Below are 54251 nucleotides of genomic sequence, written 5' to 3'. Positions count from 1 at the left end.
GCCTTCGGGAGGTAACCCGGGCGACTTGAATGAGTCATTCAGGGCGTCCGACGAGGTGAATGAGTCATTCACGGCACCACAGCGGCGCCACGACCCGACCCCCGGCCGGTCGCTGCCGGGGCCGGACTTGCGCAGCGACACCGCGGCCCCCGCCCTTCCCTTGGCAGGGTTCCGGCAAAGTCGCTGTGCCGTGGGGTGACCGGACGTCATGAACGAGTCGTTCATGACGTCTGACGACAGGAAAGAGTCGTTCATGTCATGGAGCCGCAGGCTTGCCGGGTCCGGCGTCCGGGCCTGCTGGCTCACGCTGCGCTGAGCCGAGGGGGCAGCAGGCCCCGAAGCGGCCCCCGCCCTTCCCTTGGGGGGCGTGCCCAGCTCCAGCCTACCGCCACCCCAGGACAAAACCGGCCGAAAGCGAGTTGTCCACAAGGGTTGTCCACAATCCCCATGGTCTGTGGACAACCCCGTGGCCGCCGTCAGAGGTACTGGCCCGTCCCCGAAATCCCCGGCCCGTGGTCCGGCCCGTGACCGTGCCCGCCGGCCCCCGATGGGCCCGCCGGCAATCCGCGCCTCATCTGCTCCAGCTGGACGCGGGCCGCCATCTGCTGGGCGAACAGGGCCGTCTGGATTCCGCTGAACAGGCCCTCGAGCCAGCCCACCAGCTGGGCCTGGGCGATTCGCAGCTCCGCGTCCGACGGGGTCGAGTCGTCGGTGAACGGGCGGACCAGGCGCTCCAGCTCGTCCTGCAGCTCCGGGGCCAGCGCCTTCTCCAGCTCGCGGATCGACGTCTGGTGGATCTCGCGGACCCGCGTGCGGGACGCGTCGTCCAGCGGGGCCGCGCGGACCTCCTCCAGGAGCTGCTTGATCATCGTGCCGATCCGCATCACCTTCGCCGGCTCTTCGACGAGGTCGCCCACCGACTCCGGGTGGTCGTCGCCGTCGGGGGGAGGCAGCTTGGCCGTGCCCACCGGTGTGCCGTCCGGTCCGACGACCACCACGTGGGGTGAAGATTCCTGGCCCGGGTCACCCGCTGTGAAGTTCGGCTCGGTCATGTGCTCCATCCTGGCTTGCGTTTCGCCACGCTCCGCGACACCCACGGGGTGTCCGTCTCCGAGCGTAGCGGCTTCCGGGGTTCCCGGTGGCTCTCCACCCAACCCCGGACGCGCGGCGAAACCGCACGTCCGTACGGTGTCCCCATGGCGTTCGACGTCGCTCGTATCCGTGGGCTCTTTCCCGCGCTGGGTGACGGCTGGATTCACTTCGACGGCGCCGCCGGAATGCTGGTCCCGGAACAGGTCGCTTCGGCCGTTTCCACGGCGATGCGCGCCCCGGTGTCCGGGCCGGGCGGAGCGTTTCCGGCCTCCCAGCGCGCGGAAAGCATCGTGACCGCGGCCCGCCGGGCCGTGGCCGACCTGGTCGGGGCCGACCCGGCCGCCGTCGTGCTCGGGCCGAGCGCGCCGGTCATGCTGCGCCGGCTCGTCGACGCGCTCGCCGAACGCTGGACGATCGGCGACGAAGTCGTCGTGTCGCGGCTCGACGAGCAGGCCAACCTCGCGCCGTGGCAGCGTGCCGCGAAGCGGGTCGGCGCCGTCGTGCGCTGGGGCGAGATCGACATCGAGACGTGCGAGCTGCCCGCGTGGCAGTACGAGCAGCTCGTGACGGCGCGCACGAAGGCCGTCGCGGTCACGCTCGCGTCCGGTTCGGTCGGCACCCGGCCGGACGTGCCGACGATCATCGAGTTCGCCAAGCGGGTCGGCGCGCTCGTCGTCGTCGACGCCACCTACGCCGCGCCCTTCCTGCCGCTGGACATCAACGCACTCGGCGCCGACGTCATGGTCGTGTCGGCACAGGCGTGGGGCGGCCCGTCGGTGGGCGCGCTGGTGTTCCGCGACCCCGAGCTGATCGAGCGGATCCCGTCCACGTCGCTCGACCCGATGGCCCGCGGCGCCGCGCGCCTGGAACTCGGCCCGCACGCCTACCCGCTGCTGGCCGGGCTGATCGCGTCGATCGACTACCTCGCCGGTCTCGACGACGCCGCCACCGGATCCCGCCGCGAGCGCCTGGTCACCTCGCTCGGGTCGGCGAAGTCCTACCACGCCGGGCTGCTGGCCCAGCTGTCCACGGAACTGCTGTCGCTGCGGCACATCATGGTCATCGGCAACGCCATGCGCCGGATTCCCGCGCTCGCCTTCGCCGTCGCCGGCAAGAAGGCGCCCGAGGTCGCCGAATACCTGGCAACTCAGGGGTTGTGCGCCTTCGCCGACGACGGCACGAGCGGCGTCTTCGCGTCACTGGGTGTCGGAGAAGTGGGCGGCGCCGTGCGGATCGGGCTCGCCCACTACTCCAACGTCTTCGAAATCAACCAGCTCGTGCGAGTCCTCGAAGAACTCCGTTAGCTCCGCCTTCCTCCCCGCCGCCACCCTCAACGGAGGCGCTTCGCGCCGCTGTTATGACTTCGCGGCCAGCAGCACCTTGCCGAACACGCTGCCCTCCTCCAGGGCCCGGTGCGCGGCCGCGGCTTCGGCCATCGGCACGACCTGGCCGACGATCGGCTTGACCGAACCCTGCTCGACCAGCGGCCACAGCCGCTCGCGGACGTCGGCGACGATCGCCGCCTTCTGCTCCGGCGGGCGGAAGCGCAGGCCCGCCGCGAACACGCTCGCCCGTTTGCCGAGCAATGCCCCGACGTTCAGCTCGCCCTTGACCCCGCCCTGCATGCCGACGATGACCAGCCTGCCGTCCTGCCGCAGCGCGTCCAGGTTGCGGCCCAGGTAGGACGCGCCCATGTTGTCGAGGATGACGTCGGCGCCGCCGGTCTCCTGGCGGAGCACCTCGACGAAGTCCTGGTCCTTGTAGTTGATCGTGAGGTCGGCGCCGAGCTGGCGGCAGCTTTCGAGCCGGTCCGCCGAGCCCGCGGTGACGGCGACCGTCGCGCCGAGCGCCTTGCCGACCTGGATGGCGTGCGTGCCGACCCCGCCCGCACCGCCGTGGACCAGCAGGACCTCGCCCTCGGCGAGCTTCGCGTGCATCACGACGTTGGACCAGACCGTGCAGGCCACCTCGGGCAGCCCGGCCGCCGCGAGCAGGTCCACCTCGCCCGGCACCGGCAGCAGCTGCCCGGCCGGGACGACGACCTTCTCCGCGTAGCCGCCGCCGGAAAGCAGCGCGCACACCTCGTCGCCGACGTTCCAGCCTTCGACGCCTTCGCCGAGTTCGGCGATCGTGCCGGAACATTCGAGACCGAGGATTTCGCTGGCGCCGGGCGGCGGCGGGTAGTGGCCCTGGCGCTGCAGCAGATCCGCGCGATTCACCGCGCTCGCCGCGACTTCCAGCAGCACTTCGCCGGGGCCGGGACGCGGATCCGCGACCTCCGCCCACTCGAGAACGTCCGGGTCACCTGGTTCACGGATGGTGATCGCGTACATGTGTCGACTGTATACCGCCGGGTGAAGGTCCCGCCGAATGACGCATTGACGTCCTTCGCAAAGCGAACAAAGGTGAGCAACCATGTCACTCTTCCGAACCAGGTTCCTCCCGCCGGCGGCCTTGGCCGCCTGCGCGACGCTGACACTCGGCCTCACCCCGGCCGCGGCAGCGGACACCCTCCCGGACGGCCCCGCACTGGCGAAGCAGCTCGTCAAGAAGGTCGACGTCAACGGCGTCAACCGGCACCTCGTCGCCCTGCAGCGGATCGCCGACACCCAAGGCGGCACCCGGGCGGCGAGCACCGAAGGGCACAAGCGGTCCGCCGAGTACATCGCGACCAAGCTCGAAGCGGCCGGGTTCCAGGTGACCCGGCAGGAGTTCCCGTTCACCTACTCCGAGACCCTCGCGCAGAAGCTGACCGCGGGCGGGGCGAACGTCCCGATCATCGCCATGGAGTACACCGTCTCGACGCCGGTCGGCGGCATCACCGCGCCGCTCGCCGTGGTCGCGGTCGACGCCACCAGCGGCTGCGAGGCCACCGACTACACCGCCGACGTCGCGGGCAAGATCGCGCTGATCAAGCGCGGCGGCTGCTCGTTCGCGCAGAAGCAGCAGACCGCCGCGGCCGCGGGCGCGGTCGGCGCGATCGTCTACAACAACACCGACGGCGATCTGAACGGGACACTGGGGGACCCGGCGAACGCGAAGATCCCGACCGGCGGCGTGACGGCGGCCGCGGGGGCGCAGCTGGCCACGCTCGGCGGGCAGAACGTCACCCTGGAGCTGCGTGCCTTCCAGGAGGCGCGGACCAGCTACAACGTCATCGCCGAGACCAAGACCGGGCGCAAGGACAACGTGGTGATGCTGGGGGCGCACCTCGACAGCGTCCCGGCCGGGCCCGGCATCAACGACAACGGCACCGGCTCCGCCGCGCTGCTGGAGACGGCGCTGCAGCTGGGGAGCAGCCCGAAGGCCAACAACGCCGTCCGCTTCGGCTTCTGGAGCGCGGAGGAGTTCGGCCTGATCGGCTCCACCTACTACGTCGACCAGCTCAGCTTCGAGCAGCAGCTGGACATCGCGCTGTACCTGAACTTCGACATGATCGGCTCGCCGAACGCCGGCTACTTCGCCTACGACGGCGACAACTCCGACGGCGTCGGCGCGGGCGCCGGCCCGTACGGCTCGGCGCAGATCGAGAAGACCTTCGTCGACTTCATGCAGGCCGCGAAGGGCGTTTCGGTGGAGGGCACCGACTTCACCGGCCGTTCGGACTACGGCGAGTTCATCGCCGTCGGCATCCCGGCAGGCGGGCTCGACACCGGCGCCGAGGTGCTGAAGACCGCGGCGCAGGCGGCGAAGTGGGGCGGCACGGCGGGCGTCGCGTTCGACCCGTGCTACCACCAGGCCTGCGACAACCTCGGCAACATCGACCGGGTCGCGCTGGAGCGCAACTCCGACGGCGTCGCCTGGGCACTCGGCGTCTACGCGACGAGCACCGAGAGCATCAACGGCGTCAAGCCCGGCCAGGCCGCGGCGAAGTCGCTGACCGCGCAGAAGCGTTCGGCCCAGCGGTCCCTCACGGCGCACGCCGTGTCCGGTGACCCGCACGCGTTGACCGCCTGATGACACGAGAGGGGGCCGTCCCAGCCGGGACGGCCCCCTCTCCGTGTCTCAGCCCAGGTTGTTGGTGCCGAACGTGTCGCAGCGGGCGGGCTCGCCGGTCTGGAACCCGGTGGTGAACCACTTCTTGCGCTGCGCGGACGTGCCGTGCGTGAACTTCGACCGGTCGACCTGGCCGCCGCCGAGCTTCTCCTGGATGTAGTCGTCGCCGATGCGGGACGCGGTGTCCAGCGCCGAGGCGACGTCGTCCTGGGTGACGTCGGTGATCAGCGGCTTGCCGGACTCGGTCGGCGTCGTCGAGGCGTGGTTGGCCCAGACACCGGCGTAGCAGTCGGCCTGCAGTTCCAGGCGCACCGAGCCGGACGTCGGGCCGGTGCCGGTGCCCTTGCGGGACGTGCCGAGCAGGTTCTGCACGTGGTGGCCGTACTCGTGGGCGAGCACGTAGGCCTCGGTGAAGAGGCCGCCCTGCGCGCCGAAGCGGGTCTTCAGCTCGTCGAAGAAGGAAAGGTCGATGTAGACGTCGGAGTCGGCAGGGCAGTAGAACGGGCCGGTGTCGGAGGTGGCGCTGCCGCAGCCGGTGCGCACGCCGCCGTTGAAGAACTTCGTCGGCGCGGGCCGGTAGGTCGAGCCGGAGCGCGCGAACTGCTGCTTCCAGTAGTCCTGCACGGAGTTGACGATCGCGACGATGGCGCAGTCGTGGTTCTTGTTGGCGTCCGCGCCGGTCTTGCACTCGCTTTCGAGCCGGGAGTTGTCGATCTGCTGGCCGGAGCCGACGCTGCCGAGCCCGCCGCCCAGTGCGCTGCCGCTGCCGCCGCCGATGCTGACCCCGCCGAGCTGGGACAGCACGAAGTAGATGATCAGGCCGACGACGCCGAGCCCACCGCCGCCGAGCGCCACGCGGCCGCCGATCCCGCCGCCGCCTCCACCGCTTCCGCGCAGGTCCTGGACTTCGGAGGTGTCCAGTCCGGCGTCGTCGTCGAATCTCACCCGCCAAATAGTAGTGAGCCTGGGCACGGTCGTCGCGCTGACGCCGTACCCAGGCTTGTACCGAGGTTATGTCTTTCGTCGAGCGGCTGGCCGCGTCCGGGCCGGCGTTCAGGCGCTGTCGTCACGGCTTCCGAGGCCGCGACCGGAGCCAGGCCCGATCGACGCCGAATGCGTGAACGCACCATAGAAGCCCGCTCGTCGCTGTTCACAATCGCGGCCGACCCGGTCGTTGTCCGTTCCGGTCGCGGGGACGCAGCTGGCGGTCAACCGCATGAACCACCCGTCACGCAACCACCTGACCTCTCCTGGCGGAGTGCCGGGCCGGCTCGTCACCGGCGTCGAGCCCGTTTACCCTGGCCAACCGTCCGCCGACAAGCAGAATGCGCCTTTTCCGGCCGAGTCTCAACCTTTTCGTAACCCCACCTTCGGGCGATGTTGCGACGGGGTTTTCACCGGCAGGCGGAACGGACTCGGACCGCGCGGTCCGTTGATCACCGTTCTAGGCTGTCTTATGACCGAGGTGCGGCCTGTGCGGTGGTTGAACGATGCCGAGATGGCGGCGTGGCGCTCCTACGTCGTCGCGACGCTGCGGTTGCGACAGCGCCTGCACCGCGACCTGACCGAACGCCACGACGTGTCGCTCACCGACTACGAGGTGCTCGTCTGCCTCGAAACCCAGCCCGGCCACCGGATCCGGATGTCGGAGCTGGCCGAGTGGATGGGCTCGACCAAGAGCAAGCTCTCGCACCAGGTCGGCCGCCTGGAGGACGCGGGCCTGGTCCGCCGCGTGCGCGACCCGGAGGACAAGCGCGGCGTGCTCACGGAGCTGACCGACGAGGGCATGGCCGTGCTGGAAACGGCGGCCCCGACGCACGTGGAGGGCGTCCGCGAGCACCTGATCGACCTGCTGAGCCCGGCGGAGCAGGCCACGATCGCCACGGCGTTCGAGCGCGTGCTGGAGCACCTTTCGGCACCGGAGAGCTGAGCCCGGGCGCGGCCGCGCCCGGGCACTCAGTGCGGTAGCGGTGGGATTCGAACCCACGGAGAGGTTGCCCCCTCGCATGTTTTCAAGACATGTTCCTTCGGCCGCTCGGACACGCTACCCCTGCCCACGAGGGTAGCCGACGCCCTCGCGGGCACCCGGCCCCTAGTCCCAGCTCAGTGTCGCGCCGCGCCCTGTGCCCGCCCGGCTTCGGCGGCCGGGGTGCGCGTCGACGGGTCCAGCGGTTCGGCCCGATCGCCGCCAGTGCCTGCTCGTCCGGGGTGACCAGTGCGATCTCCGCACCCCCGCGCCCAGCCCGGCGAGACCGCGCGGCGGTCGGCTTCGGGCACCGTGTCCGCGGCCGGCGCCGGCCTGCCGACCGCCTGCCGCACCTCGGCGGGCGTCGTGGCGCCGGTGACCGCGCCGCCGAACTTCGCGGCGAACTCTTCGAGGTCGACGTCGGCCGGGATTTCCGGGGCCTGCCGGGCCGGGTCGGCCTGGCGGGCGAACAGCTCCGCCAGCGACAGGCCGCTGGTCACCTGGGCCGCGACCGCGGCACCCGCGGACGTCCCGACGATCAGGTCCGCGCCGGTGAGGTCCTGGCCGTGCTCGGCGACCCCGCCGCCGCCGAGCACCAAAGCCTGTCCGCCCATCCGGGCACCCTATCGGGCTGGGAAAACGCCCGTCGCGGTCTTACCCTCCAGGTCGGCGAAAGGAGCGGGGATGACCGCGAAGATCGAGGGTTTCCACCACGTCAAGTTCCCGGTGCGCGACCTGACGCGCAGCCGCGAGTGGTACGAGCGCGTGCTCGGTCTGCACGTCACCCACGAGTTCCCGGACGACGACGGTGTCGTGCGCGGTGTCGGAGGGACCGTCGACGGCGTGCCGGTGGCGTTGCGCGTGCAGGAGCGGGCCGCCGAAGGACTCGCCGGGTTCGACCCGGTGTGCTTCTCGATCGCCGACCGCGCGGCCGCCGAAGCCTGGATCGCGCGGCTGGACGAACTCGGCGTCGAGCACCAGCCGCTGTTCGAGGCCACGACCGGGTGGATGGTGCGCTTCAACGACCCCGACGGCACCGAGATCCGGCTCTACAGCCTCACCAAGGACGGCGGCGCCGACCGCACCGGCGAGCCCGGCTACGCGCAGCGCGTGGGCTGAATCAGGGCTGCCGCAAGGCTTTCGCGGCGATCCGGGCCTGCACTTCCGGGCGGCGCAGCGGCGGCACGGTCGCCGGTGGCTGGCGGCGGGCGGGCAGCTGTTCCAGCAGCCGCGCGGTGATTTCCGCGATCTCGGCGACCGCGGCCTCGAACGGCTCGCGCGTGGCGTCCGAAAGCGACTGCACGCCGGTGACCTTGCGGACGTACTGGCGGGCCGCGGCCTCGATCTCCTCGCCCGTCGCGGCCGGCTGGAGCCCCCGGAGGGTGGTGATGTTTCGGCACATGCCGCCCAGGGTACGTCTCTCCGGACCCGTCGATCACACGGTCGGGTAGGCCCGGCCCGGGCGCGTTGACGCCCGAACCCCAGCTTGGGCAATGTCGGGGAAGTGCCCCTCAGACCGCGATCGTTCCGTTCCGCCCGCCCCGAACCCGGCACTCTCGAAGAAGAACCGCCGGAAACCCCGATCCCGGAACAGGCCTGGCCCCGCGTACGGGCCGACGAGCTGGTCACCCTCGTGGCGCACGTCTTCGCCGCGCACGGGCTCCCCGAAGTGCGGGCCCGGATGGCCGCCGAAGCGCTGTGCCACGGCGATCTCACCGGGTCGCCGGAGACCGGGGTCGCCGAGCTGACCCGTGTCCACCTGCCGCTGCTGAAGAACGGGCTCGTCGTCCCGCACGCGGAGCCGCTGATGATCGCCGACCGCGGCGCCGCCGCGCTGATCGACTACCGCCGCGGGCCGGGACTGTGGGCGGTCGGCGACGCGATGGACCGCGCGGTGGCCCGCGCCGGCCGCTTCGGCGTCGGGCTCGTCTCGATGCGCGGTGTCGGCCCGTTCGGCCGGGCAGGTCACCACGCGGCGCGCGCCCTGCCGCACGCGATGATCGGGCTGGTGCTCGCCGCGGGCGGCGAACCCGGCCAGCCGATGAACCCCCTGGGCATGGCGGCTCCGGGCGGCGCGTACCCGGAGTTCGTCTTCGACATGGACCGGCCCGGCTCGGAAGCCGCCGGGCTGACGCTGCTGGTCGAGGTGCTCGCCGGGGTGCTGTCCGGGGTGGCCGACCACGAGCACGACACGGGCCTGCTGGTCCTGGCGATCGCGCCGACGACGCTGCGCAGCCCGGACGGGTTCTACCGCGCGGCGAGCGCGCTGTTCGGCAGCATGCTGGGCTGGGAGGACGGCACGCCGATCCGCTACCCCGGCTGGCGCGAGGCCCAGCACCTGGAGCAGTGCCGCGCCCTCGGCGTGCCCCTGGCCGGGCCGGTACGCCGCGAGCTGGACGCCCTGGCGGCCTCCCTCGGCCTCCCACCGCTGACAAGCGTCGGCTGACGCCGGCCCCAAGCGCCCCAAGGCGGCCTTGGGTGCGTTGGGTGCACCGAAGGCCACCTTGGGTGCGTTGGGTGCACCGAAGGCCACCTTCGTTGCATTGAGCGCACCGAAGGCCACCTTGGGGCGCTCGGGACCCGGCTCAGCGGACCAGGACGACCCGCCCGCGGTCCTCGCCGACCGCCACGATGTCGCCGTCGGTCAGCTGGCGGCCGCGGCGGGTCTCGACCTCGCCGTTGACCCTGACCTCTTCCGCGTCGATCAGGTCCTTGGCGTGGGAGCCGTCCTCGGCGAGGCCGGCCAGCTTGAGGAACTGGCCGAGGCGGATCGGCTCTCCGGTGATCGGTACGTCGACGGGGTCGCTCATGCCCGCATCATGCCGCGTCACAGGCGGGCGGTCGTCTGGCGGTACAGCGCCTGGACGTCCGTGTCGAAATAACTCGAGTACGACGTGTCGGGGTCGTCGCCGCCGGACTCGAAGCCGCCGATCACGCCGATCACCGTGCCGAGGCGGGTTTTCGGGTCCTGGCCGGTGACCCACGGGCCGCCGCTGGTGCCCGTCGGGAAGCCCGCGCAGTCGACCTTCAGCTGGTAGGTGTCCTGCTTGCTCGTCGTGTTCCGGCAGACCGCGGGCACCTCGGAGTCGTCCGGGTAGCCGGTGAGCGTGATGGCCTGCTCGTACGGCGTGCCGGTGGCCAGCAGGTTCGCGCCGACCAGGCTCTCCAGCGTCCGCGTGGTGCCCGCCTGGTGCGCGGTCGCGAAGCCGACGTCGAGGTCCGGGTCCGACGACGCGATCCAGCCCGGCGCGACGAGCTCGTCCGACACCGTCCAGTACCCGAACGGCGCAACGCCGTCGTGGTAGCCCGGCGCGAACGTGATGCCGGGGATGTAGTCGCCGCCCTCGCCCTCGTGGATGCAGTGCGCCGCGGTCAGCAGCACGTCGCCGCGCTCGCTGTGCACGACGCTGGCCGTGCAGTAGTGCGTTCCCTCGACGAACAGCGCGCCGACCGCGGGACTCGACACCGCAGGCAGGTCGGGGGTCGACACCGGGGCCGCCTCGACCGTGCCCGCGTCCGGTGCCGCCGCGTCCGCGGACCGCGGCTGCCGGTCGACGAACACGACGAAGGCCGCGCCGACGAGCAGGATCGCGGCGATGCTGAGCAGGACGGCAGGCCGCCGCACGGAACATCGCCTCCCGGGTCTCGTGACTTTCCGACGAGATCAACCATAGGACGAGGGACCGACACATTCAGCACACCCACAGCAAGCTCACAGCCGCTAGTATCCGTAACTCACGAGTAACAGCCAGGGAGGGCCGATGAAGCAGTTCGCGGGCAAGGTCGTCGTGATCACCGGGGCGGGGTCGGGGATCGGCCGGGCGCTGTCGCTCGAATTCGCCCGCCGCGGCGCCCGCGTGGCCCTCTCCGACGTCGACTCCGCCAACGCGGAGGAGACGGCGAAGCTGGCCGGCGACAACGCCCGCGCGTACACCCTCGACGTCGCCGACCGCGCCGCCGTCCTCGCGCACGCCGAGGAGGTCGCCGCCGGCTTCGGGCGCGTCAACGTCGTCGTCAACAACGCGGGCGTGGCGCTCGGCGCGACCGTCGAGGAAATGAAGTTCGAGGACTTCGACTGGCTGATGGGCATCAACCTCGGCGGCGTCGTGAACGGCACGAAAGCGTTCCTGCCGCACCTCATCGCCTCCGGCGAGGGACACGTCGTCAACATTTCCAGCGTCTTCGGCTTCGTCGGCGTGCCGACGCAGAGCGCGTACAACGCGGCGAAGTTCGCGGTCCGCGGATTCACCGAGGCACTGCGCGAAGAAATGCTCATCGCGCGTCATCCGGTCGCGGTCAGCTGCGTGCACCCCGGCGGGATCAAGACCAACATCGTGCGCAACGCGCGCAGCATCGCCGACGACCAGGAGCAGGCCGCGCAGGGCTTCGAGCGGATCGCCCACACGACACCGGAGAAGGCGGCGCAGACGATCCTGCGCGGCATCGAGCGGAAGTCGGCGCGGATCCTCATCGGCCCGGACGCCTACGTCATCGACGCCATTCCGCGGGTGCTCGGCTCGGCGTACCAGCGGCCGCTGGCGATGCTCGCCCGGCTGGGCCTGAAGCAGATGGGCAGCTGACCTTCACTCAATGGAGTTGCGTTTCGGACAGGCCCGTCCGAAATGGTCCAGAATGCGTGTGGTCCGCGAGCGCCCGTACCGGAGGTCCCCGATGCTTCGCACCGCACAGCGCAGTGCGACCCGTTCGTCCAGCGACCGCACCGCGGTGGAGCTGCTGGACCGCACCGGCATCGTCGCGGCGAGCCTGCCCCGGCGCCGCCGCACCGACGACACCGCCCCGCCCGCCGAGCCGATCTACACCCGGCCGCCGGTGTGCGACCAGGACCTCCGCCCGAAGTCGGTGGTGATCCGGCGGCGGGCCCGCACGTGGCTCGGCGGCGGCGCCGCGGTGCTGCTCGTCGCCGCGGGCTGGCTGGGTGGCGGGCTCTTCACCGGCGGCCTGTCCGCGCCGTCGCCCGCCGCCGACGTGGCCCAGCCGGACCCGCGCCCGGCCGTCGCCGCGGCTCCCGCGCCGGAACCGGACGCCCCGCAGGCGCCGGTCGTCGTCACCCCGCCGCCGAAGACGGTGTACGTGCCGGTGCCCGCGAAGCCGGTGCCGAAACAGGTGCAGGCGCAGGCGAAACCGCAGCCGAAGAAGCCGCCGGTGCCCGAGGACGAGGCCCGCGTCGACCTGCCGCCGTCGTCGTCGCCGACCACGACGAATCCCGTCCAGGTGTGGTTCAACGTCGCCGAGGGCTATCTGCAGCGCTACTACTCCGGCGGCCCGGCGACCGGCCGCTGAGTCAGGCGCCGGTCCAGCGGTACTCGTGCTCGGGGCGCCCGGTGGCGCCGTAGCGCAGCCGCATCTGGACGGTCCCGGACTCCGCGAGCGCGGTGAGGTACCGCTGCGCCGTCGCCCGCGCCATGCCCAGCTCGCCGGCGACCTCCGCGGCCGACAGCGGACGGCCGGCCTTGCGCAGCTGCTCCGACACCAGCCGCGACGTCGCCGTCGACTGGCCCTTCGGCGCGGACGTGCGGTCCTGGTCGTGCAGCACCCGGTACGCGCGGTCGACGTCGTCCTGTGCCAGTGCCCGGTCTCCGGCGAGCAGCCCGCGGAAGCGTGCGTACGACGTCAGCCGTTCCGCGAGCTGGCGGGTGGTGAACGGCTTGATGAGGTAGTTCAGCGCGCCGGCCCGGATCGCCGCCGCCACCGACGCGCTGTCGGTCGCCGCGGACAGCACGATCGTGTCGGTCTGCAGCTCGGGCAGCACGACCAGGCCGGACTCGTCGGGCAGGTAGACGTCGAGCAGGACCAGGTCCGGTGCCAGCTCGCGGACGCGGGCGCGGGCCTCGGCGGCGGTGTGCGCGGTGCCGACCACCGCGAAGCCCTCGACCTCCTCGACGAACCCGGCGTGCACCCCGGCGACCCGGAAGTCGTCGTCGACGATCAGCGTGCGGATCATCCGTCCTCCGTCAGCATTCCGGGCAGTTTGGCGACGAACAGGGCACCCGTCTCGCCGGTGCCGGGGTCGGCCAGCCAGACGTCGCCGCCGCGGGCGCGGGCGGCCTGCCGGGCGAGCGCGAGGCCGAGGCCGTGCCCGGGCGCGATCTTCGTCGAGACGCCTTCGTCGAACAACGTCCGCCGCAGCTCGGCGGGGACGCCAGGGCCACTGTCCACAACGGACACGTGCAGGGTGCCGCCCTCGGCGAGCAGGCCGACCTCGACGGTCGCCGGCCGCCGCGGGCCCATCCGGGCGGCGTGCAGGGCGTTGTCGACGAGGTTGCCGATGACGGTGTTCGCGGCGATCGGGTCGGTCACCGTCGACGGCACCCAGGTGTCCTCGGCGAGCTTGAGCGTGAGGCCTTTTTCCTGCGCCTGCTCGGTTTTCGCGACGAGCAGCGCCTGCAGGTACGGGTCGGCGACCGCGTCGCCCAGCTCGCTCGGCCGCGCCGACGACGAGTCCGTCAGCGTCTGCAGGTACTCGACGGCCTCGGCGTGATGGCCGAGCTGGAGCAGCCCGTAGAGGGTGTGCAGCCGGTTGGCGAACTCGTGCCGCTGCGCCCGCAGGCCGTCGGACAGCGCGCGGATGCCGTCCAGCTCGCGGGTGAGCGTGTCGAGGTCGGTGCGGTCGCGGAAGGTCAGGACCGTCCCGATCGGCCGGTCGTCCAGTCGCACGGCCCGTGAGTTGATCACCAGCACGCGGTTCCCGGCGACGGCCAGCAGGTTGTCGACCGGACGTCCTTCTGCGACGGCCTTGTGCAGGCGCGGCGACAGCTCCAGTTCGGACAGTGCCGCGCCGATCGGGAGTTCGGTGCCGAGCAGGCGTTCGGCTTCGTCGTTGCGCACCGACACGCGGTTGGCCTCGTCGACGGCCAGCACGCCTTCGCCGATGCCGTGCAGCACGGCTTCGCGTTCGTAGAGCAGCTCGGTGAGTTCGTGCGGTTCGAGGCCGTGGGTGACGCGCCGCAGCCGCCGGTTCAGCAGCGCCGACGCCCCCGCGCCGAGCAGCAGCGCGCCACCCGCGAACAGCAGCGTGATCACGAGCTTCCGGTTGAACGCGCTGATCGGCTGGGCCACCTCGAAGCCGACACTCACCTCGCCGACCACCCGGCGGTGATCGGGCGTCCAGATCGGCGTCTTGCTGCGGACCGAGAGGCCGAGGGTGCCGCTGGCCACGGTGTTCACGTCGTCGAACCCGGCAAGCGCCCGGTCCGGCGAGGTGGTCACCCGCTTGCCGATCTCGGACAGCGTCGGGTGGGCGAGCCGGATGCCCCGGTCGTCGGTGATCACGACGAACAGCGCGTCGTTCGCGGCCGTGACGGCGAGGACGCGGTCCTCCAGCGCCCCGCCGGGGATCTTCGCGGCCGCGTTCGCCACGACGACCGGGTCCGCGGCGACGGACTTCGCGATGGCCAGCGCACGCTGGCTGAACTGCTCGGTGAGCGTGTCCCGCAGGAGCACGCTGACCAGGGCGACCCCGAGTCCCACGACCAGGGCGACCACGCCGATCTGCAGCAGCAGCACCTGCCTGCTGAACCGCATCCGCGGGAAGAGCGCCCACTTTGGCATGGCCGGGACCATACCCCCAGGTCACGGCGGTGCGCTAAATGAGCAAAACATTCAGAACGTGCAGCTGCGACGCAGAACGTCGACAAGCTTCACCTCGGCGCCACACGTCCTTAACGTCCTTCCCCAACGTGAGCCCCACCACGTGACGAAGGAGTCACCTCCCCATGGTTCCCCCACTGATCGAACTCATCGGAGCCACCAAGCGGTTCCCGAGCGGGTCCGGTTCCGTGCACACGGCCGTCCGCGATCTGACCATGTCCGTCCAGCCTGGCGAGTTCGTCGCCGTCGTCGGCCCCACCGGCTGCGGCAAGTCGACGACGCTTTCGCTGGTCTCCGGGCTGCAGCCGCCGTCCGCCGGCCGGGTGCGGGTGAACGGCCATGACGTGAAGTCCATTCCGGACGGCGTCGGCTACATGTTCCAGACCGACGCCGTGATGCCGTGGCGCTCGGTGCTGGACAACGTCGCCTCGGGCCCGCGCTTCCGCGGGGTTTCCAAGGCGGAGGCCCGCGAGCAGGCCGTCGACTGGATCGCCCGCGTGGGGCTCGCCGGGTTCGAGAAGTACTACCCGCACCAGCTCTCCGGCGGCATGCGCAAGCGGGTCGCGCTGGCCCAGACGCTGGTCACGAAGCCGAAGATCCTGCTGATGGACGAGCCGTTCTCGGCACTCGACGTCCAGACGCGGGCGCTGATGCAGGACGAGCTGCTGCGGCTGTGGTCCGGCTCCGGCGCGGCGGTGATCTTCGTGACCCACGACCTCGACGAGGCGATCGCGCTGGCGGACAAGGTCGTCGTGCTGACGACCGGCCCGGCCACCGTGAAGGACGTCTTCGAGATTCCCCTGGAGCGGCCGCGGAAGGTGGAGGAGCTGCGGCTCACCGAGGACTTCCGCAAGCTCTACGCCGACATCTGGGAATCGCTGCGCAGCGAGGTCGACAAGGCCCGCGAGAAGGGAGCGACCAGTGTCGCTTGAGACCCCCGCGGCCCCGGCCGCGCCCCTCCCCGTCCTGGAGACCGAGCAGGACATCCTGGCCCGCGCGAAGCAGGCGGCCACCCGCCGCAAGCGCAACATCTGGCTGCTGCGCCTGGCGATCGTCGTCGTGTGGCTGGGCAGCTGGGAGCTGACCGCGACGTACTGGATCGACCCGTTCTTCTACTCGAAGCCGTCGAAGATCTGGCAGCGGCTGGTCGAGTGGTTCACCACCGGCACCGACTTCGGCTCGATCTGGTACCAGATCCTGGTGACCGTCGAGGAGGCCGCGCTGGGCTTCGTCATCGGCGCCTTCTTCGGTGTCGTGTTCGGCGTGATCCTCGGCCGCAGCGCCTACCTCGCGCAGGTGCTGGCGCCGTTCATCAAGGCCGCCAACGCGTTGCCGCGCATCGTGCTCGCGGCGCTGTTCGTGATCTGGTTCGGGCTCGGCCTGTCGTCGAAGGTCGCGACGGTCGTCGTCCTGGTGTTCTTCGCGGTGTTCTTCAACGCCTTCACCGGCGCCCGCGAGGTCGACCGCAACCTGATCGACAACGCCCGCATCCTCGGCGCGACCCGCGGCCAGGTGCTCAAGTCGATCGTGCTGCCCAGCGCGACGTCGTGGATCCTGTCGTCGCTGCACGTGGCGTTCGGCTTCGCGCTGATCGGCGCGGTCGTCGGCGAGTACACCGGTGCCAAGGCGGGCATGGGCTTCCTGATCGCCAACGCCCAGGGCACGTTCGACACGGCCGGGGTGTACGCCGGGATGCTGATCATCACGGTGGTCGCGCTGCTGGCCGAGTGGGGCATCAGCACGCTGGAAGGCAGGCTGCTGCGCTGGCGCCCGGGTGTCGCTTCCGACGACGGACGGCGTGATATCTGATGCGTCTCAAAAGGACAGTCGGCGTGGTGGCCGCGCTCGCGGTCACCCTTGCCGGGGTCACCGCCTGCCGCGACTCGCGGGAGATCGCGCTCGGCACCACCGGCAAGCCGCACATCAAGATCATGGTCGGCGGCCTGTCGAAGGTCATCTACCTGCCCGGCCAGCTGGCCCAGCAGATCGGCGCCTACCAGCGGCAGGGCCTCGACGTGGAGCTGTTCGACCAGCCGTCCGGCGCGAACGCCGAGACGTCGCTGCTGGCCGGTGAGGTGCAGGGCGTCATCGGGTTCTACGACCACACGATCGACCTGCAGGCCAAGGAACAGTGCATCGAAAGCGTGGTGCAGTTCGCGAACGTGCCGGGCGAGGCCGAGATGGTCGCCACCGCCAAGGCCGGGCAGATCAGGTCCGGCGCGGACTTCAAGGGCCGCAACCTCGGTGTCACGTCGCTGGGCTCGTCGACGGACTTCCTGACCAAGGCGCTGGCCCTGCGCGGTGGCGTCACGTCGAAGGAGTACACGCCGGTGAAGGTCGGCGCCGGCCAGACGTTCATCTCGGCGATGAACCAGGGTTCGATCGACGCGGGCATGACGACCGACCCGACGATTGCGCAGCTGACCAACACCGGGCAGGCGAAGGTGCTCTACGACATGCGCACGGTCGAAGGCACGAAAGCCGCGCTGGGTGGGTTGTACCCGGCGAGTTCGCTGTACATGGGCTGCGAAATCGTGAAACGCTATCCGGACATCGTGCAGAAACTGGCCAATGCGTATGTCGAGACCCTGAAGTGGATTTCGACGCATTCGCCGGAACAGGTCGCCGCGATGATGCCGCCGTCGTTCGCGGGCGGGGACAAGGCGCTGTACGTCAAGTCGCTGCGGGACAGCCTGCCGATGTTCACCAAGGACGGGCGGATGGACCCGGCGGGCGCCCAGAACGTGCTGAAGGTGCTCGGGGAGTCGTCGAGCAACGTCAAGCCCAAGAAGGACAAAATCGACCTGTCGCAGACGTACACGACGAAGTTCGTGGACGCCGCGCACGCGCAGGCCGCGCAGTGACCCCGCTCACCTGACCGGGCGGTAGGTGAGTGTCATGACCCGTGAAGGCCTCTTATCCCCCGCGGAGGCCTTCACGGGTCTTTTCCGGCCAAAACCGGCAAATTGGTGACTCTTTCCCGGAATGTGAAGACCCTTCGAAAGTAGCTACCTTCACGTCGGCGCGGTTCCGACACTGGGCGCACGGGTTTTCCCGGGTCCCCACGGTGAACGGAGTCTCCGCATGTCCGGATTCGTTTCTTCGCGCCCTGTCCGCGTTCTCACGGTCGCCGCCGCCGCGGCGGCTTCGCTGGCCTTCTCGGGTACTGCCCACGCCGCCGTGTTCGGCGCGCACTTCCACGGACACCAGTTCTCCGGCGGCAACTGGGGTGGTTACGTGAGCTTCGGCAGCTTCACCACGGCCACCGCGAGCTGGACCGAACCGTCGGTGTCCTGCACCTCCACCGACGACCTGTTCGCGCCGTGGGTCGGCATCGACGGCGACGGATCGTCCACTGTGGAACAGACCGGCGTCGCCACGGACTGCTCCAGCGGCCGCCCGGTGTACCAGGCGTGGTACGAGATGTACCCGGCCGCGCCGGTGTACTACTCCTCGCCGGTCAGCGCGGGCGACCACATCACCGCGACGGTGACGCGCACGGCCACGAACACCTACCGGCTGGACATCAGCGACACGACCAAGGGCTGGTCGAAGAGCGTCACGAAGTCGCTGACCTCGCAGCACGCGTCGGCGGAGGCGATCATCGAGTCGCCGACCGACTCCTACCCGTCGATCTCCGGCGGCATCAAGTTCACCGGCGTCAAGTTCAACGGGACGAACCTCGCCTCGACGAACCCGTCCGGCCTCGACGCCGACGACCAGGGCACCTACACGTGGAGCCCGAGCGCCATCGGCTCCGACGGCCAGAGCTTCACGATGACGCGTCACTGAGTCATTTCAGGCCGCCGACCGCCCAGGCGACCACCATCAGGGCGAGCACCAGCGAGATGGCCGCCTGCAGCATCATCGTCATCTTGGCCCAGATCCGCAGGGGCATGACGTCGGTGGGGCTGAAGGCGGCCGCGTTGGTGAACGAGAAGTACAGATAGTCCAGATAGGACGGTTCCCAGTCGCGGTGCGCGAGGTCCGGGTCGGCCATCTGCGGGAACTGCAGGTCGGGGAACTCGGCCCGGCCCGCCGCCCGCCTGCCCGGACCACCGCGGTCGAACTCCCAGTACCAGAGGGAGAAGACGACGACGTTGGTCCAGTAGACGACACCCCCGGTGACGAGCACGGCGCCGGCCCGGTCCCCGATCGTGCCGGTCCCGATGCCGTAGCCGAGGCTCGCGGCCGACCAGGCGTTGACCACGGTGACGAGCCCGACGATGAGCAGCGAGATGGTCCGCTCGACGGCACTGAACTGCGTCATCCGGCCGGGATTGACCAGCAGCAGGGCCACGACGAGCAGCACGGAGACACCGGGCAGCAGCCACCACGGCCGCAGCGCCATGTCGGCGGGCAGGGCAACCTGCAGGACGAGCGTCACGACGACGACGCCCATCGCGGGCCACCGGGTCTCCCCGGAAGTCCGCCGCCGCCAGGCGGGAAGTGCTTCTTCTGTCACCGGCCCACGTTAGGTCCGCCCCGCCCCGCCCGCCAGCGCGCCCCCACGTCTTGAATGAGTCATTCAGGACCTCCGAAGACCTGAATGACTCATTCAAGACCTTTGCGGCGGGCCGGGCTCAGCCGGCGGGGGCCGTGGTGACCGTCCCGGGAAGCTTGCGGGCCACGTCCGTCCGCGACCGCGCCCCCAGTTTCCGCAACACCTTCGCCACGTGCTGCTCCACCGTCCGCGGCGAAAGAAACAGCCCGTCCGCGATCTCCCGGTTCGTCCGGCCCTCCGCCAGCATCCGCGCCACTTCGCGTTCCCGTGGCGACAACTCGCTGCCGTAACCTCGCCGCCCGCGTTGGGATGGTGCCCAGGCGCCGTGCTCCCGCAGCTGGTGACGGCAACGTCCCGCATCCCGCGTTGCCCCCAGCTGCTCGTACGACTCCGCCGCCGCCGTCAGCTCGCCCACCGCCGAGCGGTTGCCCGCGGCGAGGCGGCACATTGCCGCGCGCTCCCGCATTGCCGTTGCCGGGTACGGCATCGGGAGTGCCGCATACCCCGTCGCGGCTTCGTCGAACAGGGCCGCCGCGGCCAGGTGCTTTCCGCGGGCCTCCAGCAGCACCGCGCGTCCGGCCACCAGTGCGGCCGCCGCCACCGGGGCGTCGCGGCCCTCGATTCCGCGGGCGAACGCCTCCACCACGTTGTCCGCCTCCGGCCAGCGGCCTGCCCGCGCGTACGCCTGTGCCGCTTGCGGAACCAGCGCCGCCGCCCAGATCCAGACGCCCTTGCGGCCGGCCGCCGCCACCGCCGTGTCGGCTGCCGCGCACGCGCCGTCGACGTCGTCGGTGGCCAGCAGGACCGAGATCAGCACCCCGGCCGCCGACAGCACCACCGGGATCGGCCCGCGGTCCGGGGCGTGCACGCTCGCCGCGGCCAGGTGCCGCCGGGCCGCGGCGAACTCGCCGCGCACGGCCGCGAGCCCGCCGAGGACCAGCGACGACTCCATCACGATCGGGCCCAGCTCCGGATAGCTGTCCCGCAGCTGCTCGGCCGCTTCGGCCAGGCCGGTCCAGCGGCCGCGGACCCAGTCCAGCCGGACGCGCGTGCCCTGGATCAGGCCGATCGCGTACAACGCGCCCGCGTCGGTCGCGCGCCGGACGCCCTCGGTCACCAGCCGCTCGGCGCGGTCGAGGTGCCCGGCCCACGACTGGCCGTCGGCCAGGTTGCACCACAGCCGGGCCAGCTGGACGCGCTCGGCGACCGTGCCGACCGTGTCCGACATGGCCTCGAACTCCGTCCACGCCGAGCCGTCGCCGACGTGCGACGCGGCCGCGATGCGGTCCACGGTCAGCGCCAGCCGCAGTTCCGGGTCGTCGAGCTGCTCGTACACCTCGCCCGCGCGGGCCCGCCAGGTTTCGTGCCACGACAACGGCGTCAGCCCGTCGATCGGCTGGGCCAGCAGCGTGATCCCGCGAGCGGCGAGGTCCGGCCGGTCGGTCAGCTCGCCGATCGCCCGCTCGACCTCCAGCCGTCCGCGGCCGAGGCCGCCGATGGTCCGGACCAGCAGCATGCCGAGGCTCAGCCGGATCGAGCCGCGCACCGACGGCGGCAGCGCCACCTCTTCCAGGACGCGTTCCAGCGTGCCGATGACGTCGGGGCGGAACCCGCGCAGCGCCACCTGGCTCAGCTTGCCCGCGACGCGCCCGATGTCCGCCTGCCCTGGCCCTGGCTCGGCGAGCACCGACTGCAGGAGGTCGATCGCGCGGGACGTCTCGCCGCGGGTGATCGCCTCGTCGGCGGCCGCCTCCGCGTAGTGCCGCCACTGGTCGACGCGGCCAGCCGCGCGGGAGTGCCGGGCCAGCAGCGTGAGCGGCGGTGACGGCTGCGCGGCCAGCACGCGGATCGCCTGCGCGTGCAGCAACGCGCGTTCGGGCCCGCTCACCGTGTCGTAGACCGCCTTGCGGGCCAGCGGATGGCGGAAGCCGTACTTGCCGTCGCCGGCTTCGCCGAGTATCCCGCCGGACAACGCGGCGAGCAGCGCGCTGCGGAGGATGTCGTCGGGCAGCCCCGCCAGCTCGCCCAGCACGGCGGCTTCGGCGCCGACGCCGAGAACCGCGGCCGCGCCGGCGAGGCGGACCGCGTGCTCGGGCAGCGTGGCCAGCCGTTCGGTGACGGCTTCCCGCAGCAGGACCGGGACTTCGAGGTTCTCCAGCAGCCGGTCGGAGAGCACTTCGCCGACCGGCAGCCGCTCGGCGGCCTCCTTCAGCGCGCGCAGTGTTTCCTCGACCACGAACGGGATTCCGGCGGTGCACTCGTGCAGCTTGGCCGCGAACTCGCCGGTGACGCGGGGCAGATCGAGGATTTCGACGGCGAGCCGGCGCACGGCGGCGACGTCGAGGGCGCCCAGCGCGACGCGGGCGGAGTGCACGGCCGGGTCGGTCCGGAACGGCGCGCCGAGCGGCCCGCGCCGCACGTCGGTGCCCGACCGGCAGGTGGCGACCACCGCCAGCTGCGGCGGCATGGCCGCGGCGAGGAACCGCATGAGGTCGCGGGTGTCCTCGTCGGCCCACTGGAGGTCGTCGATCAGCACGAGGGCAGGCCCGCACGCGTGCAGGAGCTCCCGGACCGCGCGGAACACGCGATGCCGCTCGGCCACGGGGTCGGCGAGCGGTTCCGGACGAGGGGGAAGCGCTTCCTCCAGTTCGGGCAGCAGCGGGCGCAGCACGCCGGCGACCGGGCTGAGCGGGCCGAGCGGTGCGTCGCCTGCCGAGCGGAGCGCCTCCAGGACCGGGCCGTAGGGAAAGGGCTGCCGCAGGGGCTGGCAGGCGCCGGTGAGCACGCGGCCGCCCGCGAACTCCTTGCGCCGCGCGATCTCGGCGAGCAGCCGGGTGCGGCCCATGCCGGGTTCGCCTTCGATCAGCACCGCGGCGGGGCGGTGCCGGAGCACGTCGACGATCGCGTCGAGCTCGGCGTCGCGGCCGGTGAGGCGGGCGGGTGCCGAGCGGATGGAGACCGTTGTGGAGCGGGGGGCGGTCAGCCACATATGACCTCCTCAGCGCACCGGGGACACTCCGCCGGAGCCTAAGCAGCGCCGATGGCGTCCGTAAACCTTTCACCGAATACGCTGCCGCTGCTTGACTCCCGCGTCCGCCTACCCCCTGTCACCGGTTTGCTGCGGGAAACGGCCCGCCGGGGTCACTGCGCGTGGGAAACGTCGGCGAATCCCTCATTCGAACGTTGGTTAACGCCTTCGTGTACTAACCGTGACTACTGAAAGTAATTCACGAAAACCCTACTTCCGGACCTGTCCGACCGGGTGACGGCAGGGCGTGACGCCGGCTGGAGCAGGGGATTCGTCCGCAGGGAATGCGTATACCCAATCGCCGGCCGCCCGGATTGCACCGTAATGCCCACGCCGGGGACGCTCACCTGTGGGAGTACCACTGCGTGGCCAGTGCGGAGCCGCGCGTAACCACCTAGGGAGAAGCATGAAGATCGCGAGACTTCTCGGTGCCGCTGCCACCGCGGTGATGACGACCGGCGCGCTCGCCGCCGTCGCCGTCCCCGCGTCGGGCCAGGACCTGCTGAACCCCGACATGGTGCCCGCGCTGCAGCGGGACCTGGGCCTGACCCACGACCAGGCGGTCGCGCGGCTCAAGAGCGAGGACGCCGCGAACAAGATCACCGAAGCGGTCAGCGCCGCGCTCGGCGACGCCTTCGGCGGCGCGAGCTACGACGCCGCCACGGGCAAGGCGCGCATCGCCACGACGAACCCCGCGCTGACGGCGAAGATCCGCGAAGCCGGTGCCGAAGCGGCGGTCGTGAAGTTCAGCGCCCGCCAGCTCGACTCCACTGTGGACAAACTGAACGCCGGCGAGAAGGCGGCACCCGCGGCGATCACCGGCTGGGGCGTGGACTCCGCGGCCAACCGCGTCACCGTTTCGGTGCTGCAGGGCCAGCGTGGCACGGCGGACGCCTTCCTCGCCAAGTCCGGTGTGGACAAATCAGCGGTGACGGTCGTCGAGACGGCCGCGCAGCCTTCGCTGTACTACAACATCCGCGGCGGCGACGCCTACTACATCGGCGGCTCGGCCCGCTGCTCGGTCGGGTTCTCCACGACCACCGGCTTCCTGACCGCGGGCCACTGCGCGGCGCTCACCGGGGCCGGCGCGCTGACCGGGTCCAACGGCGTCTCGCTCGGCTCGTGGGGCCGCTACAGCTTCCCGACCAACGACTACGCGGCGGTCCGGACCAACAGCAGCTGGACCCCGCTGGCGCAGATGAACAACGGCACGGCGGTGCGTGGCTCGTCCAACGCGGCGACCGGCACGTCGGTCTGCAAGGCCGGCTCGACCACCGGCTGGACCTGCGGCACCATCGGCGCCAAGAACCAGACGGTCCGCTACTCCGAGGGCACGGTCTACGGCATGACCGCGACCAACGTCCGCTCGGCGGCCGGTGACTCGGGCGGCGGCTTCATCGCCGGCAACTACGCGCAGGGCATCCTGTCCGGCGGCAACACGTCCGTGACGTACTTCTTCCCGATCGGTGCCGCGCTCTCGGGCACCGGGACCACGCTGAAGACCAGCTGACCCCTGACAAGGCGGAAGGGGGGGGTTTGGGGGCGCCCCCCGCGCCCCCGAAACCCGCCCTTCGTTCCTCGCCGCGGGAATGGGAGGTCTGCGGGTCAGACGTTGCTGATCTCCTCGATCAGCCCGTCGACGTCGAAGTGCGCGCTCTCTTCGCCGAGCGGCACCAGCTCGTAGGACGCCTCGAGGAACGTCCGGATGTCTTCGATCTCCAGCTCGAACGACGCGTAGCCGTCCGGTGACTCGATTTCCAGGGTCAGGAAGTCCTCGTCCTCGGACAGGTCCGGGCGGATCCGGACGTCGCCCAGGCCGGCAGGCTCGTCGAGACCGGCCACGAGCAGGTCGCGGGCGAAGGTCCATTCGATCCACCGGCCGCGCTCGGTCCGGAAGGCCACGGTCACCGCGAACGGTTCGTGGGCGTGGTAGGACAGGCGCGACAGGACGGGCGTGGTGCTCTCGTTCAGCAGCACGAACTGGCTCTGGTGTACGGCGTCGGTGTGCACGGCCCCTCCTGGAGTCTCGCTGGCGGTTCGCGCGGCGCGAACTCTTCGGCAAGGAGATGACCGGGGCCTGCGCCCATGACGGAGAAATTCTCACGTTCACTTGATCGGTTGCATCCGTCCATTGTGGTGTAACGCCGGGCACATACCCCTTGCGCTCACGCGGGCACAGGTGGTGACGGCTCGCGCAGTGCGTCCGGCAGCTTCTTCCGCAGCACGAGCAGCGCGGGAACGGCGGACGCGCAGGTCAGCGCCAGGATCGACCAGGTCAGCGCGTTGCTCATGCTGAGCAGGACGGCCAGCAGGCCGGGTGCCACCGCGACCGGCAGTCCCCAGGACAGCTGGAAGAGCGAACTCGCGCGGCCTTCGGCGCCCGGGGGAGCCGCCGCGGCGGCCGCGGCCGTGGCGGTGGGGCCGAACATCGCTTCCGCGATCGCGAAACCCAGGCTCGTCACGAGGATCAGCCCGGTCGCAACTTGCAGAGGGACGCTTGCCAGCGGGACGAGCAGCGCGAAGCACGCGGAGAACAGCACGGCGGCACCGATGAGCCCGGCGGTGCGGCTGCGGCCCGCCAGCATCGCGACGATCGGCCGCTGCGCCGTGACGACGACCACCGTGCCGAGCGTGATGGCCGTCCCGGCAATCCACTGTGGACCGTGCAGCAGGTCCCGCACGACGATCGGGAGCACGGCGAACTTGCTCGCGCTGGCGAGGGTGAACGCCAGGTGGGTCCCGCAGAACCCGAGGAACGCCCGATCCCCGAACACCGCCCGCCACCCGCCGAAAGGGACTTTCGGTGCATCCGGCGGGCTGAAAGGGACGTTCGTGGCAGCTGGTGCGACGAACGTCCCTTTCAGCAGCCGGAGCAGGAGTGCCGCGGCCGCGAAGCTCGCCGCGTTCGCGTACGCGAGGAGATGGAACGCCCACGGGCTGGTGAACGGCGGCAGCAGCGCCATCGCCGCCGCGCCGACGCCCGCGCCCGCGAAACGCCCGGCGGTCTGCGTCGCCAGCATGCGGTCCGTGTCGCTGCCGGTGGTGAGCAGGGCCGCCATCGGCGCGTTGCACGTCCAGAACAGCCGGTCGCCGAAGCCGGCCACCGCCGACACCGCGGCCACCGCCCAGCCGGTGTGGACCAGCGGGTAGGCCGCGAACGCCCCCACCCGCACCAGGTTGCCCGCGACGAGCAGAGCGCGTGGCCCGAACCGGTCCATCGCCATGCCGGCGACCGGGCCGGTGACCAGCGCGAGCAGGGCGCCGGCACTCAGCGACGTGCCCGCGTCGACCAGGCCCATGCCCTGGCCGTGTACGAGGAACAGCAGGGCGAACGGGACCCACAGCCCGCTGCCGAGCGCGTCGATCAGGGTGGCGGCCAGGAAGAGCCGTCGGTTCCGAAGCACGCTGCGTGTCCTTCCCCCCAGGTGGGCAGCGCTCCAGCTTACGGCTCCAGCGGCAGGGTGAGGCCCACTTTCACGCGATCCATCGCCACGCTCGTGGTGAAGTGCCGGACGTTCGGGTTGTCGAAGAACATCCGCCGGGTGAAGACCTCGAAGCCCGCCATGTCCGGGCACGTCACGATCAGCACGAAGTCCGCGGTGCCGGTGACGTAGTAGCACTGCTGCACGCAGTCGTCGGCCAGTACCTGGCGGCGGAACGCGTCGAGCACCGCGAGGTTCTCCCGCTCCATCTCGACCATGACGACGAACGTCATGTTCAGGCCGAGTGCCTCCGGCGCCAGCACCGCCACCTCGCGTTCGATGACGCCCGTCTCGCGCAGCCGCTTGATCCGCCGCTGCACCGCCGCGGCCGAGAGACCGACCTTCGCGCCGATCGTCTCGGCGATGGTGCGGGCGTCCGCCTGGAGGCAGGCGAGGATGGCGATGTCCAGCTGGTCGAGGTCGGGAGTCTGCACTCCAGCAGGCTAACCGGCACCCCCGACAGTCCGCCGCCGTTCACTCCTCCGTGACGCGGCTCACTACTCCGTTCACGGCGAAAGTGAAACAACTTTTTTCGTGACCTGGAACACAACTGGCCGGTCTACCAGGGGGTAGCCCATAGAAGTGGAAGACCAGCCGGTCGTCCCGCCAACCCGCCGGCGTGGGGAGGCTGTCCCGTGCCCGCACCTGCCGCCGTGCTGACCGGCCTCGGCTCGTGGTTGCCGACGAAAGTCCTGGACAACCACGAGATCGCGGCCCGGCTCGACACCTCGGACGAGTGGATCCGGACCCGCACCGGGATCCGGGAGCGCCGCGTCGCCGGGCCGGGCGAGTCCACTGTGGACCTCGCCGTCGGCGCGGGCCGCGAAGCGCTCGCGGGCGGCACCGCCGACGCCGTCGTGCTCGCCACCGCCACCCCCGACCAGCCGTGCCCGGCGAGCGCGCCGCAGGTCGCCGCCCGGCTCGGGCTCGGCACGGCCGCGGCGTTCGACGTCAACGCCGTCTGCAGCGGCTTCGTCTACGCGCTGGCCACGGCCGCCGGGTTCATCGCGGGCGGGCTCGCCGAGCGCGTCCTCGTCATCGGCGCCGACACCTTCACCACGCTGGTCGACCCGGGCGACCGCACCACGGTCCCGATCTTCGGCGACGGCGCGGGCGCGGTCCTGCTCCGGGCGGGCGAGGCCGGCGAGCCCGGCGCGTTCGGGCCGTTCGACCTGCACAGCGAGGGCGAGCACGCCGAACTGCTCTGGGTCGAGGCCGGCGGCGCCCGCAAGCGGCTGTCCGACACTCCCGCCGACCGGTACCTGGCGATGCAGGGCACGACCGTGTTCCGGCACGCCTGCGCGCGGATGGCGGAGTCCTCGCGCACGGTCCTGGAGCGCGCGGGCTGGATGGTCGGCGACGTCGACCGCTTCGTCGGCCACCAGGCGAACATCCGCATCCTCCAGGGCACAGCGAAGCAGCTCGGCATGCCCGCCGACGCCGTCGTGGCCAACATCGACCGGGTCGGCAACACCAGCGCGGCGTCCATCCCGCTCGCCCTGGCCGACGCGAACGCCGACGGGACGCTCGTCCCGGGGCACCGCGTCCTGCTCAGCGCGTTCGGCGCGGGCCTGACCTGGGGTTCGACGGTGCTGCGCTGGCCGGACCTCGGTCAGCCGTCCTGAGGTTGCGGGCCGGTCGTCCAGGTCGGCGTCGCCTCCGCGCGGCCCCGCAGCTCCAGCTCGCCGTGCTTCTCCCAGTGCGCGGCCTCGCTCGGCAGGGCCGCGGAGACCACGGCGTCGCTGGCGAGGACGCGGGCGGGCACCGACTTGGCCAGCTCGGTCAGCCGCGCGGCCTCGTTGACCGCGTCGCCGATCACGGTGTACTCCAGCCTGCTGCTGGTGCCGAGCTGCCCGGCGAACACCGGGCCGCTGGAGACGCCGATGCCCAGGTCCAGCTCGCCGGCGTCGCGGACGGCGTCCCGGATGGCCCGGGCGGCGGCCAGCGCGGCGGTGGGCGCGTCCGACAGCCGCGTCGGCGCGCCGAAGATGCACAGCGCCGCGTCGCCCTGGAACTTGTTGACCAGCCCGCCGCGGGCGTTGACCGCCGACACCACGGCCGCGAACAGCCGGTTCAGCTTCCCGACCAGCTCCTCGGGCGGGGTGCGGTAGGCCAGCGCGGTCGAGTCGACGACGTCGACGAACAACGCCGTGACCTCGCGGACATCACCGGACAGTGACGCGCCGTACTCGAGGGCGTGCCGGGCGACGTCGGCGCCGACGTGCCTGCCGAACAGGTCCCGCATCCGTGCCTGCTCGCGCAGGCCGGCCGCGAGCTGGTTCACCGACGTCTGGAGCAGGCCGATCTCGCTGGAGTCGTCGACGTCGACCGCGACGTCGGTGTTGCCGCGCGCGATCTCGTCGAGCGCCACGCGCAGCCGGTGCAGCGGCGCCGCGACCGCCCTGGCCAGCAGCGCGGTGCCGATCGCGCCGACCGCGAGGCCGGTCACCGACAGCATGACCAGGCTCGCGGTGTGGTTGCCGGTGCCCAGGTCCGGCGGGGTGGCCAGGAGCAGCACGCCCACGAACGGGACGCCGCTGGCCAGCGCCCACGTCACCACCAGCCGCGTCAGCACGGTGACCGGCAGCGAGCCGCGCGGCGGCAGGACGTCGAGGGCGATCGTCATCACCGGCCGCGCCACCCACTCGGCCGCGAGGTAGGTGAGCCCGACGGTGGTCAGCCCGCCGAGCCCGATCACCGTGGCCATGCCGACGGCGTCCTCGGCCGAGCCGAGCACCCCGGCGAGCACGGCCAGGACCACCGTCCCGATCAGCCACAGCGTGCCGCTGACCACGGCCATGTCCACCGGCAGCCGCAGCGCACGGCGGGCTTCGCTCTCCGACGGCGGACGGCCGAAGACGAACCAGATCGCGGTGCGGCGCTGCAGCCACGCCGTCCACAGTGTCCCGGTGAGCAGGGCCGCGGCGACGATCCCGGCGGCGGTCAGGCCGAGCATCCAGCCGCGGTCGCCGACGTCCTTCGGCAGGCCCTGCAGCAGCAGGAGCAGTGCCACGACACCCGATCCGGCCACACTGGACCCGACCCCCAGCCCGGCGAAGCCCAGGCTGGTACGCAACACCACCCGGAAGTTCCCCACGGCGATCCTGCGCACGGCGTCGATCGTACGGCGGAAAATGCGTGGCCACTGCCCGTGGCCGCCGATTACCGTGCGGAACATGGACCCACTCGGCCAGGACGAGATCCGGGCCTCGTTCGTCAACTGCACCCGCGGCGAAGCCAAGGGCGTCACGCTGCCCGCCCGGCCCGGCGAGATCCCGTGGGAGCGGCGGGAGTTCCTCGGCTGGCGAGACCCGAAGGCGCCGTCGCGCGCCTACCTCGTGTTGCCGTACGGCGGCGAGGTCGTCGGGCTCGCCCTGCGCGCCGCCGCGCCGCCGAAGTCACGCCTGCGCAGCAACATCTGCGGCTTCTGCACCACGGCACACGGGCTCGCCGACATCACGCTGTTCTCCGGCAGGCGGGCCGGGAAGCCCGGCCGCGAAGGCAACACGCTGGGCATCTACGCCTGCGGGAACCTGGCCTGCAGCCAGTACGTCCGCGGCGAGCTGAAGTCCGACGTGCCCCAGCCGTTCGAGACGCTGACGCTCGACGAGCGCGTCGCCCGGCTGCAGGAGAAGCTGCACAGGTTCGTGGCGCGCGTGCTGGAGCCGCGTTAGAAGCGGTACCGGACGATGTGCGCGGTCCGGGCCAGGGCCGGGATCACCTTCAGCAGCCGCAGCTGGAACCGTGTGACCGGGCCCAGCCGGGCCAGCACCTCCGGGGTCGCCCAGTGTGCGGCGTCCAAAGAGGACACCAGGGTGAGGCCGTGGCGCTCCAGCTCGTGCGGGTCGTCGACGCCCCAGTACAGTGTCGCGCCCGCCTTGCGCACCGGGGCGTTGAGCTTCTGCATCCGGATGGCGGTCCGGCTGAAGAGGTCGCAGATCAGCTCGCCCGACGGGAACCGCGCGACGAGCCTGCGGACCAGCTCGGTGCCGCTTTCCGGCTTCAGGTACATCGTGAGGCCCTCGGCGACGATCAGTGCCGGCCGGTCGTGCGGCACCTGGCCGAGCCAGCCGAAGTCGGTCACCGACGAGCCGATGTTCGTGTGGTTCGGCGCGCCGGGGTACAGCTTTTCGCGCAGCTCGACGACCTCGGGGTAGTCGACGTCGTACCAGTGGACGGTCTCCGGCGGCGCGAGGCGCTGGAACCGCGTGTCCAGGCCGCAGCCGAGGTGCAGCACGATCGCGTCCGGGTGATCGCGCAGGTACTCGGCGGCCCAGTCGTCGATCGGCTTCGCCCGCAGCACGACCGAAGCCGCCCGGTCGCCGGAGATGCCGATCTTCGTGAAGTCGTAGTCGATCCGGCGGACGGCGTCGTCCGCCGCCTTGTCGCCGAGGATCGGGTGCGCGCTGCGGTAGTCGAGCGCGCGGCCGTACAGCGTGGCCAGGTTGGTGGCCTTCTCCTCGGTGAAGTGCACTTTTTCCATCGCTACCGTTCCTCGTGACGCGCGGCGAAGTCGTGGGCGTAGGTCTTGGCGTCGACCAGGTGCTTGAGGGTCAGCTCCCGGGCCGCGGCCGGATCGGACCGCCGGATGGCGTCGAGGATCGCGCGGTGGTCGTCGACGGCCTTGCGGATCTGCCCCGGCAGCCGCAGCGCGGCCCGCCGCTCCTCGCCGACCAGGGCGAGGACCGACCGGAGCAGCCCGGCGACGTCGTCGTTGCCCGCGTTCTGCGCGATCACCCGGTGGAACTCGGCATCGGTGGCGATGACCCGCAGCATGTCCCCGGCTTCGGCCGCCTGCGCCATCTCGGCGACGTTGTCCTCCAGCCGCCCGACGGTCTTCGCGGTGGCGTGCCGCGCCAGCCGTTCGGCGAGCGTGGGCTCGACGGTCGCCCGCAGGTCGAACAGCTTCTCGACGAGCTGGTCGTGCTCGGTGAACCAGCTCCGCAGCGGCTGTTCCTGCTGCTCACGGACGTAGGTCCCGGAGCCGGCCCGGATCTGGACGTACCCGATGGAGTCTAGGACGCGCAGAGCCTGCCGCAGCGACCCCCGGCTGATGCCGAGTTCTTCGCAGAGCACGCGTTCGGCGGGCAGCCGCGACCCGGGCGGCAGGTCACCGGAGTCGATCCGCGCCCGCAGCCGCTCGACGGTCGCGCTCCAGACCTGCTCGGTGTCCACGACCCCATCCTCTCAGCTCCCGGAATTGTCGGGGGTGGCTGCCATGATCACGGACATGGAGATCCTGGGGGCATGGGTGCGTGGCTGGACGGTGTCCCGGGCGACGCCACCACCGGTCGCCGAACCCGACGGCTACCGCGTCGACGTCGGCTTGCCGGGACACCGGGTGCGGTACCTGCTGCGCTCGCCGTCGGCAGTGGCAGCACGGGCCAGGACGGCGGCATCGCCGGGCACGTGGCTGAAGACGTGCGGCGCGCGCGGCGAGGTCGTGGCCGGGCTGACATCGGAGTGGGAGGTGGGAGAGACGGAGTACCTGATGACGTTCGAGGGGGCACTGCCTCCGGTTTCGGTGCCGTCGCCGTACGCGGTGACGGTCAGTGGAGACGGGCCGGTGTGGGACGTGGCCGTGTCGTGCGCCGGAGCCCCGGCGGCCCGGGGGAGGGTCGCGGTGGCGTCGGGCGTGGCGGTGTTCGACCAGATCGAGACGCAGCCACAACACCGCCGCCGCGGCCTCGGCCGGGTGGTCATGCACCACCTGAGCGCCGCGGCGGCGGCGGAGTCGAGCGCGTTGCTGGCCTCCGAGGCCGGGCGAGGCCTGTACGGCGCCCTGGGGTGGCGGGTGGAGTCCGAAGTGGTCCCGGCGCATGTCCCGGAAGGAGCGTCATGACCGCGCGCCCGGTCAGGTCCGCCGGGACTCGCGCGAGATTCACTCGGTCGGCGGGCAACCACGGACCGATGCGCTGCGTAGACATTCAGTCACCCGTCGCGCCCATGAGGCGCACAGAACCGATGCGAGGGGGAGCGCAGACGTGGGTCGCTGGATCACCAAGAACGGAAACCGGGTTTACCTCGAGGATGGCAAGGGCGGTTCGGGTCCGTTGGTGGCGGTTGCTGCCGCGGTGGTCCTCGCCGGAGGCGGCGTCGCCGGGGTGGGCGCGGGCGGTCTCTTCGCGGGTGGTGGTGGCGGAGCAGGAGCGGCATCCGAGGCATTCGCCGGCAATGCCGCCGGCGACGTCGTCGACTCACTGCCGGGACGGTCGATCAAGACCCGCCGGGCCGAAGCCGGCGAGTCGGCGAAGAAGGGCAAGCCCGACGAGGCGTGGAGCAAGTTGAAGGTCAAGCAGCTGCGACGAGAGGTCCACGACCTCGAGCACGCGGCCGAGTGCGTCGCAGCCGCCACGGGCAAGGTGCGGGAGTTCCTGATGAGAACACCGTGCTCGTCGCTGCATCGGATGCTGCTGGCTGTCGGTGACGGGCATCGCAACGCCGCGGTCATTTCCGTGGTGCGTGTCGGGTTCCGGAGCAGAAAGCAGGCTGCCGCGTTCGAAAAGGTCGAGCGGGTGCACGGAAGCGGAGATGTGCGGCCGCTGGACGTCGCGGTGGTGCTCGGGGTGGCCGGGGTGAAGATGACCGGGCTGCACTACGCCTCCCGCCCGGAGGGCTACGGCATGGTGGTGGCCGAAGCCGACAACGCCACCGGCCATTTCGACGACGAGACACTCGACGCGCTGGCCGAGGTCGCTTCCTGGATGCCTGTCAAGAAGTGACCTGCGCCGAGCCGTCGTCCCGGCCGCCCGGCTACAGCGTCAGTCCCGGGTCGCCGGCCACCGTGGTGAGCTGGTCGGCGGTCAGCGGCAGCGGGGCTTCGACTCCCGGCGAGTTGAACACCGTGGCCACGACGAACGTGCCGTCCGCGCGGAAGTCGGTCACCGAGATGCTGTGCTGCCTGGTGTTCGCCCGGTCCACGGTGTCCGTTTCCGCCACCACCCGGGCCCCTCCCGCGCCGACCTCGAAGTAGCGGCACGTCGTTTCCGGGCTGATCTGCTTCTTCAGCTCCGCGCACAGCTGCACCGGCTGGAACCGGGTGACCGGGACGGCCGGCACGAACACCTCCACCGAGATGAAGTAGCCGCCGTCCTCCGGGCCGCCGTGTTCCTGGGTGCGGACGCCGACCTGGCTCGGCGGCAGCACGCCGCCGAAGCGGCCCGAGTCGTTGGAGCGGCGGCGGAGCTGGTCGGCCGGGGGCACCATCGTGCGCAGGACCGCCTCGAGATGGTCGGCGACCTCCGGGGCGCGGGCCCGCAGCCGCGCTTCGGTCGGCTGGGCGATGTCACCCGGCGGCCACCAGCGATGTCCGTCGGACGGCGTGACCGTCTGCGCTCCGGCCGGCTGGACCGGGGCAGGAGCCGCCGGTCCGGTGAGCGTGATCGCGACAGCGGCGAGTGCCGCCACCACGGCGGCCCCGGTGAGCAGGCTGTTCCGGCGGCGACGGCGCCGCCGGCCTGCCCGGGTGACGACCTCGTCCGGGTCGAAGCCCAGCGGCGGTTCGGGGTGCACGGCCGCGGTGAACTCGCGGGCCAGGGTCTGCTCGTTCATTGCAGCTCGCTTTCTGCCAGGAAACCGGATTCGGCGGGGTAGACGCCGCGCAGCGTCTGCAGGGCCCGTGCGGTCTGGCTCCGGACCGTTCCTTCGGAACACCGCAGTTCGCGGGCGGCGTCGGCGACCGGCAGGTCGCAGAAGTACCGCAGCACCAGCACCGCCCGCTGCCGCGGCGCGAGGGCCGCCAGCGCCGTGGCCAATTCGGGGCGCAGGCCGGCCGGGTGGCGGGACGGATCCGCCGTCTCGTCCGCGACTTCCGGCAGCGCGTCGGTGTGGTGCTCGGACCGCCGCCACGGCCGCCGCCGCTCGTCGAGCCAGCAGCGGGTCAGCGTCCGCCGCGCGTAGCTCATCGGGCGGTCGGTGCCGCGGATCCGCGGCCACGCGCCGTACATCTTGTACAGCGTGGTCTGGACGAGATCCTCGGCCAGGTGCCAGTCACCGCACAGCAGGTAGCCGTACCGGCGCAGCATGACGGCGTTGCCCCGGGCGAACTCGCGAAACCGATCCTCGTCGGCTGCCCGCATCGGGCCTCCTTCTTGTCAGGTACCGCTGCTTACGCACGGCGCGGCCGGGACGCTGCATCGCCGTGGTGAGTGTCTGCCCAGACACATCTGCGTCGCGGGACCCGCCCACGATGCTTAGGCTCCGCACGTGATTGCTTCATGACGTGGTGGCACGCGGTGATCGTCGTGGTCGCCGGGATCTGGGCGGGCACCATCAACGCCGTCGTCGGGTCGGGGACCCTGGTGACGTTCCCCGTGCTCGTCGCGCTCGGCTATCCGCCGGTGACGGCGACGACGTCCAACGCCATCGGCCTCGCGCCCGGCACCCTCAGCGGTGCCTGGGGATACCGGCACGAGCTCAAGGGCTACTGGCCGCAGACCGTCAGGTTCGCCGTCGCGTCCTTCCTCGGCGCGATCGGCGGCACCGTCCTGCTGCTTTCGCTGCCGAAGGACGCCTTCGAAGCCGTCGTCCCCGTGCTCGTCGGGCTGGCGGTGGTCCTGGTGATCGTCCAGCCGAAGGTGTCGAAGTGGGTGGCCGCCCGCCGCGAGGCCAACGGCACCGAGCACAAACCCGGCCCCCTGCTGATGTTCTTCGTCTTCCTCATCGGCATCTACGGCGGGTACTTCACCGCCGCACAGGGCGTGATGCTGATGGCCGTGCTGGGAATGCTGCTGAGCGAACCCCTGCAGAAGCTGAACGGCGTCAAGAACGTCCTCGCCGCCGTGGTCAACGTCGTCGCCGGCGTGATCTACGCGTTCGTGGCCCCGATCAGCTGGCCGGTGGTGCTGTGGCTGGCGGTCGGCTCCACCGCCGGCGGCTTCCTCGGCGCGAAGATCGGCCGCAAGCTGCCGCCGGCGGTACTGCGCGGCGTCATCGTGGTGATCGGCGTCGCCGCGGTGATACAGCTTTCGCTCAAGTAGGGCGGCCCCTCCGGGCTCGGTACGATTCGATCCATGACGGACCCGGAAGACCTCGACCGGCGCGTTCGGGTGCTCGAAGCCGAAGTTCTGCGACTCCGCGACCAGTTCACGGTCGCCGCGTCCGACGCCGCGGCGGCTCGCAGTGACGCCGCCGCGGCTCGTGTCCTTGCCGGTGGCGCCGACCGGGATGCCGCCGACCTGCGAGACGAGCTTCGAGCGCACAACCAGACCCTCAACGCCCTGCGCGAAACCCAGCTCGAGCACGGCCAAGCGATCGCCGAGGGCTTCGCCAAAACCGACGAGAAGTTCGCCACCATGGCCCAGGGAATGGCGCAGATCCACACTCTCCTGGAACGCCTGGTCCCGCCCGGACCAGCGAACTTCAGCGACTGAAGTCGCGCGCCGCGGACAGGAAGAGGTCGTTCTCCTCGCGGGTGCCGATGGTCACGCGGACGCCGTCGCCGGCGAAGGGGCGGACCACCAGCTTGCGGTCCAGTGCGTGCTCGGCGAACGGGACCGCCTGCTCGCCCAGGGGCAGCCACACGAAGTTCGCCTGCGTCTCCGGCACCTGGTACCCCGCCGCGATCAGCGCGTCGCGCACCCGGCCGCGCTCGGCGACGATCTCCTTGCAGCGCTCCAGCAGCTCGTCCGCCGCGTCGAGCGAAGCGAGCGCGGCCACCTGGGCCAGCATGTTCACCGAGAACGCCACGTACACCTGGCGGATCGCGTCGGCGATCGGCTCCGGCGCGATCGCGTACCCGACGCGCAGGCCCGCGAGGCCGTACGCCTTCGAGAACGTGCGCAGCACCATCACGTTCGGCCGGGTGCGGGTGTACTCGACGCCGTCGGGGACCTCGGGGTCGGTGACGAACTCCTTGTACGCCTCGTCCAGGACGACCAGCACGCGCTCCGGGACCGCGTCCAGGAAGCGCTCCAGCTCTGCGCGGCGGATCGCCGTCCCGGTCGGGTTGTTGGGGTTGCAGACGAAGACCACGCGCGTGCGGCCGGTGATCGCCGCGGCCATCGCGTCGAGGTCGAGTTCCTGGCCCTCGGTGATCGGGACCTTCACCGACACCGCGTTCGCGACCTGCGTGACGATCGGGTACGCCTCGAACGAGCGCCAGCCGAAGATCACCTCGTCGCCGGGCGCGCACACCGCCTGGATCGTCTGCTGGCACAGCGACACCGAGCCGCAGCCGATCGCGACGCGGTCCACCGGCACGTCCAGTTCGCGGGCGAGCCGCTCGCGCAACGCCTGCGAACCCGTGTCCGGGTAACGGTTGATGCCCGCCGCGGCCTCGGCGATCGCCCGCGCGACGCTCGGCAGCGCGCCGCCGGGCACCTCGTTGCTCGCCAGCTTGATCGCGCCTTCGATCGTCCGGCCGGGGACGTATTTCGGCAACGATTCGAGATCGGCACGCGGGGACACGGACGGCATCTTCGGCGCTCCTGGAATTCGACGGGACGACCCGGTCACCGTATCTTTTCCGCCCGCCGCCGCGCGACTCCCTTCAGGCGGTCCCCGGTGGGACACTGGGGGTATCTCCCGTTCACCTCCAAGTGATTGAGTGACGGCATGACCTCGACCAGCACCGTGGACTACCAGCGCCCCGGCGGCCCTGCCCTGCGCCTGACCTGCTCGGAACCCGAAGGGTCGCTTCGCGGCGGCCTGGTGGTGCTGCACGAGGCGGACGGCGTCACCGACGGCGTGAAGCTGCTGCTCGCCGGCCTCGCCACGGAGGGCTGGCTGACCGTCACCCCGCACCTCGACGACGCGCGCCTCACCCAGCAGGACCTGCTCGACGCGACCGACCTGACCCTGGCCTGGCTCGTCGAGCGCGGCGTCCAGGCCGACCTGCTCGGCGTGATGGGCTTCGACCTCGGCGGCACCGCGGCCCTCGTCGTCGCCTCGCACCGGAAGCTGGGCGCCGCGGTCAGCGTCGGCGGGCAGCAGGCCGCCGAGCTGCCCGCGCTGGTCGAGATCGCCGGGCGGCTCACCAGCCCCTGGCTCGGCATGTACGGCGACGCCGGCGACGAGGCGGGCGGCGCCGACGTCGAGCAGCTGCGTGACGCGGCCGCGTCGGCGAAGGTCGCCACGAACGTCGTCCACTACCCGGGCGCCAACCACCGCTTCGACGCCGACCCTGGCGCGGCCGCGGAGGCGTGGCAGCGCACCCTCGACTGGTTCGACGCGCACCTGCGTTAGGTGTGGGCGAGCACCACCTCCGACCCGGGTTCCGTGTGGGTTCCGGCCACAGTGACTTCGCGTTCGGAAGGATTAGGCTCGGAGCGTGACGCACACCGCCGACGCCCCCGAAGTGCTCTGGCGCCCCGAGCCGGGCCACGTTGCCGACACCAAGATCGAAGCCTTCCGCCAGTGGCTGCGCGCCGAGCGCGGCGTCGAGGTGGACGACTACCGCTCGCTGTGGGAGTTCTCGGTCGAGCGCGGCCCGGACTTCTGGGCCGCGGTCGCGGACTTCCTCGGCGTCCGCTGGCACGACCAGCCCGGTGAGGTGCTCCAAGGCGCGATGCCGGACGCCGTCTGGTTCGAGGGCGGGACGCTGAACTACGCCGAGCACGCGCTCACCCCGGGCGTCGCGGGTGCCACGAAGGCCGACGACGAAACCGCGGTGATCTTCCATCGCGAGGACGGCCTCGCGAGCCACCTGACCTACGGCAAGCTGCGTGCCCAGGTCGCCGCGGCCCGGGCGGCGCTGCTGGAGCTGGGCGTCGGCAAGGGCGACCGCGTCGTCGCGCTGGCGCCGAACTGCCCGCAGACGCTGGTCGCGTTCCTCGCCACGGCGAGCATCGGCGCGATCTGGTCGTCGTGCTCGCCGGACTTCGGCGTCCGTGCGGTCGCGGACCGCTTCGTGCAGATCGAGCCGAAGGTGCTCTTCGCGGTCAACGCCTACGCATACAACGGCCGCCAGTTCGACATCCGGACGACGATCGCGGACCTGCAGGCGAAGCTGCCGTCGCTGGCCGCGACGGTCCTCGTCGAGTACGTCGGCGAAGGCCGCATGGACGGCACGCTCGACTGGGACCAGCTGCTCGCGAAGCACGAAGGCTCGACGCTGCTGTTCGAGCCGGTCGAGTTCGCGCACCCGCTGTGGGTGCTCTACTCCTCCGGCACCACCGGCCTGCCGAAGGGCATCGTGCACGGCCACGGCGGCATCACCCTCGAACACCTCAAGGCGCTCGCGCTGCAGACCGACCTCGGGCCCGGCGACCGGTTCTTCTGGTTCAGCACCACCGGCTGGATGATGTGGAACTTCCTCATCTCCGGCCTGCTCGTCGGCACCACGATCGTGCTCTACGACGGCAGCCCGGGGTATCCGGACCTCAACGCGCTCTGGCACCTCGCGGAACAGCACCGCGTCACCTACTTCGGCACGTCGGCGCCGTTCATCCAGAGCTGCCTCAAGGCGGGCATCAAGCCTGCCGAGCGCTACGACCTGACGGCGCTGCGCGCACTCGGCTCGACCGGCGCGCCGCTGAGCGTCGAAGGCTTCCGGTGGATCGCGGACGAGGTCGGGAAGAACGTCCAGATCTGCTCGGTCTCCGGCGGCACCGACCTGTGCGCGGCGTTCGTCGCGTCGGCGCCCGACGTCCCGGTCTGGCTCGGCGAGCTGTCCTGCCCGGCGCTCGGCGCCGCGGTCAAGGCCTTCGACGAGGCGGGCAACGCCGTCGTCGAGGAGGTCGGCGAGCTGGTGATCACCCAGCCGATGCCGTCGATGCCGGTGTTCTTCTGGAACGACCCCGACGGCTCGCGCCTGCGTGAGGCGTACTTCGAGATGTATCCCGGCCTGTGGCGCCACGGCGACTGGATCCGGATCACCAACCGCGGCTCGGCGGTGATCTACGGCCGCAGCGACTCGACGCTCAACCGCGGCGGCGTCCGGATGGGCACGGCGGAGTTCTACCGGGTCGTCGAGGGGTACGACGAGATCCTGGATTCCCTGGTCGTGGACACTTCGGCCGCCGGGAACGAGGACGGGCAGCTGATCTGTTTCGTGGTGCTCGCCGACGGCGTCGCGCTCGAAGACGTCGAACCGGCGCTGCGGAAGGAACTGCGTAGCGCGCTGTCACCACGCCATGTACCCGATCGGTTCGTCGTGGTTTCCGAGATACCTCGTACCTTGAACGGTAAGAAGTGTGAGGTACCGGTGAAGAAGATCCTCGCCGGTGTGGCTCCCGACCGGGCCGTCAGCCGCGACGCGCTGGCCAACCCGGCGGCACTGGCGCCGTTCGTGGAGCTCGCCGGGGGGTAGATGGGGGAGGCAGGATGGGCCACGGCAGGGTGCACAGGTGGTGACGGGGACACGCGCGCAAATCACCTGGAAGGTGGCGGGGACCACCACTGTGGGGGTGATCACCTGGGTGACCCGGCTCGCGGGCCTGCTCACCGTGGCGTCGGTCCTCGTGCCCGCCGGCCGGAACCTGCGCGGGCACCTCTCGGAGTGGCTGGAGCTGCCGCAGGAGGCCACGGTGGCGGCGGCGACCGTGGCGCTGGTCACGGGCGTGCTGCTGGTGATGCTGGCCGCGGGCCTGCGGCGCCGCAAGCGCCGGGCCTGGCAGCTGGCGATCGGCGCGACGGTGCTGCTCACGGTGTCGCACATCGGGCTCAAGCACGTCTTCGGCGCCGGCCTGGTGTCGACGGTGCTGCTGGCAGGCCTGATCGCGAACCGGCGGTACTTCGTCGCGAAGCCGGACCCGGTCGTCGGGCGCTGGCGGGCGGTGCGGGTGTTCCTGCAGCTGGTGCTGGCCGGGTTCGTGATCAACGTCATCCTGCTGTCGGTGGCGTCCCGGACGGTGCTGGAGCCGATGAGCTTCCCGGACCGGGTGGCGGAGTCGGCGCTCGCGCTCGTCGGCGTCAGCGGGCCCGCGGTGTTCCACCAGCTGTGGCTGGAGGACCTGACCGCGGCGGTGGGCCTGCTGTTCGGCCTCGCCGCGGTCGGGGTGTCGGCGTACTTCCTGCTGCGCTCGGCCGAGCCGGCGCCGCGGCTGTCCGACGACGAGGTCGACCGCCTGCGCGGACTGCTGGACGAGCACGGCGAGCGTGACTCGCTCGGCTACTTCGCGCTGCGGCGGGACAAGTTCGCGGTGTTTTCGAAGACGGGCAAGGCCGCGGTCACCTACCGCGTGATCGCCGGGGTGGCGCTGTGCTCGGCCGACCCGCTGGGCGACCACGAGGCGTGGCCCGGCGCGATCGAGGAGTACCTGGAGGTCTGCCGCCGGGGCGGCTGGGTCCCGGCCGCGATGGGCGTCTCCGAGCTGGGCGCGACGGTCTGGGCCCGCTTCGGGCTGGAGGTACTGGAGATCGGCGACGAAGCGGTGGTCGACGCCGACGAGTTCACCCTGGACGGCCGCAGCATGCGCGGCGTCCGCCAGGCGGCGGCCCGCACGAAGCGCGCGGGCTACAAGGTGCTGGTCCGCCGCGCCGAGGACCTGCGGCCCGGCGAGCTGGACGAACTGGCGGCACTGGCGGCGAACTGGCGCGGCACGGACACCGAGCGCGGCTTCTCGATGGCGCTGGGCCGCATGGGCGACCCCGGCTCGGTCCTGGTGACGGCCGAGCAGGGCGGCCGCGTGCGCGGCGTGCTCCAGTTCGTCCCGTGGGGCACGACGGGCCTGTCGCTGGACGTGATGCGCCGCGACCGCACGGCCGACAACGGCGTCAACGAGCTGATGATCTCGGAACTCCTCCTGGCGGCCCGCCACCACGGAGTCCGCCAGGTGTCCCTGAACTTCGCGGCGTTCCGCGCCCTGATGGAGCAGGGCCGCCGCATCGGCGCGGGCCCGGTGGCGAAGGCGGCGGCGAAGGTCCTGCACTTCTTCTCGCGCTGGATCCAGATCGAGACGCTGTACCGCTTCAACGCGAAGTTCCAGCCCCGCTGGGTGCCCCGGTACCTGGTGTACCCGGGCGTCCGCGAGCTGCCGAGGGTGGGCATTGCAACCTTCGAGGCAGAGGGCCTCGGAGGCCGCTCTCCGCGCCTGCTCAGGCTGCTGCGCCGGGCGTAAGGGGGGTCGGGTTCGGGGGTGATCGGGGGGTGTGTAACCTATCTGAGCAGTGGTCGTTGGGCCCAGGAGGCTTCGCCTAGTCTGGTCTATGGCGCCGCACTGCTAATGCGGTTGGGGGTAACCCCCCCTCCCGGGTTCAAATCCCGGAGCCTCCGCTGGCCCCCGGTTCGCCGGGTGCTAGGTTAGAGAACAACTGAACAAGCGCCCGTAGCTCAGCTGGATAGAGCATCTGACTACGGATCAGAAGGTCAGGGGTTCGAATCCCTTCGGGCGCACGTCTGGTTGAGACAGCAAAGAAGCCCCCCTCGCGAGAGGGGGGCTTCTTTCTTGTTCCGGCAGGAAAAGCGACGGACGTCACCCGGCGATTTCGTCCTGGTGTTCCGCCGCCCACCGGGCCAGCTGCGCGAGCGGGCCGCTCGCGAACGACTCGCCCAGTGCGGTCAGCTCGTACGTCGCCGCGGTTCCGCCGCCGTCCTGTTTGGTGGCGAGGCGTCGTTCCGTGAGGCGGCGCAACGACTCGGTCAGCACTTTGTCGCTGATGCCCGCGATGCGGGTCAGCAGGTCGTTGCGTCGCGTCGGGCCGCGGCGCAGGGCCGACAGCAGGACGGGATCCCACGTGTGGCTGATCAGTTCGACCGCCGCCCGGACATGGCAGTCGGACGCGAAGGGCGGGCAGATTCCGTCGGTCACGGCGGCCAGTCTGGCACCTCTTGTCCTCCCGATCGGTAGGAACGGGCTCCCTAACGTGGCCGGCAGACCCGTTCGAAGTAGGAGGTAGCCGTGCACGTGGGAATTCTGGGGACCGGGAACTTGGCTGTCGCGCTCGGGAAAGCATGGCTCGCCGCGGGCCGTGCGGTGGTGCTCACCGGCCGGGACGCCGATCGGGTCCGGGCCGCGGCGGCCGAGATCGGCGCGGAAGCCGTTGCGCCGGACGAGTTCGCCGCCCGGGCCGGCGTCGTGCTCGTGGCGGTCGCCTACGACGGCTTGGCCGGCGCGCTGTCCCTGGTCGGCGCCGACCGGGGCGGGCTGGGCGGGAAGACCGTGCTCGACTGCACGAACGCCGTCGACTACGCGACCGGCCGGTTGCGTCCGGCGTCCGGCTCGGCCGCGGAATTCGTCGCCCGCCACGCGCCGGGTGCGCACGTGGTCAAGGCACTGCACCTGTTCGCCGGGACCTCCTGGCCACACACTGGTCCGCGGCGGCCGGTGGTGGCGCTCTGCGGGGACGACCCGGGCGCGCTCGGCCATGCGGCCGAGCTGGTCGCGGACCTCGGCGGTGAGGGTGTGGTGGTCGGCGGGCTCGACGCGGCGCGCCAGCTGGAAGAAGCGGCCGGATTCGTCATGCGCGTCGTCGCCGCAGGCGCCAACCCGCGCCTGGCCGTGCCCGATGTCGAGCCCCGCCGGGTTGCTCCTACCGGCTGACTTCCGTACCCGGGCGGCGTTCCGGCGACACCTGAAGCGCGGAACGTGCTTCCAGGGGGGACGACGTGCCGCAGCTGCGCATCCACTTCACCGACGCCGATCTCGCGCGGACCCGGCTGAAGCTGGACATCGACCTGATGTGGGAGATCGTCGGCAGCGTGCAGGCGCTGCAGCACTCCGGCGGTGGCCTGGCCTTCGAGGCGTGGCGGCGGCGGGTGCGCGAACGCGTGCGCGGGGACCGGCGGCTGCAGGCCGCGGTGCAGCTGCTGATGACTGTCGCTCCGCATGCCGCGTACTTTCCGGACTTCCTGACGCCTCCGGAGGACGTGCCCGACGTCCGTACCGCCACCGAACTCGTCCTCGCGACGCCCGCGCGGCGACTGCGGGCCGAAGTCGGGCGGCTGGAGCCCGTCTGCGGGCCCGCTGCCGCCTGGCTCGGCGAACTGGCTGCGGCGAAGCCCTCCGCGACGGGGGAGCTGCGGCGGGCGCTGCGGCTGTACTTCCACGCGCTGATCGAGCCGCAGCTCGACGTCGTCGGCGAAGGACTGCGCATCGAATGTGCCGCCGGGGTTCAGCGTTACCTGCACGGTGGGCCCGAAGGGCTGCTGCGGTGGCTCGGGCCCGCCACCCGCTGGCAGCCGCCGGTGCTCGCGGTCGGGTATCCCGTCGATCGCGACCTGCACCTCGACGGCCGGGGTCTCGTGCTCATCCCCAGCTACTTCGGCGTGCAGCATCCCGTCGCGCTCGCCGACCCGCGGCTGCGTCCGGTGCTGGCCGTGCCGATCCGGCCCGGGGCGCGGCTGCTGGCCGCCCGGGAACGCGGTGATCACCTGAGTGCGCTGCTGGGCGCCACCCGGGCCACCATCCTGCGCTCGGCCGTCCGCGGCAGCACCACCACCCGGCTGGCGAAGCAGGCCGGGGTCGCGCCGGCGACCGTCAGCCACCACACGAACGTCCTGCGCGACGCAGGCCTCATCACCACCGACCGGCACGAGAACCTCGCCACCCACCTCATCACGCCGCTGGGCCTGGCCGTGCTGGACCGCGGAAGTCGTTAGAGCCTGTTCGAAGCACGCCGTTCGCGCGCGGCCGCGGTGGCAGGGTCGCCCGGGTCAGGAAAACCCGACGCGAAGGGGGAACGACATGAGGATGCTCAGGACTGCAGCCGTGGCCGGGGTACTCGGCCTGCTGGTGGCCGGCGGCGCGACCGCCACCGCGAGCGCCGCGACCGGGACGGACGCCGCCCGGCCCGCCGCCGCCGGCCAGCGGCTCGCCCTGCCGTGCGAGAACTGGACGCTCAAGATCAGCGAAGGCCACGCCTCGGGCACGTGGTGCAACGACTACCGGACCGTCAGCGGGAAGGTGACCGACGACAAGGCCGACGGCCGGTGCCCGTACGTCCGGTCGCACTGGAGCAACGGCGGCGTCAGCGACGGGCCGTGGGTGGGCCCGAAGGGCGCGTCGAAGTCCTTCACGCTGAACGCCCCGTCGGGGACCTACTCGACCCAGGTCAGCATCCACTACGTCAACTGCTGATCGCCGTACCGCCGCCAGCCGGGCCCGGGAAACCGGGCCCGGCTGCTTTGCGTAACCGGTCTGGACCAGTTCGGTGCGCGGACCGGCCATTGGTCTTGACCACTAACCACGCTCCGTGGTGACGCTTCCATAATTGGTCTGGACCACGTACCGTTTCCGCAAACGGCGCAAAACACCGCCCGGATCCCCGCCGGTGGTGTTGGTGTCTGCCGTCCCCGCACCTGGCTCAAAGGAGAGCGATGTCCAGAAAGAGATGGCACCTCCTCGGTCTGTTCACCGCGGTCGGCGCGCTCGCGGTCGGCCTCGTCACCGTGCCCGCGAACGCCGCCGGTGGCGTCGGCGCCACCTTCACGAAGGGCTCCGACTGGGGTACCGGGTACGAAGGCAAGTACACGATCAGCAACGGCTCGGGCTCGACGCTGCCGAGCTGGACGGTCGAGTTCGACCTCCCGTCCGGCGCGAAGATCTCGTCGCTGTGGGACGGCAGCTACACCGCGTCCGGCCAGCACGTCACCGTCAAGAACACCTGGAACGGCAACGTCGGCAACGGCGGCACCGCCAGCTTCGGCTTCAACGTCAGCTACTCCGGCACCTACTCCGCGCCCGCGAACTGCCGGCTCAACGGCGGCTCCTGCGACGCCGGCGGCAGCACCCCGACCACCACCCCGACGACCCCGACCCAGCCGACCACCACCGTCCCGACCACGCCGACCACCCCGCCGACGACGACCACGCCGCCGCAGCCGGGTGGGCTGAAGAACGTCGGCTACTTCGTGCAGTGGGGCGTCTACGGGCGCAACTACCACGTCAAGAACATCGAAACCTCGGGCTCGGCGAGCAAGCTGACCCACATCAACTACGCGTTCGGCAACGTCAAGAACGGCCAGTGCAGTGCCAACGACGACCCGTACGCCGACTACCAGAAGACCTACGACGCCGCGGGCAGCGTCGACGGCGTCGCCGACACCTGGGACCAGCCCGTCGCCGGCAACTTCAACCAGCTGCGCAAGCTGAAGAAGCTGCACCCGGGCCTGAAGGTGATCTGGTCGTTCGGCGGCTGGACGTACTCCGGCGGCTTCGGCCAGGCCGCGCAGAACGCGGCCGCGTTCGCGCAGTCCTGCTACAACCTGCTGAAGGACGCGCGCTGGGCCGACATCTGGGACGGCATCGACATCGACTGGGAGTACCCCAACGCGTGCGGCCTTTCCTGTGACACCAGCGGGGCCGCGGCCTACAAGAACCTGATGGCCGCGCTGCGCGCGAAGTTCGGCTCCTCGTTCCTGATCACCTCGGCCATCTCGGCCGACGGCAGCAACGGCGGCAAGCTCGACGTCGCCGACTACGCGGGCGCCGCGCCGTACGTCGACTGGTTCAACGTCATGACCTACGACTACTTCGGCGCGTGGGCCGCGCAGGGCCCGACCGCTCCGCACTCGCCGCTGACGTCCTACGCGGGCATCCCGACCGCCGGCTTCTACTCCGACGCCGCGATCCAGAAGCTCAAGAGCAAGGGCGTCCCGGCGAGCAAGCTGTTGCTGGGCATCGGGTTCTACGGCCGCGGCTGGACCGGCGTCACGCAGGACGCGCCGGGCGGCACCGCCACCGGACCAGCGCCGGGCACCTACGAGCAGGGCATCGAGGACTACAAGGTCCTCAAGAACAGCTGCCCGTCGACCGGCACGATCGCCGGCACCGCGTACGCGAAGTGCGGCAGCAACTGGTGGAGCTACGACACCCCGTCGACCATCGGCGGAAAGATGTCCTACGCCAGGCAGCAGGGCCTCGGCGGCGCCTTCTTCTGGGAGCTGACCGGCGACACCAGCAACGGCGAGCTCATCACCGCCATGCGCAACGGACTGTCCTGAAAGGACCGATCATGAGGAAGTGGTTGTCCGCACTGGGACTGACCGCCGTGGCCGCCACGGTCGGCGCGGTGGTCGTGATCGCGCCGGCGAACGCGGCGGGCGGGGTCTCGGCGACTTTCAGCAAGGGCTCCGACTGGGGCACCGGGTACGAAGGCAAGTACACGATCAGCAACGGTTCCGGCTCGACGCTGCCGAGCTGGACGGTCGAGTTCGACCTGCCGAGTGGCGCGAAGATCTCGTCGCTGTGGGACGGCAGCTACACCGCGTCCGGCCAGCACGTCACCGTCAAGAACACCTGGAACGGCAACGTGTCCAACGGCGGTAGTGCGAGTTTCGGGTTCAACGTGACGTACTCCGGCACGTACGTCGCGCCGTCGAACTGCCGGCTGAACGGGGGTTCCTGCGACGCCGGGGGCACACCACCGACGTCCACACCGCCGCCTACGACGACACCACCCCCGACCACCACGCCGCCGCAGCAGCCGGGCGGCCGGGGCGCGCCGTACCTGTACATGGGCTGGGGCAACCCGCCGAGCCCGCAGACGGTGATGAACGCGACCGGCGTCAAGTGGTTCACCATGGCGTTCGTCAACGCCTCCGGTGGCTGCACCCCGGCGTGGGACAGCAGCCGTCCGCTGCAGGGCAGCGCGGACGCGAACGCGATCGCGCAGATCAAGGCGGCGGGCGGCCAGGTGGTGCCGTCGTTCGGCGGCTGGAGCGGGAACAAGCTGGGCCCGAACTGCTCGACGCCGGAGGCACTGGCCGGCGCCTACCAGCAGGTGATCAACGCCTACGGGCTCAAGGCGATCGACATCGACATCGAGAACTCCGACGAGTTCGAGAACGAGACCGTGCAGGACCGCATCCTGGGCGCGCTGAAGATCGTCAAGCAGAACAACCCGGGCATCCAGACGATCCTGACGTTCGGCACGTCGACGACCGGCCCGAACTACTACGGCAACCGGCTCATCGACCGGTCGAAGGCCCTCGGCGCGAACGTGGACGTGTTCACGATCATGCCGTTCGACTTCGGCGGCGGCGCGGACATGTACGCGAGCACGGTGAGCGCGGCCAACGGCCTGCGCGACAAGCTGAAGTCGACGTTCGGCTGGAGCGACGCCACCGCGTACAACCACCTGGGCATCTCCGGCATGAACGGCCTGTCCGACCAGCAGGAGCTGACCAGCGTGGACACGTGGACCCGGATCACCACCTGGGCCAAGGCGAACAACATCGGCCGCCTGGCGTTCTGGTCGGTCAACCGCGACCGAGGCTGCCCTGGCGGCGGCGTCCAGTCGGCGTGCAGCGGCATCGCCCAGAACGACTGGGACTTCACGAGGGTGACGGCGGGTTTCTGACGCCGTCGTGAAACGGCCTCCTTGCCGGCTCCCCGGGCCGGCAAGGGGGCCCTTCGCGTTTCAGACCTCGGTCGATTGCGACAGGACAGGCAGCTCCGGGCTCGCGCCCCACGCCAGTTCGGTCACCGCGCGCACCGCCGCCGGGACCGCGGCCGCGACCTGCGGGGACAGCCCGATTCCGCCGTCGACGCAGGCCGGCTCGCAGCCGAGGACCAGGACGCGGCCCGCGTCGCCGCCCAGGAGCCGCAGGAGGCGGAAGACCGCGTCGCCGTGCAGGCCGTGCGCGTCCAGTGCCGAGGCCGCCGTCAGGTCCTCGGTCAGGGACAGCGTGCCCGGTGGCCGGCCGTGCGGGGTGGCGTCCAGCAGGATCGTCGTGTCGTAGCCGCCCGTCAGGTCGTAGGCCAGGTGGACCGCCGCGATGTCGTAGTCGGCGATCTGCACCCACGGGGGCAGGCCGGCCCGGTCGAGTTCCTTGAGCACTTCGACACCGAAGCCGTCGTCGCGCAGGAAGACGTTGCCGATGCTTGCGACCAGGACTCGTGGCCTCATCCGTCCAGGCTAGAACTGTGAAGTGGATCACACAATAGGTTCGCGGTCGTCCTCGATGTGTTCGGCGCGGGCCAGCCACAGCTCGGCCTCCTGCGCCGCGCCCCGCGACCGCAGCATGCGGGCCAGGCTGAGCATTCCCTGGACGTCGCCGGTCTCCGCGGCCCGCCGGAACCAGTCCTCGGCCTCGGCGAAGTCCTCCCGGTGCTCGGCCAGGTGGCCGAGGTTCGTGAGCGCCGGGATGCTGCCGTGCTCGGCGGCCTTGCGGTACCAGGCGGCCGCTTCGCCGTCGTCGCCGCGGGTGCGGGCCAGGACGCCGAGGTTCGTCATCGCCGCCGGGTCGCCCTGCTCGGCCGCGTCGAGGTACCAGTTCTCGGCCTCCTCGACGTCGCCGCGGCGGTGCAGCAGCAGGCCGAGCCGGACCGCCGACTCGACGTGGCCGCCCGCCGCGCCCTGGCGGTACCACGACTCCGCGTCGCCCGGCCTGCCGAGCCGTTCCGCCTGCCTGCCGAGCTGGCAGGCGGCCGCGAGGTCGCCGGCGAGCACCGCGGACCGCCACCAGCGCGCCGCCTCCGCGGCCTGGCCACGGTCGCGCAGCACCAGGCCCAGGTCGATCATCGCGCCGGTGAGGCCGGTCTCGGCGGCCTGCCGCAGCCACGGCTCGGCCGCTTCGCCGTCGCCCTGCTCCCGCAGCAGCCGCCCGAACGCGGCCATCGACGGCGCGTCGCCGGTGCGCGCGGCCTCGCCGTACCAGTGCAGGGCGTCGTCGCGCCTGCCGCGCCGCTCGCAGGACCGGGCCAGGTTCAGCATCCCGTGCGGCTCGCCGGCCAGCGCCGCTTCGTGGTACCAGCGGTCGGCTTCCTCCTGCGCGCCGCGGTCGGCGAGGAGGTGGGCCAGCGCGGTCATCGAGACGCGGTCGCCGCCCATCGCGGCCCGGCGGTACCAGGACTCGGCTTCGGCGAGCTCCCCGCGTTCCCGCAACGCGGCGCCCAGCCGGGCCATGGCCACGACGTTGCCGCCCTCGGCCGCCTTGCGCTGGAAGAACTCGTCGAACTTCTTGAGCCGACCGGGCATCGGCTGCTCCCTCCGGCTGGTCCTGCCCCGGTAGTCGCAGTTCAGCGGCCCGGTGTGACACCTCCGCCGTGGGTGGGCGAGATCACATTCGCGCCAGGTCGTCGTGTCGGCGCGGTTTTCCGGGCCGGCAGAGGTGAGACTACGCCGCGCGCACGCGCAGGTGAGAGGAGAAAATCGTGGCCGCCCGCAGCTTTCGGCTCAGCGTGACGCAGCGGATCCTGCTGGTAGCCGCGATCCTGGCGGTCGCCCTCTTCGGCTACTGGGTGACGAGCAGGGGTGCGGGCGCGACGCCGCCTGCGTCGTCATCGTCGTCCTCGGCCCCGGTCCCGGTCAGCGCCGCCGACGCGCAGAAGCAGCTCGACGAGCTGACCATCGCCGCGCGGACGTCCATGGACGGCTACTCGCGCGAGAAGTTCAAGCACTGGGACAGCCAGGGCGCCGGCTGCGACACCCGCGAGGTCGTGCTCAAGCGTGACGGCAAGGACGTCCGGACCGACAAGGAGTGCCGCCCGACGTCGGGCACCTGGACCAGCGTGTACGACGGCGAGACGTGGACCAAGCCGACCGACCTCGACATCGACCACATGGTCCCGCTGGGCCAGGCGTGGGCGAGCGGCGCGAAGACGTGGACGGCGGAGAAGCGCGAGCAGTTCGCCAACGACCTGACCCGCCCGCAGCTGTTCGCCGTCACCGACAACGTCAACCAGCAGAAGAGCGACAAGGCCCCGGACCAGTGGAAGCCGCCGCTGGTGTCGTTCTGGTGCACGTACGCGACCGACTGGATCGTCGTGAAGCACTACTACGGGCTGACGGTGACGCAGGCGGAGAAAACCGCCTTGACGGACATGCTGCGCCGCTGCTGAGCTGGCGGCGTGACGACGTTCGCGCTGATCCACGGAGGCGGCGGCAGCGGCTGGGACTTCCACCGGCTCGTCCCGGAACTGGCGGCCCGCGGCCACGACGCGGTCGCGCCCGACCTGCCCATCACGGACCCGTCGGCGGGACTGGCCGAGTTCACGGACACGGTCCTGTCGGCCCTCGGCGACCGCACGGACGTGGCGGTCGTCGGCCATTCGTACGGCGGCTTCACGGCACCACTGGTCGCGGCCAAGGTCCGCGCGCGGACGCTGGTGTACCTGGCCGGGATGATCCCGGCACCGGGCGAGCCGCCGGGGCAGTGGTGGGGCAACACGGGCTTCGCGGCGCCGGCGGGACTGAGCGAAACCGAGCAGTACTTCAACGACGTCACCCCGGAACTGGCCCGGGAGTGCCAGTCCCGCGGGCGCGACCAGGTGAGCAAGGAGTGGGACGAGCCATGGCCCCTCCCGGCCCACCCGGACATCCCCACGCATGTCCTGCTTTGCCGCGACGACCGGTTCTTCGTCCCGGACTTCCAGCGCCGGGTGGCCCAGGAGCGCTTGGCAATCACCCCCGACGAGATCGACGGCGGCCACTGCGTCGCACTGAGCCGGCCCGCCGAACTGGCCGACCGGTTGATCAGCTACCTGTAGGAGCTTCGAGCCAGTTCAGGTACCACTCGCGGAAACCGACGCCGCAGGGGGAGAGGCCGCCGTCGGAGACGCGGTCGTCGAACCACAGGCGGCCGCGCTCCGGGCCGGTGACGACGAGCCGGTAGTAGGCGCCGCAGCCCTGGTGGCACAGCATCAGCGAGCCGGTGATCCACCGCTCGTCGAAGTAGCGGTCGTCGGGGATCTCGCCGCCGTCCGGGTGGTTCCACGCGCTCGTGTGCGGGAACGGCGTCGCGAGGAAGCCGGGCGGCCTGCCCGGTTCGTCTCGGCATTCCGGCGCGCCGAGCCGGTACAGGCCGTAGTCCGGCCCGGCGCCGCTCTCGCCCACGGTGAGCAGGAAGCTGCGGTACTCCTCCGGCAGCGTCACTCCGTGCCGCGCCTCGAACTTCGCCACCGCCTTCTCCGGCAGCGGCCGGGAAACCTCGTACCGGTGGTGCCCGGCCCCGAACCGCCGGAGTTCCGGGTCGGCGGCCGCCAGTGCGGCCAGCCGTTCCCGGACTCCTCTCCAGCTCACCACCGGTCCAGGTGGAGGACCTCGTCCAACGGCTGCCGTGCCGCGGGCTTGAACGTGTCACCCGTGTAGAACGCCGTCGGGATCAGTGCTGCCTGGTGGACATTCGGCGGCAGTCCCAGCACCTCCGCCGCCTCGCGTTCGTACTTCAGGTGCAGCGTTGTCCACGCCGTGCCCAGCGTCACCGAACGGGCCGCCAGCATGTAGCTCCACACCGCCGGCAGCAGCGACGCCCACAGCCCGGCCTGGTTGCCCGGTGGCAGTTCCGGTGACGACGTCTCCAGGCACGGGACCACCAGCACCGGGACCTCGCCCATCCGGTCGGCCAGGTACTCGATGCTCGCCCCGACCCGCTGCTGGACCGCCGCCCTGACCGGGTCGTCCGCGAACAGCTTGGCCGCCGCCTGCGGGGACTCCAGGTACTCGTGGCACGCCCTGCGGTAGATCTCCCCGAGCGCCGCGCGCCGGTCCGCGTCCGTGACCACCAGCCAGTGCCAGCGCTGGGTGTTCGAACCGCTTGGGGCCTGCATGGCCACCTGGATGCAGTGTTTCACCAGGTCGAGCGGCACGTGCCGGTTCAGGTCGAGGCGCCTGCGGACCGTGCGGGTCGTCGTCAGCAGCTCTTCGGGGGTCATCATCGCCGGCCTACCAGCGGTCGTGGACGAGCGGGCGGACGAGTTCGTCGTACGTCTCGCGGACGCCGTCCAGCGCCTCCGCCGACAGCGGGGGCAACGCCGCCGCCGCGGTGTTCGCCGCCGCCTGGGACGCGTTGCGGGCGCCCGGGATCACCGTGCTCACGCCCGGCTGGTCGATGATCCAGCGCAGCGCGAACTGCGCCAGCGTCTGCCCGGCGGGCACCAGCCCGCGCAGCCGCTCGACCGCCTGCAGCCCGACCTCGTACGGCACGCCGGAGAACGTCTCGCCGACGTCGAACGCCTCGCCGTGGCGGTTGTAGGTGCGGTGGTCGTTCTCGGCGAACGTCGTGTCCGCCGTGTAGCGGCCGGACAGCAGGCCCGACGCCAGCGGCACCCGCGCGATGATCCCGGCGCCCGCCTCCGCCGCCGCGGGCAGCACGCGCTCCAGCGGCTTGAGCCGCAGGCAGTTCAGGATGATCTGGACCGAGGCGACGTTCGGCCGCGCCAGCGCCGTCAGCGCCTCCTCGCACGTCTCGACGCTCACGCCGTACGCCTTGATCCGTCCCTCGGCGACCATCTCGTCGAGCGCGTCGTACACCGCGTCGGACGAGTACACCGGCGTCGGCGGGCAGTGCAGCTGGACCAGGTCCAGCGTGTCGACGCCCAGGTTGCGGCGCGAGCGGTCGTTCCACTCGCGGAAGTTCGCCCGGACGTAGTTCTCCGGCACCTGCTCGAGCCGCCGGCCCATCTTCGTCGCCACGAAGACGTCGCCGCGTTCGGCGAGGAACCGGCCGACCAGCCGTTCGCTGCGGCCGTCGCCGTAGACGTCGGCGGTGTCGAAGAAGGTGACACCGTTGTCGGCCGCCGCGTTCAGCACGGCCAGTGCGTCGTTCTCGTCGACCTCGCCCCAGTCCGCGCCGAGCTGCCAGCAGCCGAGCCCGACGACGGACACCTCGCGGCCGAGGCGGGTGATCTTCCGGTTCTCCATGCCGCGATCCAAGCACACGGGCGCGCCTATGATCGGCCGTCATGGCCATCACATCGGGTCCGGAAGGGCTGGGGACCCGGATGCGGCACGTCCTCGAGATCCTCGACGGCGACGTCGCACGGTTCCTCGCCGACCTCGGCCTCGGCGACTACCGCCCGCGGTACTCCCCGGTGGTGCGGGCGCTGCTGCAGCACGGCCCGCTGTCCATCCGCGACCTCGCCGAAGCCATGCGCGTGACGCACTCGGCGGCCAGCCAGACGGTCGCGCAGATGAACCGGGCCGGCCTGGTCAGCCTCGAACCGGGCGCCGACGCGCGGCAGCGGATCGTCTCGCTCACCCGGAAGACGCGGGAGCTGCTGCCGCTGATCGAGGCGGAGTGGACGGCCACGACCGAAGCCATGGCCGCGCTGGAAGCCGAGCTGCCGTACTCGCTGCGTACGCTGCTGGACGCCGTCGCCGAGGCACTGGAGCGCAAGCCGTTCCGCGAGCGGATCGGGGAGACCGAAGCCGCGCGCGAGGTGCTCTGATCAGGCGTCCGGGATCCGGAAGACGGCCCAGACGTACTTGCCGCCAGGGCAGCGCTCGAACCCCCAGTCCACCGACAGCGCCTGCACCAGCACCAGCCCGCGGCTGCGGGCCTCGGCCGGGGACGGCGCCCGCAGCTCGGGCAGCAGCGCGCCGGTGTCGTGCACCCGCAGTGTCAGCTGCCCGTCGTCGTACTCCAGCTCCAGCCGCTGGGGCCGCTCGCCGTGCTCGAAGGCGTTGGTGACCAGCTCCGACGTCGCCAGCAGGACGTCGTCCAGCTGGCGCTCGTGCAGGCCGCGGCCGAGCAGCTCCGCGCGGACGCGGTGCCGCGCCAGCGCCGGGGCCGTGACGTCGGCGGGGAGGAGCACCTTCACGGGGACGGCTGCCGCCGCCGTCCGCTGCGGCATCCTCGACGTCGTCATCCGGTCCCCCTCCCAGTGAGTTCGGTACCGCCCGCCAAGTACCCAGGCGGCCGAGCGGCTAATCAGGTGCCGTCGGCCAGCTCGGATTCGTCCAGGCCCGAACGCAGTTTCTTCAGCGTCGCAGCCAGCAACCGCGACACCTGCATCTGGGACACCCCGACGCGGCGCGCGATGTCCGACTGGCTCATCCCCGACCCGAACCGCAGCGCGACGATCTTGCGCTCCCGCTCGGGCAGGCTCTCCAGCATGGGGCGCAGCGCCTCGCGCAGCTCGGCCTGCCCCAGCTCGGCGTCCGGCGCCCCGAACCGCGTGTGCGCCGCGTTCTCCAGCAGGTGGTCCAGCGACGCGCCGTAGCGGCCCTGACCGGCGCGAAGACCTTCGTAGACGTCCTCGACGGGCACGCCGAGCCGGGCGGCGATCTCACTGGGCTTCGGCGCGCGCGACAGCTGGACGGTCAGCTCCTCGCGGGCGGCGGAGATGTTCGCGTTCAGCTCCTTGAGCCGCCGCGGCACCCGCACCGACCAGCTGTTGTCCCGGAAGTGGTGGCGCAGCTCGCCGGAGATCGTGGGCACCGCGAACGCCAGGAAGTCCGTCCCCTGGCCGGGGTCGAACCGGTCGACGGCGTGGATGAGCCCGACCGTGGCGATCTGGACCAGGTCCTCCATCGCCTCGTCCCGGTTGCGGAACTTCCTGGCCAGGTTGCGGGCCAGTTCGAGGTGGGCGCGCACGAGGGTGTCCCGGATGCGTTCCCGCTCCGGCGAGCCCGGCGGCAGCGTGGCGAGCCGGGCGAACAGCGCGCCGGTGTCCGGCTCGTCCTCCCCGCGGCCGTCGGCGGGATCGGTCACGAGGTCGCCGCCTGGCTCTCCCGGACGAGGTCGACCCGGGAGAGGTACCGGCCGTTCTCCGGCGTGATCGTGCGCTCGGCCGTCGTCGCGAGCGCGGTGAGCAGCTGCCACGACAGCCCGGCGTCGTCCTCGTGCTCCGCGGTGTCCGACAGCACCGAGACGGACACCTCGATGCGCGGCCCGCTCCAGGAGAAGGTGCAGGTCAGGCGGCCGTCGGCGCTGGCGGGGAGGAGCAGCGAGCAGGCTTCGTCCACCGCCATCCGGAGATCCTCGACGGCGTCGAGGTCGAAGTCCTGGCGCATCGCGATGTCGGCCACGAT

The 54251-nt window shown here is 71.4% G+C and carries 58 protein-coding genes and 3 tRNA genes; 31 read left to right on the top strand and 30 right to left on the bottom strand.

Annotated features, from left to right (window positions below; all coding sequences use genetic code 11):
- Positions 1 to 476: 476 nt before the first annotated feature.
- On the bottom strand, positions 477 to 1061 hold the full coding sequence (locus tag ABJI51_RS26015; RefSeq protein WP_348952806.1) for a bacterial proteasome activator family protein: 585 nt from the start codon (positions 1059 to 1061) through the stop codon (positions 477 to 479).
- 135 nt (positions 1062 to 1196) lie between these two features.
- Between ABJI51_RS26015 and ABJI51_RS26010 the strand changes: the two genes are divergently transcribed.
- Positions 1197 to 2396, top strand: a complete 1200-nt coding sequence (locus ABJI51_RS26010; protein WP_348952808.1) for a cysteine desulfurase-like protein — start codon at positions 1197 to 1199, stop codon at positions 2394 to 2396.
- A 51-nt stretch (positions 2397 to 2447) separates the two neighbouring features.
- Here ABJI51_RS26010 and ABJI51_RS26005 read toward each other — a convergent pair whose 3' ends face one another.
- On the bottom strand, positions 2448 to 3425 hold the full coding sequence (locus tag ABJI51_RS26005; RefSeq protein ID WP_348952810.1) for an NAD(P)H-quinone oxidoreductase: 978 nt from the start codon (positions 3423 to 3425) through the stop codon (positions 2448 to 2450).
- Positions 3426 to 3507: 82 nt separating this feature from the next.
- Between ABJI51_RS26005 and ABJI51_RS26000 the strand changes: the two genes are divergently transcribed.
- On the top strand, positions 3508 to 5049 hold the full coding sequence (locus ABJI51_RS26000) for a M28 family metallopeptidase (protein ID WP_348952812.1): 1542 nt from the start codon (positions 3508 to 3510) through the stop codon (positions 5047 to 5049).
- A gap of 48 nt (positions 5050 to 5097) precedes the next feature.
- Here ABJI51_RS26000 and ypfJ read toward each other — a convergent pair whose 3' ends face one another.
- On the bottom strand, positions 5098 to 6033 hold the full coding sequence (gene ypfJ / locus ABJI51_RS25995; RefSeq protein WP_348952814.1) for a KPN_02809 family neutral zinc metallopeptidase: 936 nt from the start codon (positions 6031 to 6033) through the stop codon (positions 5098 to 5100).
- 511 nt (positions 6034 to 6544) lie between these two features.
- Between ypfJ and ABJI51_RS25990 the strand changes: the two genes are divergently transcribed.
- Entirely contained in the window at positions 6545 to 7018 is a 474-nt protein-coding gene (locus ABJI51_RS25990) for a MarR family winged helix-turn-helix transcriptional regulator (protein ID WP_348952816.1), read from the top strand.
- A gap of 32 nt (positions 7019 to 7050) precedes the next feature.
- Here ABJI51_RS25990 and ABJI51_RS25985 read toward each other — a convergent pair.
- A tRNA-Ser gene (locus ABJI51_RS25985) sits at positions 7051 to 7137 on the bottom strand.
- Between the two features lie 54 nt (positions 7138 to 7191).
- Positions 7192 to 7668, bottom strand: coding sequence for a hypothetical protein (locus ABJI51_RS25980; protein WP_348952818.1), 477 nt, complete (start codon positions 7666 to 7668; stop codon positions 7192 to 7194).
- Positions 7669 to 7738: 70 nt separating this feature from the next.
- On the opposite strand from ABJI51_RS25980, the gene ABJI51_RS25975 reads away from it, so the two are divergent.
- Positions 7739 to 8173: a VOC family protein gene (locus ABJI51_RS25975; protein WP_348952820.1), complete on the top strand. Its 435-nt coding sequence runs from the start codon at positions 7739 to 7741 to the stop codon at positions 8171 to 8173.
- A 1-nt stretch (position 8174) separates the two neighbouring features.
- Here the strand turns inward: ABJI51_RS25975 and ABJI51_RS25970 are convergent, their stop codons facing one another.
- Positions 8175 to 8456: a DUF2277 domain-containing protein gene (locus ABJI51_RS25970; RefSeq protein WP_348952822.1), complete on the bottom strand. Its 282-nt coding sequence runs from the start codon at positions 8454 to 8456 to the stop codon at positions 8175 to 8177.
- 102 nt (positions 8457 to 8558) lie between these two features.
- Between ABJI51_RS25970 and ABJI51_RS25965 the strand changes: the two genes are divergently transcribed.
- Entirely contained in the window at positions 8559 to 9500 is a 942-nt protein-coding gene (locus ABJI51_RS25965) for an Ldh family oxidoreductase (RefSeq protein WP_348952824.1), read from the top strand.
- A 139-nt stretch (positions 9501 to 9639) separates the two neighbouring features.
- Here ABJI51_RS25965 and ABJI51_RS25960 read toward each other — a convergent pair whose 3' ends face one another.
- Together ABJI51_RS25960 and ABJI51_RS25955 are read right to left on the bottom strand one after the other, a co-directional pair.
- Complete coding sequence (locus tag ABJI51_RS25960; protein WP_348952826.1) at positions 9640 to 9864, bottom strand: RNA-binding S4 domain-containing protein; 225 nt, start codon at positions 9862 to 9864, stop codon at positions 9640 to 9642.
- Between the two features lie 17 nt (positions 9865 to 9881).
- Positions 9882 to 10679, bottom strand: coding sequence for a trypsin-like serine peptidase (locus ABJI51_RS25955; protein WP_348952828.1), 798 nt, complete (start codon positions 10677 to 10679; stop codon positions 9882 to 9884).
- A gap of 136 nt (positions 10680 to 10815) precedes the next feature.
- Between ABJI51_RS25955 and ABJI51_RS25950 the strand changes: the two genes are divergently transcribed.
- On the top strand, positions 10816 to 11634 hold the full coding sequence (locus ABJI51_RS25950; RefSeq protein ID WP_348952830.1) for an SDR family oxidoreductase: 819 nt from the start codon (positions 10816 to 10818) through the stop codon (positions 11632 to 11634).
- Positions 11635 to 11725: 91 nt separating this feature from the next.
- A complete protein-coding gene (locus tag ABJI51_RS25945) occupies positions 11726 to 12355 on the top strand; it encodes a hypothetical protein (RefSeq protein ID WP_348952832.1) in 630 nt (209 codons plus the stop codon).
- 1 nt (position 12356) lies between these two features.
- On the opposite strand, the gene ABJI51_RS25940 is transcribed toward ABJI51_RS25945, so the two are convergent.
- A complete protein-coding gene (locus ABJI51_RS25940) occupies positions 12357 to 13016 on the bottom strand; it encodes a response regulator (RefSeq protein ID WP_348952834.1) in 660 nt (219 codons plus the stop codon).
- On the bottom strand, positions 13013 to 14596 hold the full coding sequence (locus ABJI51_RS25935) for a sensor histidine kinase (protein WP_348953045.1): 1584 nt from the start codon (positions 14594 to 14596) through the stop codon (positions 13013 to 13015). The genes ABJI51_RS25940 and ABJI51_RS25935 overlap by 4 nt, the downstream gene beginning before the upstream one ends.
- 191 nt (positions 14597 to 14787) lie before the next feature.
- Between ABJI51_RS25935 and ABJI51_RS25930 the strand changes: the two genes are divergently transcribed.
- From ABJI51_RS25930 to ABJI51_RS25915, 4 genes are all read left to right on the top strand, one after another.
- Entirely contained in the window at positions 14788 to 15594 is an 807-nt protein-coding gene (locus tag ABJI51_RS25930) for an ABC transporter ATP-binding protein (protein ID WP_348952836.1), read from the top strand.
- A complete protein-coding gene (locus tag ABJI51_RS25925; protein WP_348952838.1) occupies positions 15584 to 16471 on the top strand; it encodes an ABC transporter permease in 888 nt (295 codons plus the stop codon). The genes ABJI51_RS25930 and ABJI51_RS25925 overlap by 11 nt, the downstream gene beginning before the upstream one ends.
- 23 nt (positions 16472 to 16494) lie before the next feature.
- Positions 16495 to 17526, top strand: a complete 1032-nt coding sequence (locus tag ABJI51_RS25920; RefSeq protein WP_431605643.1) for an ABC transporter substrate-binding protein — start codon at positions 16495 to 16497, stop codon at positions 17524 to 17526.
- 220 nt (positions 17527 to 17746) lie between these two features.
- Positions 17747 to 18454 (top strand): G1 family glutamic endopeptidase, encoded by a 708-nt coding sequence (locus tag ABJI51_RS25915; protein ID WP_348952842.1) that lies wholly within the window; start codon positions 17747 to 17749, stop codon positions 18452 to 18454.
- A gap of 1 nt (position 18455) precedes the next feature.
- On the opposite strand, the gene ABJI51_RS25910 is transcribed toward ABJI51_RS25915, so the two are convergent.
- Together ABJI51_RS25910 and ABJI51_RS25905 are read right to left on the bottom strand one after the other, a co-directional pair.
- The gene (locus ABJI51_RS25910; protein ID WP_348953046.1) at positions 18456 to 19064 is read right to left on the bottom strand and encodes a hypothetical protein; all 609 of its coding nucleotides are present in this window, start codon (positions 19062 to 19064) and stop codon (positions 18456 to 18458) included.
- Positions 19065 to 19245: 181 nt separating this feature from the next.
- A complete protein-coding gene (locus tag ABJI51_RS25905) occupies positions 19246 to 22155 on the bottom strand; it encodes an ATP-binding protein (protein WP_348952844.1) in 2910 nt (969 codons plus the stop codon).
- 445 nt (positions 22156 to 22600) lie between these two features.
- Between ABJI51_RS25905 and ABJI51_RS25900 the strand changes: the two genes are divergently transcribed.
- Positions 22601 to 23704, top strand: a complete 1104-nt coding sequence (locus ABJI51_RS25900) for a S1 family peptidase (RefSeq protein ID WP_348952846.1) — start codon at positions 22601 to 22603, stop codon at positions 23702 to 23704.
- A 95-nt stretch (positions 23705 to 23799) separates the two neighbouring features.
- On the opposite strand, the gene ABJI51_RS25895 is transcribed toward ABJI51_RS25900, so the two are convergent.
- The 3 genes from ABJI51_RS25895 to ABJI51_RS25885 all read right to left on the bottom strand — a co-directional run bounded on the left by ABJI51_RS25895 (position 23800) and on the right by ABJI51_RS25885 (position 26110).
- Complete coding sequence (locus ABJI51_RS25895) at positions 23800 to 24204, bottom strand: SsgA family sporulation/cell division regulator (RefSeq protein ID WP_348952847.1); 405 nt, start codon at positions 24202 to 24204, stop codon at positions 23800 to 23802.
- A 155-nt stretch (positions 24205 to 24359) separates the two neighbouring features.
- The gene (locus ABJI51_RS25890; RefSeq protein ID WP_348952848.1) at positions 24360 to 25598 is read right to left on the bottom strand and encodes an MFS transporter; all 1239 of its coding nucleotides are present in this window, start codon (positions 25596 to 25598) and stop codon (positions 24360 to 24362) included.
- Between the two features lie 38 nt (positions 25599 to 25636).
- On the bottom strand, positions 25637 to 26110 hold the full coding sequence (locus tag ABJI51_RS25885) for an Lrp/AsnC family transcriptional regulator (RefSeq protein WP_348952849.1): 474 nt from the start codon (positions 26108 to 26110) through the stop codon (positions 25637 to 25639).
- A 201-nt stretch (positions 26111 to 26311) separates the two neighbouring features.
- On the opposite strand from ABJI51_RS25885, the gene ABJI51_RS25880 reads away from it, so the two are divergent.
- Positions 26312 to 27301 (top strand): beta-ketoacyl-ACP synthase III, encoded by a 990-nt coding sequence (locus ABJI51_RS25880; RefSeq protein ID WP_348952850.1) that lies wholly within the window; start codon positions 26312 to 26314, stop codon positions 27299 to 27301.
- On the opposite strand, the gene ABJI51_RS25875 is transcribed toward ABJI51_RS25880, so the two are convergent.
- A complete protein-coding gene (locus ABJI51_RS25875; protein WP_348952852.1) occupies positions 27289 to 28788 on the bottom strand; it encodes an adenylate/guanylate cyclase domain-containing protein in 1500 nt (499 codons plus the stop codon). The genes ABJI51_RS25880 and ABJI51_RS25875 overlap by 13 nt on opposite strands.
- A gap of 64 nt (positions 28789 to 28852) precedes the next feature.
- On the opposite strand from ABJI51_RS25875, the gene ABJI51_RS25870 reads away from it, so the two are divergent.
- Positions 28853 to 29350 carry an FBP domain-containing protein gene (locus ABJI51_RS25870; RefSeq protein WP_348952853.1) on the top strand — a complete coding sequence of 166 codons (498 nt, stop codon included), beginning with the start codon at positions 28853 to 28855 and terminating at the stop codon, positions 29348 to 29350.
- Here ABJI51_RS25870 and ABJI51_RS25865 read toward each other — a convergent pair.
- Positions 29347 to 30159 (bottom strand): class I SAM-dependent methyltransferase, encoded by an 813-nt coding sequence (locus ABJI51_RS25865; protein ID WP_348952854.1) that lies wholly within the window; start codon positions 30157 to 30159, stop codon positions 29347 to 29349. The genes ABJI51_RS25870 and ABJI51_RS25865 overlap by 4 nt on opposite strands.
- A 2-nt stretch (positions 30160 to 30161) precedes the next feature.
- Positions 30162 to 30851 carry a FadR/GntR family transcriptional regulator gene (locus ABJI51_RS25860; protein WP_348952855.1) on the bottom strand — a complete coding sequence of 230 codons (690 nt, stop codon included), beginning with the start codon at positions 30849 to 30851 and terminating at the stop codon, positions 30162 to 30164.
- Positions 30852 to 30894: 43 nt separating this feature from the next.
- Between ABJI51_RS25860 and ABJI51_RS25855 the strand changes: the two genes are divergently transcribed.
- Complete coding sequence (locus ABJI51_RS25855; RefSeq protein WP_348952857.1) at positions 30895 to 31518, top strand: GNAT family N-acetyltransferase; 624 nt, start codon at positions 30895 to 30897, stop codon at positions 31516 to 31518.
- Positions 31519 to 31660: 142 nt separating this feature from the next.
- The gene (locus ABJI51_RS25850; RefSeq protein ID WP_348952858.1) at positions 31661 to 32398 is read left to right on the top strand and encodes a hypothetical protein; all 738 of its coding nucleotides are present in this window, start codon (positions 31661 to 31663) and stop codon (positions 32396 to 32398) included.
- 31 nt (positions 32399 to 32429) lie between these two features.
- Here ABJI51_RS25850 and ABJI51_RS25845 read toward each other — a convergent pair whose 3' ends face one another.
- Both ABJI51_RS25845 and ABJI51_RS25840 read right to left on the bottom strand, forming a co-directional pair.
- Positions 32430 to 33227: a hypothetical protein gene (locus ABJI51_RS25845; protein ID WP_348952860.1), complete on the bottom strand. Its 798-nt coding sequence runs from the start codon at positions 33225 to 33227 to the stop codon at positions 32430 to 32432.
- A complete protein-coding gene (locus tag ABJI51_RS25840; RefSeq protein ID WP_348952861.1) occupies positions 33224 to 33754 on the bottom strand; it encodes a SigE family RNA polymerase sigma factor in 531 nt (176 codons plus the stop codon). Before ABJI51_RS25840 ends, ABJI51_RS25845 begins: the two co-directional genes overlap by 4 nt.
- A gap of 138 nt (positions 33755 to 33892) precedes the next feature.
- Here ABJI51_RS25840 and ABJI51_RS25835 point away from each other — a divergent pair, with 138 nt between their 5' ends.
- A complete protein-coding gene (locus tag ABJI51_RS25835; protein WP_348952863.1) occupies positions 33893 to 34654 on the top strand; it encodes a sulfite exporter TauE/SafE family protein in 762 nt (253 codons plus the stop codon).
- A 33-nt stretch (positions 34655 to 34687) separates the two neighbouring features.
- A complete protein-coding gene (locus ABJI51_RS25830) occupies positions 34688 to 35047 on the top strand; it encodes a hypothetical protein (protein WP_348952865.1) in 360 nt (119 codons plus the stop codon).
- On the opposite strand, the gene hisC is transcribed toward ABJI51_RS25830, so the two are convergent.
- Positions 35037 to 36092: a histidinol-phosphate transaminase gene (hisC, locus tag ABJI51_RS25825; protein ID WP_348952866.1), complete on the bottom strand. Its 1056-nt coding sequence runs from the start codon at positions 36090 to 36092 to the stop codon at positions 35037 to 35039. The two genes, ABJI51_RS25830 and hisC, sit on opposite strands and share 11 nt — an antisense overlap.
- A gap of 138 nt (positions 36093 to 36230) precedes the next feature.
- On the opposite strand from hisC, the gene ABJI51_RS25820 reads away from it, so the two are divergent.
- From ABJI51_RS25820 to ABJI51_RS25800, 5 genes are all read left to right on the top strand, one after another.
- Positions 36231 to 36860, top strand: coding sequence for a dienelactone hydrolase family protein (locus ABJI51_RS25820; protein ID WP_348952868.1), 630 nt, complete (start codon positions 36231 to 36233; stop codon positions 36858 to 36860).
- Positions 36861 to 36945: 85 nt separating this feature from the next.
- Positions 36946 to 38925 (top strand): acetoacetate--CoA ligase, encoded by a 1980-nt coding sequence (locus tag ABJI51_RS25815; RefSeq protein WP_348952870.1) that lies wholly within the window; start codon positions 36946 to 36948, stop codon positions 38923 to 38925.
- Between the two features lie 37 nt (positions 38926 to 38962).
- Positions 38963 to 40675, top strand: coding sequence for a phosphatidylglycerol lysyltransferase domain-containing protein (locus tag ABJI51_RS25810; protein WP_348952872.1), 1713 nt, complete (start codon positions 38963 to 38965; stop codon positions 40673 to 40675).
- Between the two features lie 65 nt (positions 40676 to 40740).
- A tRNA-Ser gene (locus ABJI51_RS25805) sits at positions 40741 to 40830 on the top strand.
- Between the two features lie 46 nt (positions 40831 to 40876).
- A tRNA-Arg gene (locus ABJI51_RS25800) sits at positions 40877 to 40950 on the top strand.
- Between the two features lie 79 nt (positions 40951 to 41029).
- On the opposite strand, the gene ABJI51_RS25795 is transcribed toward ABJI51_RS25800, so the two are convergent.
- Complete coding sequence (locus ABJI51_RS25795; protein WP_348952874.1) at positions 41030 to 41365, bottom strand: winged helix-turn-helix transcriptional regulator; 336 nt, start codon at positions 41363 to 41365, stop codon at positions 41030 to 41032.
- Between the two features lie 90 nt (positions 41366 to 41455).
- On the opposite strand from ABJI51_RS25795, the gene ABJI51_RS25790 reads away from it, so the two are divergent.
- The 5 genes from ABJI51_RS25790 to ABJI51_RS25770 all read left to right on the top strand — a co-directional run bounded on the left by ABJI51_RS25790 (position 41456) and on the right by ABJI51_RS25770 (position 46856).
- Entirely contained in the window at positions 41456 to 42097 is a 642-nt protein-coding gene (locus tag ABJI51_RS25790; protein ID WP_348952876.1) for an NADPH-dependent F420 reductase, read from the top strand.
- A gap of 65 nt (positions 42098 to 42162) precedes the next feature.
- Positions 42163 to 43155: an ArsR/SmtB family transcription factor gene (locus ABJI51_RS25785; protein WP_348952877.1), complete on the top strand. Its 993-nt coding sequence runs from the start codon at positions 42163 to 42165 to the stop codon at positions 43153 to 43155.
- Between the two features lie 91 nt (positions 43156 to 43246).
- Positions 43247 to 43633 carry a hypothetical protein gene (locus ABJI51_RS25780; protein WP_348952878.1) on the top strand — a complete coding sequence of 129 codons (387 nt, stop codon included), beginning with the start codon at positions 43247 to 43249 and terminating at the stop codon, positions 43631 to 43633.
- Positions 43634 to 43872: 239 nt separating this feature from the next.
- On the top strand, positions 43873 to 45498 hold the full coding sequence (locus ABJI51_RS25775) for a glycosyl hydrolase family 18 protein (RefSeq protein ID WP_348952879.1): 1626 nt from the start codon (positions 43873 to 43875) through the stop codon (positions 45496 to 45498).
- An 11-nt stretch (positions 45499 to 45509) separates the two neighbouring features.
- Positions 45510 to 46856 carry a cellulose binding domain-containing protein gene (locus tag ABJI51_RS25770; RefSeq protein ID WP_348952880.1) on the top strand — a complete coding sequence of 449 codons (1347 nt, stop codon included), beginning with the start codon at positions 45510 to 45512 and terminating at the stop codon, positions 46854 to 46856.
- Positions 46857 to 46916: 60 nt separating this feature from the next.
- Here the strand turns inward: ABJI51_RS25770 and ABJI51_RS25765 are convergent, their stop codons facing one another.
- Entirely contained in the window at positions 46917 to 47405 is a 489-nt protein-coding gene (locus ABJI51_RS25765; protein ID WP_348952881.1) for a hydrogenase maturation protease, read from the bottom strand.
- A 27-nt stretch (positions 47406 to 47432) separates the two neighbouring features.
- Entirely contained in the window at positions 47433 to 48476 is a 1044-nt protein-coding gene (locus tag ABJI51_RS25760; RefSeq protein ID WP_348952883.1) for a tetratricopeptide repeat protein, read from the bottom strand.
- Between the two features lie 176 nt (positions 48477 to 48652).
- On the opposite strand from ABJI51_RS25760, the gene ABJI51_RS25755 reads away from it, so the two are divergent.
- The gene (locus ABJI51_RS25755; RefSeq protein ID WP_348952884.1) at positions 48653 to 49339 is read left to right on the top strand and encodes an HNH endonuclease family protein; all 687 of its coding nucleotides are present in this window, start codon (positions 48653 to 48655) and stop codon (positions 49337 to 49339) included.
- 9 nt (positions 49340 to 49348) lie between these two features.
- On the top strand, positions 49349 to 49987 hold the full coding sequence (locus ABJI51_RS25750; protein WP_348952886.1) for an alpha/beta fold hydrolase: 639 nt from the start codon (positions 49349 to 49351) through the stop codon (positions 49985 to 49987).
- Here ABJI51_RS25750 and ABJI51_RS25745 read toward each other — a convergent pair.
- The 3 genes from ABJI51_RS25745 to ABJI51_RS25735 are packed head-to-tail and all read right to left on the bottom strand — an operon-like array spanning position 49974 to position 52139.
- Positions 49974 to 50519, bottom strand: a complete 546-nt coding sequence (locus ABJI51_RS25745; RefSeq protein ID WP_348952887.1) for an SMI1/KNR4 family protein — start codon at positions 50517 to 50519, stop codon at positions 49974 to 49976. The genes ABJI51_RS25750 and ABJI51_RS25745 overlap by 14 nt on opposite strands.
- Complete coding sequence (locus ABJI51_RS25740) at positions 50516 to 51151, bottom strand: nitroreductase family protein (protein WP_431605644.1); 636 nt, start codon at positions 51149 to 51151, stop codon at positions 50516 to 50518. Before ABJI51_RS25740 ends, ABJI51_RS25745 begins: the two co-directional genes overlap by 4 nt.
- Positions 51152 to 51161: 10 nt before the next feature.
- Positions 51162 to 52139 (bottom strand): aldo/keto reductase, encoded by a 978-nt coding sequence (locus ABJI51_RS25735; protein WP_348952890.1) that lies wholly within the window; start codon positions 52137 to 52139, stop codon positions 51162 to 51164.
- 41 nt (positions 52140 to 52180) lie between these two features.
- On the opposite strand from ABJI51_RS25735, the gene ABJI51_RS25730 reads away from it, so the two are divergent.
- Positions 52181 to 52666 carry a MarR family winged helix-turn-helix transcriptional regulator gene (locus tag ABJI51_RS25730; protein ID WP_348952891.1) on the top strand — a complete coding sequence of 162 codons (486 nt, stop codon included), beginning with the start codon at positions 52181 to 52183 and terminating at the stop codon, positions 52664 to 52666.
- Here ABJI51_RS25730 and ABJI51_RS25725 read toward each other — a convergent pair whose 3' ends face one another.
- From ABJI51_RS25725 to ABJI51_RS25715, 3 genes are all read right to left on the bottom strand, one after another.
- A complete protein-coding gene (locus tag ABJI51_RS25725) occupies positions 52667 to 53086 on the bottom strand; it encodes an ATP-binding protein (protein WP_348952892.1) in 420 nt (139 codons plus the stop codon). It lies immediately after the preceding gene.
- Between the two features lie 62 nt (positions 53087 to 53148).
- Complete coding sequence (locus ABJI51_RS25720; protein WP_348952893.1) at positions 53149 to 53931, bottom strand: SigB/SigF/SigG family RNA polymerase sigma factor; 783 nt, start codon at positions 53929 to 53931, stop codon at positions 53149 to 53151.
- Positions 53928 to 54251, bottom strand: a 324-nt coding sequence (locus tag ABJI51_RS25715) for an anti-sigma factor (protein ID WP_348953985.1), incomplete at its 5' end; no start/stop codon positions are given. The genes ABJI51_RS25720 and ABJI51_RS25715, both read right to left, overlap by 4 nt.

The organism is Amycolatopsis melonis (assembly GCF_040064235.1).
Taxonomy (GTDB): Bacteria; Actinomycetota; Actinomycetes; order Mycobacteriales; family Pseudonocardiaceae; genus Amycolatopsis; species Amycolatopsis melonis.
This window is presented reverse-complemented; position numbering and strand designations above follow the sequence as displayed.

What these genes read in the sequence shown, in the direction of transcription:
- ABJI51_RS26015 (WP_348952806.1), bottom strand. Translation starts at nt 1,061, where the DNA reads ATGGAGCACATGACCGAGCCGAACTTCACAGCGGGTGACCCGGGCCAG.
- ABJI51_RS26010 (WP_348952808.1), top strand. Translation starts at nt 1,197, where the DNA reads ATGGCGTTCGACGTCGCTCGTATCCGTGGGCTCTTTCCCGCGCTGGGT.
- ABJI51_RS26005 (WP_348952810.1), bottom strand. Translation starts at nt 3,425, where the DNA reads ATGTACGCGATCACCATCCGTGAACCAGGTGACCCGGACGTTCTCGAG.
- ABJI51_RS26000 (WP_348952812.1), top strand. Translation starts at nt 3,508, where the DNA reads ATGTCACTCTTCCGAACCAGGTTCCTCCCGCCGGCGGCCTTGGCCGCC.
- ABJI51_RS25990 (WP_348952816.1), top strand. Translation starts at nt 6,545, where the DNA reads ATGACCGAGGTGCGGCCTGTGCGGTGGTTGAACGATGCCGAGATGGCG.
- ABJI51_RS25980 (WP_348952818.1), bottom strand. Translation starts at nt 7,668, where the DNA reads ATGGGCGGACAGGCTTTGGTGCTCGGCGGCGGCGGGGTCGCCGAGCAC.
- ABJI51_RS25975 (WP_348952820.1), top strand. Translation starts at nt 7,739, where the DNA reads ATGACCGCGAAGATCGAGGGTTTCCACCACGTCAAGTTCCCGGTGCGC.
- ABJI51_RS25970 (WP_348952822.1), bottom strand. Translation starts at nt 8,456, where the DNA reads ATGTGCCGAAACATCACCACCCTCCGGGGGCTCCAGCCGGCCGCGACG.
- ABJI51_RS25960 (WP_348952826.1), bottom strand. Translation starts at nt 9,864, where the DNA reads ATGAGCGACCCCGTCGACGTACCGATCACCGGAGAGCCGATCCGCCTC.
- ABJI51_RS25950 (WP_348952830.1), top strand. Translation starts at nt 10,816, where the DNA reads ATGAAGCAGTTCGCGGGCAAGGTCGTCGTGATCACCGGGGCGGGGTCG.
- ABJI51_RS25945 (WP_348952832.1), top strand. Translation starts at nt 11,726, where the DNA reads ATGCTTCGCACCGCACAGCGCAGTGCGACCCGTTCGTCCAGCGACCGC.
- ABJI51_RS25940 (WP_348952834.1), bottom strand. Translation starts at nt 13,016, where the DNA reads ATGATCCGCACGCTGATCGTCGACGACGACTTCCGGGTCGCCGGGGTG.
- ABJI51_RS25935 (WP_348953045.1), bottom strand. Translation starts at nt 14,596, where the DNA reads ATGCGGTTCAGCAGGCAGGTGCTGCTGCTGCAGATCGGCGTGGTCGCC.
- ABJI51_RS25930 (WP_348952836.1), top strand. Translation starts at nt 14,788, where the DNA reads ATGGTTCCCCCACTGATCGAACTCATCGGAGCCACCAAGCGGTTCCCG.
- ABJI51_RS25915 (WP_348952842.1), top strand. Translation starts at nt 17,747, where the DNA reads ATGTCCGGATTCGTTTCTTCGCGCCCTGTCCGCGTTCTCACGGTCGCC.
- ABJI51_RS25910 (WP_348953046.1), bottom strand. Translation starts at nt 19,064, where the DNA reads ATGGGCGTCGTCGTCGTGACGCTCGTCCTGCAGGTTGCCCTGCCCGCC.
- ABJI51_RS25905 (WP_348952844.1), bottom strand. Translation starts at nt 22,155, where the DNA reads ATGTGGCTGACCGCCCCCCGCTCCACAACGGTCTCCATCCGCTCGGCA.
- ABJI51_RS25900 (WP_348952846.1), top strand. Translation starts at nt 22,601, where the DNA reads ATGAAGATCGCGAGACTTCTCGGTGCCGCTGCCACCGCGGTGATGACG.
- ABJI51_RS25870 (WP_348952853.1), top strand. Translation starts at nt 28,853, where the DNA reads ATGGACCCACTCGGCCAGGACGAGATCCGGGCCTCGTTCGTCAACTGC.
- ABJI51_RS25865 (WP_348952854.1), bottom strand. Translation starts at nt 30,159, where the DNA reads ATGGAAAAAGTGCACTTCACCGAGGAGAAGGCCACCAACCTGGCCACG.
- ABJI51_RS25855 (WP_348952857.1), top strand. Translation starts at nt 30,895, where the DNA reads ATGATCACGGACATGGAGATCCTGGGGGCATGGGTGCGTGGCTGGACG.
- ABJI51_RS25845 (WP_348952860.1), bottom strand. Translation starts at nt 33,227, where the DNA reads ATGAACGAGCAGACCCTGGCCCGCGAGTTCACCGCGGCCGTGCACCCC.
- ABJI51_RS25840 (WP_348952861.1), bottom strand. Translation starts at nt 33,754, where the DNA reads ATGCGGGCAGCCGACGAGGATCGGTTTCGCGAGTTCGCCCGGGGCAAC.
- ABJI51_RS25835 (WP_348952863.1), top strand. Translation starts at nt 33,893, where the DNA reads ATGACGTGGTGGCACGCGGTGATCGTCGTGGTCGCCGGGATCTGGGCG.
- ABJI51_RS25830 (WP_348952865.1), top strand. Translation starts at nt 34,688, where the DNA reads ATGACGGACCCGGAAGACCTCGACCGGCGCGTTCGGGTGCTCGAAGCC.
- hisC (WP_348952866.1), bottom strand. Translation starts at nt 36,092, where the DNA reads ATGCCGTCCGTGTCCCCGCGTGCCGATCTCGAATCGTTGCCGAAATAC.
- ABJI51_RS25820 (WP_348952868.1), top strand. Translation starts at nt 36,231, where the DNA reads ATGACCTCGACCAGCACCGTGGACTACCAGCGCCCCGGCGGCCCTGCC.
- ABJI51_RS25780 (WP_348952878.1), top strand. Translation starts at nt 43,247, where the DNA reads ATGCTCAGGACTGCAGCCGTGGCCGGGGTACTCGGCCTGCTGGTGGCC.
- ABJI51_RS25775 (WP_348952879.1), top strand. Translation starts at nt 43,873, where the DNA reads ATGTCCAGAAAGAGATGGCACCTCCTCGGTCTGTTCACCGCGGTCGGC.
- ABJI51_RS25770 (WP_348952880.1), top strand. Translation starts at nt 45,510, where the DNA reads ATGAGGAAGTGGTTGTCCGCACTGGGACTGACCGCCGTGGCCGCCACG.
- ABJI51_RS25765 (WP_348952881.1), bottom strand. Translation starts at nt 47,405, where the DNA reads ATGAGGCCACGAGTCCTGGTCGCAAGCATCGGCAACGTCTTCCTGCGC.
- ABJI51_RS25760 (WP_348952883.1), bottom strand. Translation starts at nt 48,476, where the DNA reads ATGCCCGGTCGGCTCAAGAAGTTCGACGAGTTCTTCCAGCGCAAGGCG.
- ABJI51_RS25740 (WP_431605644.1), bottom strand. Translation starts at nt 51,151, where the DNA reads ATGACCCCCGAAGAGCTGCTGACGACGACCCGCACGGTCCGCAGGCGC.
- ABJI51_RS25735 (WP_348952890.1), bottom strand. Translation starts at nt 52,139, where the DNA reads ATGGAGAACCGGAAGATCACCCGCCTCGGCCGCGAGGTGTCCGTCGTC.
- ABJI51_RS25730 (WP_348952891.1), top strand. Translation starts at nt 52,181, where the DNA reads ATGGCCATCACATCGGGTCCGGAAGGGCTGGGGACCCGGATGCGGCAC.
- ABJI51_RS25725 (WP_348952892.1), bottom strand. Translation starts at nt 53,086, where the DNA reads ATGACGACGTCGAGGATGCCGCAGCGGACGGCGGCGGCAGCCGTCCCC.